The organism is Chitinophaga rupis, from assembly GCF_900109685.1.
Taxonomy (GTDB): domain Bacteria; phylum Bacteroidota; class Bacteroidia; order Chitinophagales; family Chitinophagaceae; genus Chitinophaga; species Chitinophaga rupis.
Window position 1 is genome coordinate 346,030 of the sequence record NZ_FOBB01000007.1, and the last position, 52,063, is coordinate 398,092.

The 52,063-nt window shown below is 46.3% G+C and carries 58 protein-coding genes (1 of these 58 cut by a window edge); 46 read left to right on the top strand and 12 right to left on the bottom strand.

What is annotated here, in order from left to right:
• The 33 genes from BMZ54_RS24440 to carA all read left to right on the top strand — a co-directional run.
• A protein-coding gene (locus BMZ54_RS24440) for an outer membrane beta-barrel protein (protein WP_089918375.1) crosses the window boundary here: on the top strand, positions 1-197 show its 3' end. It extends 412 nt beyond the left edge of the window; only the last 197 of its 609 coding nucleotides appear in the window; the start codon falls outside the window, past its left edge; the stop codon is at positions 195-197.
• 796 nt (positions 198-993) lie between these two features.
• Complete coding sequence (gene rpsJ, locus BMZ54_RS24445) at positions 994-1,299, top strand: 30S ribosomal protein S10 (RefSeq protein WP_012789286.1); 306 nt, start codon at positions 994-996, stop codon at positions 1,297-1,299.
• Between the two features lie 225 nt (positions 1,300-1,524).
• Positions 1,525-2,142, top strand: coding sequence for a 50S ribosomal protein L3 (rplC, locus tag BMZ54_RS24450; protein WP_089918377.1), 618 nt, complete (start codon positions 1,525-1,527; stop codon positions 2,140-2,142).
• A gap of 1 nt (position 2,143) precedes the next feature.
• Positions 2,144-2,782: a 50S ribosomal protein L4 gene (rplD, locus tag BMZ54_RS24455; protein ID WP_089918379.1), complete on the top strand. Its 639-nt coding sequence runs from the start codon at positions 2,144-2,146 to the stop codon at positions 2,780-2,782.
• Between the two features lie 51 nt (positions 2,783-2,833).
• Positions 2,834-3,133: a 50S ribosomal protein L23 gene (gene rplW / locus BMZ54_RS24460; protein ID WP_089918380.1), complete on the top strand. Its 300-nt coding sequence runs from the start codon at positions 2,834-2,836 to the stop codon at positions 3,131-3,133.
• A gap of 78 nt (positions 3,134-3,211) precedes the next feature.
• Positions 3,212-4,045: a 50S ribosomal protein L2 gene (gene rplB, locus BMZ54_RS24465; RefSeq protein ID WP_089918382.1), complete on the top strand. Its 834-nt coding sequence runs from the start codon at positions 3,212-3,214 to the stop codon at positions 4,043-4,045.
• Between the two features lie 89 nt (positions 4,046-4,134).
• Entirely contained in the window at positions 4,135-4,401 is a 267-nt protein-coding gene (rpsS, locus tag BMZ54_RS24470) for a 30S ribosomal protein S19 (RefSeq protein ID WP_089918384.1), read from the top strand.
• 108 nt (positions 4,402-4,509) lie between these two features.
• Positions 4,510-4,869: a 50S ribosomal protein L22 gene (gene rplV, locus BMZ54_RS24475; RefSeq protein WP_089918386.1), complete on the top strand. Its 360-nt coding sequence runs from the start codon at positions 4,510-4,512 to the stop codon at positions 4,867-4,869.
• A 34-nt stretch (positions 4,870-4,903) separates the two neighbouring features.
• The gene (gene rpsC, locus BMZ54_RS24480; protein WP_089918389.1) at positions 4,904-5,728 is read left to right on the top strand and encodes a 30S ribosomal protein S3; all 825 of its coding nucleotides are present in this window, start codon (positions 4,904-4,906) and stop codon (positions 5,726-5,728) included.
• A gap of 43 nt (positions 5,729-5,771) precedes the next feature.
• Positions 5,772-6,191: a 50S ribosomal protein L16 gene (rplP, locus tag BMZ54_RS24485; protein WP_089918391.1), complete on the top strand. Its 420-nt coding sequence runs from the start codon at positions 5,772-5,774 to the stop codon at positions 6,189-6,191.
• Between the two features lie 53 nt (positions 6,192-6,244).
• A complete protein-coding gene (gene rpmC / locus BMZ54_RS24490; protein WP_089918393.1) occupies positions 6,245-6,448 on the top strand; it encodes a 50S ribosomal protein L29 in 204 nt (67 codons plus the stop codon).
• Positions 6,449-6,549: 101 nt separating this feature from the next.
• Positions 6,550-6,810, top strand: a complete 261-nt coding sequence (gene rpsQ, locus BMZ54_RS24495; protein ID WP_089918395.1) for a 30S ribosomal protein S17 — start codon at positions 6,550-6,552, stop codon at positions 6,808-6,810.
• A 70-nt stretch (positions 6,811-6,880) separates the two neighbouring features.
• Positions 6,881-7,249: a 50S ribosomal protein L14 gene (rplN, locus tag BMZ54_RS24500; RefSeq protein ID WP_089918397.1), complete on the top strand. Its 369-nt coding sequence runs from the start codon at positions 6,881-6,883 to the stop codon at positions 7,247-7,249.
• A gap of 190 nt (positions 7,250-7,439) precedes the next feature.
• A complete protein-coding gene (rplX, locus tag BMZ54_RS24505; RefSeq protein ID WP_089918400.1) occupies positions 7,440-7,778 on the top strand; it encodes a 50S ribosomal protein L24 in 339 nt (112 codons plus the stop codon).
• Positions 7,778-8,347 carry a 50S ribosomal protein L5 gene (rplE, locus tag BMZ54_RS24510; protein WP_089918402.1) on the top strand — a complete coding sequence of 190 codons (570 nt, stop codon included), beginning with the start codon at positions 7,778-7,780 and terminating at the stop codon, positions 8,345-8,347. Before rplX ends, rplE begins: the two co-directional genes overlap by 1 nt.
• A gap of 28 nt (positions 8,348-8,375) precedes the next feature.
• Complete coding sequence (rpsN, locus tag BMZ54_RS24515; RefSeq protein ID WP_089918404.1) at positions 8,376-8,645, top strand: 30S ribosomal protein S14; 270 nt, start codon at positions 8,376-8,378, stop codon at positions 8,643-8,645.
• A 112-nt stretch (positions 8,646-8,757) separates the two neighbouring features.
• The gene (gene rpsH, locus BMZ54_RS24520; protein WP_089918406.1) at positions 8,758-9,156 is read left to right on the top strand and encodes a 30S ribosomal protein S8; all 399 of its coding nucleotides are present in this window, start codon (positions 8,758-8,760) and stop codon (positions 9,154-9,156) included.
• Positions 9,157-9,246: 90 nt separating this feature from the next.
• Positions 9,247-9,801, top strand: a complete 555-nt coding sequence (gene rplF, locus BMZ54_RS24525; protein WP_089918408.1) for a 50S ribosomal protein L6 — start codon at positions 9,247-9,249, stop codon at positions 9,799-9,801.
• Positions 9,802-9,896: 95 nt separating this feature from the next.
• A complete protein-coding gene (gene rplR, locus BMZ54_RS24530; protein ID WP_089918410.1) occupies positions 9,897-10,250 on the top strand; it encodes a 50S ribosomal protein L18 in 354 nt (117 codons plus the stop codon).
• A gap of 47 nt (positions 10,251-10,297) precedes the next feature.
• On the top strand, positions 10,298-10,816 hold the full coding sequence (rpsE, locus tag BMZ54_RS24535) for a 30S ribosomal protein S5 (RefSeq protein ID WP_089918412.1): 519 nt from the start codon (positions 10,298-10,300) through the stop codon (positions 10,814-10,816).
• 35 nt (positions 10,817-10,851) lie between these two features.
• Positions 10,852-11,037 (top strand): 50S ribosomal protein L30, encoded by a 186-nt coding sequence (rpmD, locus tag BMZ54_RS24540; RefSeq protein WP_238386680.1) that lies wholly within the window; start codon positions 10,852-10,854, stop codon positions 11,035-11,037.
• Between the two features lie 164 nt (positions 11,038-11,201).
• A complete protein-coding gene (gene rplO, locus BMZ54_RS24545) occupies positions 11,202-11,648 on the top strand; it encodes a 50S ribosomal protein L15 (RefSeq protein WP_089918416.1) in 447 nt (148 codons plus the stop codon).
• 78 nt (positions 11,649-11,726) lie between these two features.
• The gene (gene secY / locus BMZ54_RS24550; RefSeq protein ID WP_089918418.1) at positions 11,727-13,070 is read left to right on the top strand and encodes a preprotein translocase subunit SecY; all 1,344 of its coding nucleotides are present in this window, start codon (positions 11,727-11,729) and stop codon (positions 13,068-13,070) included.
• Between the two features lie 95 nt (positions 13,071-13,165).
• Entirely contained in the window at positions 13,166-13,966 is an 801-nt protein-coding gene (map, locus tag BMZ54_RS24555) for a type I methionyl aminopeptidase (RefSeq protein WP_089918420.1), read from the top strand.
• Positions 13,967-14,133: 167 nt separating this feature from the next.
• Positions 14,134-14,352, top strand: a complete 219-nt coding sequence (gene infA / locus BMZ54_RS24560) for a translation initiation factor IF-1 (RefSeq protein ID WP_012789309.1) — start codon at positions 14,134-14,136, stop codon at positions 14,350-14,352.
• 83 nt (positions 14,353-14,435) lie between these two features.
• The gene (rpmJ, locus tag BMZ54_RS24565; protein ID WP_072360626.1) at positions 14,436-14,552 is read left to right on the top strand and encodes a 50S ribosomal protein L36; all 117 of its coding nucleotides are present in this window, start codon (positions 14,436-14,438) and stop codon (positions 14,550-14,552) included.
• A 41-nt stretch (positions 14,553-14,593) separates the two neighbouring features.
• The gene (gene rpsM / locus BMZ54_RS24570; protein ID WP_089918422.1) at positions 14,594-14,974 is read left to right on the top strand and encodes a 30S ribosomal protein S13; all 381 of its coding nucleotides are present in this window, start codon (positions 14,594-14,596) and stop codon (positions 14,972-14,974) included.
• Positions 14,975-15,066: 92 nt separating this feature from the next.
• On the top strand, positions 15,067-15,468 hold the full coding sequence (rpsK, locus tag BMZ54_RS24575; RefSeq protein WP_089918424.1) for a 30S ribosomal protein S11: 402 nt from the start codon (positions 15,067-15,069) through the stop codon (positions 15,466-15,468).
• A gap of 166 nt (positions 15,469-15,634) precedes the next feature.
• Entirely contained in the window at positions 15,635-16,240 is a 606-nt protein-coding gene (gene rpsD / locus BMZ54_RS24580) for a 30S ribosomal protein S4 (protein WP_089918425.1), read from the top strand.
• 24 nt (positions 16,241-16,264) lie between these two features.
• On the top strand, positions 16,265-17,260 hold the full coding sequence (locus BMZ54_RS24585) for a DNA-directed RNA polymerase subunit alpha (protein ID WP_089918427.1): 996 nt from the start codon (positions 16,265-16,267) through the stop codon (positions 17,258-17,260).
• 121 nt (positions 17,261-17,381) lie between these two features.
• Entirely contained in the window at positions 17,382-17,879 is a 498-nt protein-coding gene (gene rplQ, locus BMZ54_RS24590) for a 50S ribosomal protein L17 (RefSeq protein WP_089918429.1), read from the top strand.
• Positions 17,880-18,016: 137 nt separating this feature from the next.
• Positions 18,017-18,856: a hypothetical protein gene (locus BMZ54_RS24595; RefSeq protein WP_089918431.1), complete on the top strand. Its 840-nt coding sequence runs from the start codon at positions 18,017-18,019 to the stop codon at positions 18,854-18,856.
• Positions 18,857-19,017: 161 nt separating this feature from the next.
• Positions 19,018-20,094, top strand: coding sequence for a glutamine-hydrolyzing carbamoyl-phosphate synthase small subunit (gene carA / locus BMZ54_RS24600; protein WP_238386681.1), 1,077 nt, complete (start codon positions 19,018-19,020; stop codon positions 20,092-20,094).
• A gap of 866 nt (positions 20,095-20,960) precedes the next feature.
• Here the strand turns inward: carA and BMZ54_RS24605 are convergent.
• On the bottom strand, positions 20,961-22,190 hold the full coding sequence (locus BMZ54_RS24605; protein WP_089918435.1) for a pyridoxal phosphate-dependent aminotransferase: 1,230 nt from the start codon (positions 22,188-22,190) through the stop codon (positions 20,961-20,963).
• 258 nt (positions 22,191-22,448) lie between these two features.
• Positions 22,449-22,856, bottom strand: coding sequence for a DUF1573 domain-containing protein (locus BMZ54_RS24610; protein ID WP_238386682.1), 408 nt, complete (start codon positions 22,854-22,856; stop codon positions 22,449-22,451).
• 209 nt (positions 22,857-23,065) lie between these two features.
• Here BMZ54_RS24610 and BMZ54_RS24615 point away from each other — a divergent pair, with 209 nt between their 5' ends.
• The 3 genes from BMZ54_RS24615 (at position 23,066) to BMZ54_RS24625 (ending at position 27,712) form a co-directional block, all read left to right on the top strand.
• A complete protein-coding gene (locus tag BMZ54_RS24615; RefSeq protein WP_089918437.1) occupies positions 23,066-25,465 on the top strand; it encodes an alpha-ketoacid dehydrogenase subunit alpha/beta in 2,400 nt (799 codons plus the stop codon).
• Between the two features lie 241 nt (positions 25,466-25,706).
• Positions 25,707-26,666 carry a D-2-hydroxyacid dehydrogenase gene (locus BMZ54_RS24620; RefSeq protein WP_089918439.1) on the top strand — a complete coding sequence of 320 codons (960 nt, stop codon included), beginning with the start codon at positions 25,707-25,709 and terminating at the stop codon, positions 26,664-26,666.
• Between the two features lie 332 nt (positions 26,667-26,998).
• Complete coding sequence (locus BMZ54_RS24625; protein ID WP_089918441.1) at positions 26,999-27,712, top strand: response regulator transcription factor; 714 nt, start codon at positions 26,999-27,001, stop codon at positions 27,710-27,712.
• 86 nt (positions 27,713-27,798) lie between these two features.
• Here the strand turns inward: BMZ54_RS24625 and BMZ54_RS24630 are convergent, their stop codons facing one another.
• Both BMZ54_RS24630 and BMZ54_RS24635 read right to left on the bottom strand, forming a co-directional pair.
• On the bottom strand, positions 27,799-28,509 hold the full coding sequence (locus BMZ54_RS24630; RefSeq protein WP_089918444.1) for a YebC/PmpR family DNA-binding transcriptional regulator: 711 nt from the start codon (positions 28,507-28,509) through the stop codon (positions 27,799-27,801).
• 114 nt (positions 28,510-28,623) lie between these two features.
• On the bottom strand, positions 28,624-30,120 hold the full coding sequence (locus BMZ54_RS24635; RefSeq protein WP_089918446.1) for an amino acid permease: 1,497 nt from the start codon (positions 30,118-30,120) through the stop codon (positions 28,624-28,626).
• Between the two features lie 179 nt (positions 30,121-30,299).
• On the opposite strand from BMZ54_RS24635, the gene BMZ54_RS24640 reads away from it, so the two are divergent.
• The 3 genes from BMZ54_RS24640 (at position 30,300) to BMZ54_RS24650 (ending at position 33,602) form a co-directional block, all read left to right on the top strand.
• Positions 30,300-31,559: a dicarboxylate/amino acid:cation symporter gene (locus BMZ54_RS24640; RefSeq protein ID WP_089918448.1), complete on the top strand. Its 1,260-nt coding sequence runs from the start codon at positions 30,300-30,302 to the stop codon at positions 31,557-31,559.
• An 86-nt stretch (positions 31,560-31,645) separates the two neighbouring features.
• Entirely contained in the window at positions 31,646-32,335 is a 690-nt protein-coding gene (locus BMZ54_RS24645) for a DedA family protein (RefSeq protein WP_089918450.1), read from the top strand.
• A 28-nt stretch (positions 32,336-32,363) separates the two neighbouring features.
• On the top strand, positions 32,364-33,602 hold the full coding sequence (locus BMZ54_RS24650) for an MFS transporter (RefSeq protein ID WP_089918451.1): 1,239 nt from the start codon (positions 32,364-32,366) through the stop codon (positions 33,600-33,602).
• A gap of 6 nt (positions 33,603-33,608) precedes the next feature.
• Here BMZ54_RS24650 and BMZ54_RS24655 read toward each other — a convergent pair whose 3' ends face one another.
• From BMZ54_RS24655 to BMZ54_RS24665, 3 genes are all read right to left on the bottom strand, one after another.
• Positions 33,609-34,070, bottom strand: coding sequence for a MarR family winged helix-turn-helix transcriptional regulator (locus BMZ54_RS24655; RefSeq protein ID WP_089918452.1), 462 nt, complete (start codon positions 34,068-34,070; stop codon positions 33,609-33,611).
• A gap of 179 nt (positions 34,071-34,249) precedes the next feature.
• Complete coding sequence (gene mdh, locus BMZ54_RS24660; RefSeq protein ID WP_089918523.1) at positions 34,250-35,188, bottom strand: malate dehydrogenase; 939 nt, start codon at positions 35,186-35,188, stop codon at positions 34,250-34,252.
• A 175-nt stretch (positions 35,189-35,363) separates the two neighbouring features.
• Positions 35,364-35,873 carry a peroxiredoxin family protein gene (locus BMZ54_RS24665; RefSeq protein ID WP_089918454.1) on the bottom strand — a complete coding sequence of 170 codons (510 nt, stop codon included), beginning with the start codon at positions 35,871-35,873 and terminating at the stop codon, positions 35,364-35,366.
• Positions 35,874-36,151: 278 nt separating this feature from the next.
• Here BMZ54_RS24665 and efp point away from each other — a divergent pair, with 278 nt between their 5' ends.
• Genes efp through accC form a run of 3 tightly spaced genes read left to right on the top strand, consistent with a single transcriptional unit; the run spans position 36,152 to position 38,592 of the window.
• On the top strand, positions 36,152-36,718 hold the full coding sequence (gene efp / locus BMZ54_RS24670; protein WP_089918456.1) for an elongation factor P: 567 nt from the start codon (positions 36,152-36,154) through the stop codon (positions 36,716-36,718).
• Positions 36,719-36,760: 42 nt separating this feature from the next.
• On the top strand, positions 36,761-37,246 hold the full coding sequence (accB, locus tag BMZ54_RS24675) for an acetyl-CoA carboxylase biotin carboxyl carrier protein (protein WP_089918457.1): 486 nt from the start codon (positions 36,761-36,763) through the stop codon (positions 37,244-37,246).
• 8 nt (positions 37,247-37,254) lie between these two features.
• Positions 37,255-38,592, top strand: a complete 1,338-nt coding sequence (accC, locus tag BMZ54_RS24680) for an acetyl-CoA carboxylase biotin carboxylase subunit (RefSeq protein ID WP_089918459.1) — start codon at positions 37,255-37,257, stop codon at positions 38,590-38,592.
• Between the two features lie 57 nt (positions 38,593-38,649).
• On the opposite strand, the gene BMZ54_RS24685 is transcribed toward accC, so the two are convergent.
• From BMZ54_RS24685 to BMZ54_RS24695, 3 genes are all read right to left on the bottom strand, one after another.
• Positions 38,650-40,386: a family 43 glycosylhydrolase gene (locus BMZ54_RS24685; protein WP_089918525.1), complete on the bottom strand. Its 1,737-nt coding sequence runs from the start codon at positions 40,384-40,386 to the stop codon at positions 38,650-38,652.
• A 129-nt stretch (positions 40,387-40,515) separates the two neighbouring features.
• Positions 40,516-40,908 carry a hypothetical protein gene (locus BMZ54_RS24690; protein WP_089918461.1) on the bottom strand — a complete coding sequence of 131 codons (393 nt, stop codon included), beginning with the start codon at positions 40,906-40,908 and terminating at the stop codon, positions 40,516-40,518.
• A gap of 114 nt (positions 40,909-41,022) precedes the next feature.
• Entirely contained in the window at positions 41,023-43,218 is a 2,196-nt protein-coding gene (locus BMZ54_RS24695) for a glutamine synthetase III family protein (protein ID WP_089918463.1), read from the bottom strand.
• Between the two features lie 541 nt (positions 43,219-43,759).
• On the opposite strand from BMZ54_RS24695, the gene purL reads away from it, so the two are divergent.
• Positions 43,760-46,015 (top strand): phosphoribosylformylglycinamidine synthase subunit PurL, encoded by a 2,256-nt coding sequence (gene purL / locus BMZ54_RS24700; protein WP_089918465.1) that lies wholly within the window; start codon positions 43,760-43,762, stop codon positions 46,013-46,015.
• A 715-nt stretch (positions 46,016-46,730) separates the two neighbouring features.
• On the opposite strand, the gene BMZ54_RS24705 is transcribed toward purL, so the two are convergent.
• Positions 46,731-47,972, bottom strand: a complete 1,242-nt coding sequence (locus BMZ54_RS24705; protein ID WP_089918467.1) for an aminotransferase class I/II-fold pyridoxal phosphate-dependent enzyme — start codon at positions 47,970-47,972, stop codon at positions 46,731-46,733.
• Positions 47,973-48,182: 210 nt separating this feature from the next.
• Here BMZ54_RS24705 and pafA point away from each other — a divergent pair, with 210 nt between their 5' ends.
• From pafA to BMZ54_RS24720, 3 genes are all read left to right on the top strand, one after another.
• Entirely contained in the window at positions 48,183-49,847 is a 1,665-nt protein-coding gene (gene pafA, locus BMZ54_RS24710) for an alkaline phosphatase PafA (RefSeq protein WP_089918469.1), read from the top strand.
• A 243-nt stretch (positions 49,848-50,090) separates the two neighbouring features.
• Positions 50,091-50,888, top strand: coding sequence for an enoyl-CoA hydratase/isomerase family protein (locus BMZ54_RS24715; RefSeq protein WP_238386683.1), 798 nt, complete (start codon positions 50,091-50,093; stop codon positions 50,886-50,888).
• A gap of 44 nt (positions 50,889-50,932) precedes the next feature.
• Positions 50,933-51,601 carry a hypothetical protein gene (locus tag BMZ54_RS24720; protein ID WP_089918471.1) on the top strand — a complete coding sequence of 223 codons (669 nt, stop codon included), beginning with the start codon at positions 50,933-50,935 and terminating at the stop codon, positions 51,599-51,601.
• A 185-nt stretch (positions 51,602-51,786) separates the two neighbouring features.
• Here the strand turns inward: BMZ54_RS24720 and BMZ54_RS24725 are convergent.
• The coding region (locus BMZ54_RS24725; protein WP_143081121.1) for an integrase core domain-containing protein at positions 51,787-52,063 on the bottom strand (277 nt) is incomplete at its 5' end.

A 52,063-nucleotide genomic window follows, 5' to 3' on the forward strand; every position in this document is an offset into this window, starting at 1 on the left:
TGGATTTAGGTGTAGGCCCGGGTATTGCTTATTTTATTACGCCTAACGTATCGCTGGAAGCATTGCTGAAGTATAACCTTACAGTAGGTTTTGGAAGCGCTACTACTTCCAACCGCTTAAACCTGGCGGTAGGTTTCCAGGTATACCTGCCTACTGCCAAAGCACGTGAGCTAATACGGGAAGAAAGAGGTAAATAATCTCACACCTGTATAAACAAAATATTCTTAGGTCTTTGCTTCGTCCTGCTGACGAAACAAAGACCTTTTCCTTTAAAAAGGGCATCTGAACAACCCGCCTGCTTACTCTTTTCAGTGAAATGAATATGTTGCTATATCAGATTGATAATGAATGTACTGAATAAGATTACTGCTATGGATTGTAGTAATTTCGGCCCAATGCAACGCTAATCACTGGCTTGCAGCTGGGATTGCCGAAAACCAATAATAGAGTAGGCGGAAACAATTAGAGATCATGCATATGAACAACTTTCTTGGCGACCTGCTGAAAGCCCTGTGGGACTTTTTGAACACACTGGTGGGAACGCTGTAACAAAGCTCTCTTCAGCTATTTTCCATCTCCGGGCAGGCCGCCCGGAGTTTTTATTTTTAGGAGCTGGTATTCTTTTACTGAGCTTAAAAGGGGGGAATAGCAATAAATTCATCGTACGGGGTTTTACAGGAACCAGAGATCAGCCTGAAACCAACCAATAGTGTAGGCCTTCCAATGAAAAGGATCCCTGGATTCATCAATGGTCCTTTTTTTTAGCGATCTGTCCCAAACCTTACTGGGTGGGCCACCTGGCTGATCTTACCCACTCATTTCATTGATTTTGCGTGCTTTGAGGAGGCTTTGCCCGGCCCCGGCCTTGCCGGTATTGAGGGATGACCTTAATTTTGTATGGTTTTTTTTCCGGAATAATTTGTCATTTGATAAAAAACAAATTACCTTTGCCCTCCCAAATTGTACGGGTAAAAAAGAAGTAGTTCATTGCATATGTCTCAGAGAATAAGAATCAAGCTGAAGTCCTACGATCATAACCTGGTAGACAAATCTGCTGAGAAGATCGTAAAAACCGTGCGTAACACGGGCGCTGTGGTAACTGGTCCAATTCCGTTACCTACTGAAAAGAAAATCTTTACAGTACTGCGTTCTCCGCACGTTAACAAGAAAGCAAGGGAGCAATTCCAGCTGTGTACGCACAAGCGCTTGCTGGATATCTATACCTCCTCTTCCAGGACGGTAGATGCCCTGAGCAAGTTGGATCTGCCCTCTGGTGTAGAAGTGGAAATTAAAGCGTAGGACATCGGCAAGGCGGCAAAAGGCCCTCCTGCTTAGATTGATACAACGGGCAAAAAGGTGAAATGGTCATACAACCGTATGGCGGTTTATGCACACCTGTCCCGGCAATAAAACACTTAAATACAGGTCACGCCTTCTGGGTGGCCGCCCAATAAATGTATATAAACCGCCCATCCTGGGGAAAGCTAGAACACCCCCAGGCGCTGGGTAAAAATGTATAAATAAATGAAAGGTATTATTGGTAAAAAGATCGGCATGACCAGCATCTTCGAAGCTAATGGCAAGCAAACTGCTTGTACCATTATCGAAGCCGGTCCGAACGTGGTTACTCAGGTGAAATCACCAGACACTGATGGGTACACCGCCATTCAGGTAGCATTCAGCGACAAAAAAGAAAAGCACGCTACCAAAGCAGAAACAAATCACTTCGCGAAAGCAAGCACCTCTCCCAAACGTTTTGTAAAAGAATTCCGTAACCCTACTGTAGAAAAAGCCCTGGGTGATACCATCACCTGCGAGATTTTCGCAGAAGGTGAAAAGGTAGATATCGTAGGCACCTCCAAAGGTAAAGGCTTCCAGGGCGTAGTTAAACGCCACGGCTTTAGCGGTGTGGGTGAACAATCACACGGCCAGCACGACAGAAGCAGGGCTCCCGGTTCCATCGGTGGTTCTTCTTATCCTTCCCGCGTTTTTAAAGGTATGCGTATGGCAGGCCAAACCGGCAACGAAACAGTGAAAGTGAAAGGCCTGAAAATTCTGAAGATATTTCCTGATAAGAATTATATCCTGGTAAGTGGTTCCGTTCCCGGCCACAATGGTTCAATCGTTTTAATCCAGAAGTAATATGCAACTCGATATTTTAAATATAGAAGGTAAGAAAACCGGAAGAACTGTTGAACTTCCTGAAGAGATCTTTGGTGTGGAACCTAACAACCACGTAATTTACCTGGCTGTAAAACAATACCTGGCCGCTCAGCGTCAGGGTACACACAAGGTAAAAACCAGGGCTGAAGTAAAAGGTGCTTCCCGTAAACTGCACAAACAAAAAGGTACCGGCGGTTCCCGTAAAGGTAACATCCGTAACCCGTTATATAAAGGTGGTGGTACCATCTTTGGTCCCAAACCTCATGGTTATGACTTTAAGCTGAACAGAAAAGTGAAAGATCTGGCTAAGATCTCCGCCCTGTCTACAAAAGCTAAAGAAAACAGCATCATCATCCTGGAAGATGTGAACCTGGAAGCTCCCAAGACCAAACAATTCTTAGGTATCTTAAAAAGCCTGAACATTAATGTAGAAGGCCGTAAAACCCTGGTAGTAATGCCGGAGTATAACGATAATGTATACCTGTCTTTAAGGAACATTCCCAGCGTTGACGGCGTAGTACTGGCCGATATCAATACTTATGATATCGTAAACAGCAACTACCTGGTGTTCACAGAAAGCGCTGTAAAAATCTTCACCGAAGAACCGGCTGAAGCCTAATAAAATAACAAGCTAAAGGCTAAAAGCTAAAAGCTAAAAGCTATAATAAAGATGAAACTTTCAGACGTTTTAATCAAACCGGTGGTAACAGAAAAGGTGAATAAAGCCACTGAGAAATTCAACCGCTACTACTTCATTGTTGACAAAAAAGCCAACAAGCTGGAGATTAAAAAAGCAGTGGAAGATTTTTACGGCGTGGCCGTAGCAGAGGTAAATACTGCCGTGATGCCCGGTAAAAGCAAATTCCGCTTTACCAAGGCAGGTTTCATTGCAGGTAAAAAGCCCTCTTACAAAAAAGCCATCGTTACGCTGGCCGACGGAGAAACGATAGATCTGTATGCTAACATATAGTGCCCTCCCGGCCTCAGGTCGGGAATGGTTGTATATACAGATCACATTATAAACAATAACTAGCAATAAGAACTAGCAATGGCACTTAAGAAGTACAAACCGATCACAGCCGGTACCCGTTGGAAAATAGGCAATGCATATGCTGAGCTGACCAGCGATACCCCGGAAAAAAGCCTCCTGGAGCCTGCCAAGAAAACAGGCGGCCGGAACGTGCAGGGTAGAAGGTCTATGCGCTACATAGGTGGTGGCCACAAACAACACTACCGCGTTATAGATTTCAAACGCAACAAACAGAACATACCCGCTACCGTTAAGACCATCGAATACGATCCTAACCGTAGCGCATTCATCGCATTACTGAGCTATGCAGATGGCGAAAAACGTTACATCCTGGCTCCCCAGGGCCTGCAGGTAGGCGCTACCGTTATTAGCGGCCCTGAAGTAGCTCCGGAAGTAGGTAACGCCCTGCTGCTGAAAAATATGCCGCTGGGTACTGTAGTTCACAACATTGAGCTGCAGCCTGGCAGGGGTGGCGCTATTGCACGCAGTGCAGGCACCTACGCCCAGCTGAACGCCAAGGAAGAAAAATACGCTTCCCTGAAAATGCCTTCCGGTGAGCTGCGCAAAGTGTTGATCACTTGCATGGCAACCGTAGGTACCGTTTCTAACTCTGACCACGCGCTGCAATCTATCGGTAAGGCTGGTGCCAACCGTTGGAGAGGCATTCGCCCCCGCAACCGTGGTGTGGCAATGAACCCCGTAGATCACCCGATGGGTGGTGGTGAAGGTAAAGCTTCCGGTGGTCACCCCAGGTCCAGAACTGGTAAATATGCAAAAGGCCTGAAAACCAGGAAACCGCATAAGAGCTCTGATAAGCTGATCGTTACCAGGAAGAACGGTAAGAAATTATAAATAACATCCCACCGCATAAGTTCCGCTAAGGGATCACCGCAGCGGAACTTATAAAGTGGAAATTGGAATCTAAATAAACAGACACAGATATGGGTCGTTCCATTAAAAAAGGTCCTTACGTAGACCAAAAATTAGAGCTGAAAGTGGAGAAGATGAATGAAGGCGCAAAGAAAACCGTGATCAAAACATGGAGCCGCCGTTCAACCATCACTCCTGACTTTGTGGGCCATACGTTTGCGGTACACAATGGTAACAAATTCATCCCTGTATATGTAACAGAGTTTATGGTAGGCCATAAACTGGGTGAATTTGCGCCAACCCGCAACTTCAAAGGACACGCTAATAAGAAAATGTAAACATATTGATGTATGAAGTAAGAAGTATGAGGTAAGCGTCCCGCATCATATTTCCTCAGTCCTACTTCGTACTTCAGGCTTCAAATATCAAATATCAAATAATTAACAATGGAAGCAGTAGCTAAGCTGAATAACAATCCCACCTCAACCCGCAAAATGCGTTTGCTGGCGGATCTGATCCGCGGTCTGGATGTGGAGAAGGCTTTGAATATTTTGAAATTCCATCCAAAGCATCCCAGCGTACCCTTGGAGAAACTGCTGGTATCTGCCATTGCTAACTGGAAAGTGAAGAACGAAGGCAATCGTGTAGAAGATGCGAACCTGGTTGTAAAAACTATTTTCGTGGATGGCGGCCGTATCCTGAAAAGAATGCGCCCTGCACCGCAAGGTAGAGGTTACCGTGTACGTAAGAGAAGTAACCACGTTACCCTCGTAGTGGACAGCCGTAACGAAACAGTAAAGAAATAAACTATTCAACTAATTAGATAAATAAACCAGGAACATGGGTCAGAAAACAAATCCTATTGGTAACAGGTTAGGTATCATCAGAGGATGGGACTCTAATTGGTATGGTAGCAAAAAAGATTACGCTACCAAGCTGATCGAAGATAACAAGATCAGGACTTACCTGAATGCACGTATCAACAAAGGCGGCATTTCACGCGTAGTGATCGAAAGAACACTGGGTAAGCTGATCATCACCATCCACACTTCCAAACCTGGTATCATCATAGGTAAAGGTGGTGGCGAAGTAGACCGCATTAAAGAAGAGCTGAAGAAACTGACCGGCAAGGAGGATGTACAGATCAATATTCTGGAGATCCGCCGTCCGGAAGTAGATGCCAATATCGTTGCCGAAACAATTGCCAAACAAATTGAAAGCCGCATCAACTACAAGCGCGCAATCAAAATGGCCATTGCAACTGCTTTAAGAATGGGTGCAGAAGGTATTAAGGTGAAAGTGAGCGGCCGTTTGGGCGGTGCGGAAATAGCCCGTTCAGAAGAGATCAAACAAGGCCGTACGCCTTTGCATACTTTCCGTATGGATATTGATTATGCTTCCCTGTTTGCCTTAACCGTTTACGGTAAAATAGGCATCAAGGTATGGATCTGTAAAGGTGAAGTACTGGGCACACGCGATCTGAATCCCAACGTACTTACCGGCAAAGAAGGTGAAGGACGTACCGGTGGCCGTGGTGGTGAGCACCGTGGCGGCGAACATGGTGGTGAAAGAAGGGATCATGGCAACCGTGGTGGCGGCGGAAGAGATAACCGCGGCGGCGGTGGTGGAAGAGACAACCGTGGTGGCGGCGGTGGTCGCAGATAAGTGGCATAAACAATTTTCGATTAACAATTAATAACATATAACAATGTTACAGCCCAAGAGAACGAAACACAGGAAAATGCACAAAGGCCGCATTAAAGGTAATGCCAAGCGTGGTGCTGAGCTTTCCTTTGGTACGTTCGGACTTAAAGCATTAGAACCGAAATGGATCACTGACCGGCAGATAGAAGCTGCACGTGTGGCCTTAACAAGGCATATGAAACGTGAAGGTAACGTGTGGATCCGTATTTTCCCTGACAAATCCATTACTGCCAAACCGCTGGAAGTGAGGATGGGTAAAGGTAAAGGTGCTCCTGATCACTGGGCGGCTGTGGTAAAACCAGGCCGTATCCTGTTCGAAGCAGACGGCGTTTCCTTACAGGTAGCCAAGGAAGCAATGGAGCTGGCTGCACAGAAACTGCCTATTAAAGTGAAGTTTGTTGTGCGCCACGATTACGTTGCGTAAGTGAAGATCGAGCTATCAATTACAAGTAAATCAGTAAAATAAAAATTACAGCAATGGCAGCAAAAGAAAAGCTGGATCTGAAAAGCCTGAGTCAGCAGGATCTGAAAGAAAAGATCACTGAGGAGCAACTGCGCTTGAAGAAGATTACGTTTAGTCATGCCATCACGCCGATCGAAAATCCAATGAGCATCCGCTCTTTGAGAAGGGAGATCGCCCGGATGAAAACTGAACTGCATAAAAGAGAGCTGGGCTTTTAAGTTCAAACGGGCAGCCGGCAGGCCACCCCGTAAAAGCATACAACATTTATAAACCCTTCCGCAACAACGGAATGGTTTGAAGGGAAAAAATACTTTCAACAATGACCGAAATAAGAAATTTAAGAAAAACCAGGACCGGCGTGGTATCCAGCAACAAAATGGATAAAACCATCACCGTTAGCGTGGAACGTAAAGTGAAGCACCCGATCTATGGTAAGTTCGTGAAAAAAACTACCAAGTTCATGGCGCACGACGAAAAGAACGAGTGCAGCATCGGCGATACCGTTAGAATAATGGAATCCCGCCCGCTGAGCAAGAACAAGTGCTGGAGACTGGTAGAAGTAATCGAAAAGGTAAAATAATTTATTACTTGTTTCAAGCTCCACACCGGCGTTCCCGGGTGTAGCCGCTGACTAAACAAAACTTAGTACGATGATACAACAAGAATCAAGGCTGAATGTAGCTGATAACAGCGGTGCCAAAGAGGTGCTGTGTATAAGAGTGTTAGGCAACTCCGGCCAGGACTATGCGAAAGTGGGCGATAAGATCGTAGTGACAGTGAAAGACGCAATCCCCGCCGGTGGCGTGAAAAAAGGAATGGTTACCAAAGCGGTGATCGTAAGAACCAAGAACAAGCTGCGCCGGAAAGACGGTTCCTATATCCGTTTTGACGATAATGCCGTTGTATTGCTGAATAACTCCGACGAGCCCCGCGGTACCCGTATTTTCGGTCCGGTTGCCCGTGAGCTGCGCGATAAGGGATACATGAAGATCATCTCTCTGGCTCCTGAGGTGCTGTAAGAAAAAGTAAAAAATAAAAAAGTAAAAGGTAAAAAGGATCAGAGGGTAGGGTATAGGAGCAGATTGAGTTACAAAGTTTTAATTTTTAACTTTTACTTTTTTACTTATCTTTGCAGCCCGTTTCACAAAAACGAGACAAAATTTATCAAGCGAAACAAAGGTTTCGCTTGGCGTTTATAAATAAACAAAAATGAAAACTAGATTCAAGCCTAAGTTCAACATTAAGAAGGGCGACATGGTGGTAGTGATCACTGGTGACGACAAGGACCGGACCAAGCCGCGCAAGGTGCTGGAAGTGCTGGTAGACAAAGCCCGCGTAATGGTAGAAGGTGTTAACATCATCACCAAACACACCAAACCTACTGCACAGAACACCAAAGGTGGTATTGTAAAGCAGGAGGCCCCCATCGCCATTTCTAACGTAATGTTGTGGGATGCGAAGGCTGGTAAACCTACCAGGGTGAACAGGCAGAGAGAAAACGGTAAATTAGTTCGTATAGCTAAAAAATCAGGGGAGGTAATTAAATAATGGCAACTACTACATACATTCCCAGGCTGCAGCAGAAATACCGTGATGAGGTGAAAGCTGCTTTGATGAAGAAATTCGGTTACAAAACCGTTATGCAGGTACCCCGCCTGGTTAAGATTTGCCTGAACCAGGGTATCAATGGTGCCGTTAGCGATAAAAAACTGGTGGACATCGCAGTAGACGAAATGACCCGTGTTGCTGGTCAGAAAGCTATTGCCACCCTGTCTAAAAAAGATATCTCCAACTTTAAGCTCAGGAAGAACATGCCTATCGGCGCCCGCGTAACCCTGCGTGGAACCAATATGTACGATTTCCTGGACCGTCTGGTAGCAGTATCTTTACCCCGTGTACGTGACTTTAAAGGCGTAAATGAAAAAGCATTCGATGGCCGCGGTAACTATACCCTGGGTATCACCGAGCAGATCATTTTCCCTGAAATAGATATCGATAAGGTAACCAAGATTGCCGGGATGGATATCACCTTTGTAACGACTGCCAACACCAACGAAGAAGCTTACGAGCTGCTGAAAGAGTTAGGTATGCCGTTCAAGAACATGAAAAAAGACTAATCAGACATTATAAACCTTACATTATAAAATGGCAAAAGAATCCGTAAAAGCCAGGCAAAGGAAGAGAGAAGCAATGGTAGCCAAGTTTGCAGAAAAGCGCGCAGCCCTGAAAGCTGAAGGCGATTATGCAGCATTGGACCTGTTGCCTAAAAATGCTTCCCCCGTTCGTTTAAAGAACAGGTGCCAGCTCACCGGCCGTCCTAAAGGTTACATGCGTCACTTCGGCATTTGCCGTAACATGTTCCGCGACCTGGCCCTGGCTGGTAAAATACCCGGCGTAAGAAAAGCAAGCTGGTAAGCTCCCTTTACGATTGTAGATTTTAGGAAATCGCAGATCGTAAATTTTTTTGATTTTCCTTTCTATAACTGACTGGATATCGCATTGTAACACTTTTAACTTTTTACAAACAATGGTTACTGATCCAATAGCAGACTTCCTGACCAGGATCCGGAATGCTCAAATGGCCAACCACAGGATCGTGGAAATCCCGGCCTCCAAACTGAAAAAGCGTATCACTGAGATACTGTACGACAAAGGTTATATCCTGAAGTACAAATTTGAGGAAGACACCAAACAGGGCCTGATCAAAATAGCTCTGAAATACGATCCTCAGACCAAAATACCTGCCATTACCGATTTACAACGTATCAGCCGTCCCGGTTTGCGTCAATATTCCAAACCTGGTGATTTCCGCCGTATTAAGAACGGTCTGGGCGTGGCTATCATCTCTACCTCCAAAGGGGTAATGACCGATAAAGAAGCCAAAGCACAGAACGTAGGCGGCGAAGTAGTTTGCTACGTTTATTAATATATACCAGCGGTGTATCTGACAATTAAGCCTTTTATAAGGGGCTGAACACGGACCACCGGTACTTATAACAAACATAAAACTTATAACATGTCACGTATAGGGAAAAGTCCCATCAAATTAGCCAGCGGGGTAACAGTTACTGTTTCCCCGGCTAATGAAATTACAGTAAAAGGCCCGAAGGGTGAGCTGAAACGGAGCATTGACCGGGATATTACTGTAGAAGTGAAAGATGGGGTGCTGAACGTAACCCGTCCTACAGATCAGATCCGTCACCGTGCCCTGCATGGTTTGTACCGCGCGCTGATCGCAAACATGGTAAAAGGTGTAACCGATGGTTTCAAACAGCAGCTGGAGCTGGTAGGTGTAGGTTATAAAGCCGCCAACCAGGGTCAGTTACTGGACCTGTCATTAGGTTACTCTCACAATATTGTATTCGAAGTACCCAAGGAGCTGAAGGTAGCCACCTTAACAGAAAAAGGTGCCAACCCTAAGATTATGCTGGAAGGTATTGATAACCAGTTATTAGGCCAGGTAGCCGCTAAACTTCGCAGCCTGCGTAAACCAGAGCCTTACAAGGGTAAAGGTGTTCGCTACAGCAATGAAGTGGTTCGTAAGAAAGCAGGTAAGTCTGCAGGTAAATAACTAGCAGGCAGTTAGCAGCCGGCCATCGCCAATAGCTGCTAACTGCCGCTGCAAATACTAAAGCCCGGCAGCATCGGGCGTAAAAACTGAAAACAATGATTACTAAAGAAGTTAAGAGACAGAAGATCCGTTACCGCATCCGTAAAAAGATCAGCGGTACCGCACAAAAGCCCAGGTTGTCTGTATTTCGCAGCAACAGCGATATTTACGTACAATTGATCGATGATACCACTGGTACCACTCTGGCTGCTGCCTCTTCCCGCGATAAGGACATCAAGGCGCAAACAGGCACCAAAAGCGAAAAGTCTAAGCTGGTAGGCGCTGCCCTGGCTGCAAAGGCAAAAGCTGTAGGTATAACTGCCTGCACCTTTGACCGTGGTGGTTATTTATACCATGGCCGTGTAAAGAGTGTTGCAGATGGCGCAAGAGAAGGTGGCCTGCAGTTCTAAACTTAATCGTAAATCTGAAATCGTAATTCGCAATCGCAATTAATAAAATGGCAAAGAATTCATTCAATAAAGTAAAGGCCGGTGACCTGGAGTTGAAGGAAAAGGTGGTGGCCATCAACCGTGTTACCAAAACCACTAAAGGCGGACGTACTTTTAGTTTCTCCGCACTGGTGGTAGTAGGCAACGAGAACGGCGTGGTGGGTCATGGACTGGGTAAAGCCAAGGAAGTGCAGGAAGCTATTACTAAAGGTATTGATGATGCTAAGAAAAATCTGATCAAGATACCCGTAATGAAAGGCACCATTCCGCACGACCAGCTGGCTAAAGAAGGCGCTGCTAAAGTGCTGATCAAACCCGCTGCCCATGGTACCGGTGTAATTGCCGGAGGTTCTATGCGTGCCGTGCTGGAAAGCGCTGGTATTACGGACGTGCTGGCAAAATCACTGGGTTCTGCCAATCCGCACAACGTGGTAAAAGCTACCTTTAAAGCATTAGGCCTGCTGCGCGAGCCTATCCAGATAGCTAAAACCAGAAGCGTGTCCCTGAAGAAGGTATTTAACGGATAATCCCTGCTTATCCAAGACAAGTAATTCAACTTATTATGGCAAAGATCAAGATCACTCAGGTTAAAAGTGGTATAGACCGTCCTGAAAGGCAGAAACTGACCTTAAAGGCGTTGGGCCTTAAGAAAATGCACGCTAGCGTTGAAGTAGAGGCTACCCCTCAGATCAATGGCATGGTGCGTAAGGTACACCACCTGGTAACCGTAGAAGAAGTGAAAGGCTAAGCCCACTGTGCTCAGTCTTCACTAAATAATACTACTTTTGCGTTGGTATTAGAAAATAACATCTATATTTAAGCGAGCGGTTAATTTCCGCGTAAGTAAAAAAAATTATTATGAAACCGAGCATGCAATGCGAGGTTCCATGAGGCCAAAAAAAATATTGACGAATGAATCTGCATACACTGCAACCTGCTAAAGGTTCTGTACATAAAGAGAAACGCCTGGGTCGTGGGGAAGCTTCCGGTAAAGGTGGTACTTCTACAAAAGGTAATAAAGGTCATCAGTCCCGTAACGGTTATTCCAGCAAAAAAGGTCACGAAGGTGGTCAGATGCCTATTCAGCGTCGTTTGCCTAAACGTGGTTTCAAAAGCATCGATCCTTTAGAATATAAGGTCTTCAACGTAGGTCAGCTGGATCACCTGGTTGAAAAATACGGTCTGCAGGATTTCACAGTTGATAACCTGTATGCTAACGGCCTGGTGAACAAAACCGCCAAAGTGAAGCTGTTAGGCCAGGGAGAACTGAAAGCCAAAGTAACCGTAAAGGTGAACGCAATCAGTGAAAAAGCCAAACAGCTGATCGAAAAAGCTGGTGGGTCTGTAGAACTGGTATAAGACTTTACGACTGAGGAGACGCCTACGGAGTAGTGCGTCTTTTCGAATTTAATAGCGCTATTAAACCTTTATCTTCCTGTGAAGAAATTTATTGAAACAATAAAGAACATTTGGAGTATAGAAGACTTGCGTAACCGCATTCTTACCACGTTGCTCCTTACCCTGGTTTACCGTGTTGGTTCCTATATTGTGCTGCCCGGTATTGACGCGAACGCCCTGCATCAGTTTTCAGAGAAATCTAATCAGGGTATCTTGGGGCTCTTCAACATGTTTGCAGGAGGTTCTTTCTCCCGCGCATCTATTTTTGCGCTGGGGATCATGCCCTATATCTCTGCATCTATTGCCATCCAGCTGCTTACCATCGCAGTACCCTATTTCCAGAAACTGCAGAAAGAAGGGGAGAGCGGCCGTAAGAAGATCAACCAGTACACCCGTTTGTTAACTGTAGTAGTAACCGGTTTCCAGGCAAGTGCATATGTGGCTTATCTGAAAAACCAGTCTGGTGGCGCCATCATTCCTCAATACAGTGCATTCCTTTTCTGGCTCTCCACAACGGTAGTATTAACTGCCGGTACCCTCTTTGTAATGTGGCTGGGCGAAAAGATCACCGATAAAGGTATTGGTAACGGTACCTCCCTCATCATCATGGTGGGCATTCTGGCCCGCTTACCGCAGGCATTGCTGCAGGAGTTCACTTCCAAAACAACAGAAGGCGGCGGCGGTTTGCTGATGTTCCTGATCGAGCTGGCAGTGTTCATCCTGATCACGATCGGCCTGATATTGCTGGTACAGGGTACCCGGAAAGTACCGGTTAACTATGCCAAGCGTATTGTAGGTAATAAGCAATATGGCGGCGTGCGCCAGTTCATTCCCCTGAAGGTGAATGCAGCCGGTGTAATGCCCATCATCTTTGCACAGGCCATTATGTTTATACCGGCAACGGCTATAGGTTTTGCTACCTCCAGCGAAAGCGCTTCCGGTTTTATCCGTATATTCAGCGACCATACCAACGGGTATTATAACCTGATATACGCAGTACTGGTAATTGTATTCACTTACTTCTATACCGCTTTGATCTTCAACCCCAACCAAATGGCGGAAGAAATGAAGCGTAACAATGGTTTCATACCCGGTGTAAAACCCGGTAAGGCTACTGCCGATTATATTGGTGCTGTAATGGACCGTATTACCCTGCCTGGCGCCTTTTTCCTGGCACTGGTAGGTATACTGCCCGGTGTAGCCGCTGCATTGCATATCAACAGTAACTTTGCCTCCTTCTTTGGCGGTACCTCCCTGCTCATCATGGTAGGGGTAATACTGGATACGCTGCAGCAGATAGAAAGCCAGCTGCTGATGCGCCATTACGATGGCCTGATGAGCGGTGGCCGTATCAAGGGCAGAACAGCGCCCGCTAACGTGTAGGTAATTATTTGATTATAAAGGCACAAGGTCAGAGGGTTATACCGCAGGAGCGAAACCTTTTGACCTTGTGACATTGTGACCACCGGGAGAATATCATGATCCACTATAAAAGCAAAGAGGAAATAGAGCTGATGCGCAAAAGCGCATTACTGGTAAGTGCTACCCTGGAAACAGTGGCCGGCGCATTAAAGCCCGGTATGAGCACCCTGGAGGTAGATGACCTGATAGACCAGTTTATCCGCGATAACGGCGCCATTCCGTCCTTTAAGGACTACCGTGGCTATCCCAAAAGCAGCTGCATTTCTGTGAATGAAGAGGTCGTGCACGGCATTCCCAATGCTTATGTGCTGCAGGATGGGGATATTGTATCTGTAGACGTGGGCGTGTTCTTAAACGGTTTTCATGGCGATAGCGCCTATACCTTTGCCATTGGCGAGGTAAAGGAAGAAGTATTGAAGCTGATGGCTGCTACCAAAGCGGCCCTGTATAAAGGCATTGAAAAGGCATTGGTAGGCAACCGTATCGGTGATATTGCCTTTGCTATCCAGGAATATGCAGAGAAGGAGCGGGGATATGGCGTGGTAAGGGAGCTGGTAGGTCATGGTTTGGGCAAACACCTGCATGAAGACCCGCAGGTACCCAACTACGGCAAGCGTGGCAGCGGACCTATGATGAAGGAAGGTTTGGTGATAGCCATTGAGCCTATGATTAACATGGGCACCCGGGAAGTAGCCTATATGGATGATGGCTGGACGGTAGCTACCCGCGACGAGCAGCCCTCCGCACACTTTGAGCATACCGTAGCGGTGAAGAAAGGCCAGGCCGATCTTTTATCCAGCTTTGCCGGTATTGAAAAGGCAGAGAAAGCCAATAGTGCATTGAATACTAATTACTAATAAATAAACAATAATTAAGTGCTGTTAATGCAGCCGCGCAGGAGAAAGTTGAAAAATGAGGGCTTATGCGCGGAAAATATTGATTATTGAGCATTAATAACAATTAATTTCGTGATTTTTTTAGATTTCAAAAGATAAATGCTATCTTTGCAGTCCTAAAAATTTTTATGGCAAAACAGGCACTCATTAAACAGGATGGAATTATACTGGAAGCCTTGTCAAACGCTATGTTCCGTGTAAAATTGGAGAATGGGCATGAGATTTTGGCTACCATTTCTGGAAAAATGAGAATGCACTATATAAGAATTTTGCCCGGTGATAAGGTAGGAGTGGAAATGAGCCCATATGATTTATCGAGAGGAAGGATCATCTTCCGTTACAAATAAAGAATAGGGTAGCAGGGCAAAAGAAACAGCAGGATCATTTTCAGATATAAGATATCAATAACTAGACTTATAACTTTTAACTTATGAAGGTAAGAGCTTCCATAAAGAAGAGAAGTGCAGATTGCAAGATAGTGCGTAGAAAGGGGAAATTGTTGGTGATCAACAAAAAGAATCCCCGTTTTAAGCAACGTCAGGGATAATCGTATTCTAAACACAACAACGTTAAATTTAAAATAGCAATATGGCACGTATAGCCGGTATAGATCTTCCTAAAAATAAAAGAGGAGAAATAGGCCTCACCTATATCTTTGGTATAGGCCGTTCTACCGCCCAATACATCCTGACCCAGTCAGGGATCGACTTTAGCAAGAAAGTAAAGGATTGGAATGATGATGAGCAGGCTGCCATCCGTAACATTATCAATGCTGAGATCAAAGTAGAAGGCCAGCTGCGCTCCGAAGTGCAGATGAACATCAAGCGCTTGCTGGATATCGCCTGCTACCGTGGCTTGCGTCACAGGAAAGGCTTACCGGTTAGAGGTCAGCGTACCCGTACCAACAGCCGCACCCGCAAAGGTAAGCGTAAAACAGTGGCCGGTAAGAAAAAGGCACCGAAGAAATAATCTTGACATCACAAATAACAAGTTCCGTTTTCCAATGGTGAGATACCTGGTAAGTGGAACCTGGCAATTGGAATCTGGAATTATAAATTATTATGGCAAAAGCAACCAATACAAAAACTGCTGCTAATAAAAAGAGGGTAGTTAAAGTAGACAACTACGGAGATGTACATATCTCTGCCAGTTTTAACAATATCATCGTAAGCATTACCAACAAGCACGGTCAGGTAATATCCTGGTCTTCTGCAGGTAAAATGGGCTTCAAGGGTTCTAAGAAGAACACCCCGTATGCCGCCCAGTTAGCTGCTTCCGATGCTGCTAAAACTGCCTTTGATGCCGGTCTGAAAAGAGCTGACGTATTTGTAAAAGGCCCTGGTGCCGGTCGTGAAAGCGCAATCCGTGCTATCTCCAACTCCGGTATTGAGGTTAATATGATCAAGGACGTTACACCTTTACCGCACAACGGTTGCCGTCCTCCTAAGAAAAGAAGAGTATAGGTATTACAATATCCAAATTCCGGGTTCCAGGTTCCGATATACGGGATCTGGAATCTGGATTTTGGAGTTTATATTGTGATCAGCATAAATCAATTGGGTGTATGATCAGGTTTAAGATTTTTTAAAGATCATACATCGTAACTAAAAAATCTAACAAAGTAAAAACATGGCAAGGTACACAGGACCAAAGACCAAGATCTCCAGGATTTTTGGCGAACCCATTTTAGGTAATGGTAAGTATTTAGGTAAGAACAGCAATCCTCCCGGTCAGCATGGTGCAACCCGTAAGCGTAAACAGTTGGGCGAGTATGCACTGCAGCTGCGCGAAAAACAAAAAGCAAAATACACTTATGGTGTGCTGGAACGTCAGTTTGCTAACCTGTTTGATGAAGCAAACCGTCGTAAAGGCGTAACCGGTGAAGTATTGATCAAATTGCTGGAAGCCCGGTTGGATAATACCGTATTCCGCTTAGGCATCGCCCCTTCCCGCCCTGCTGCCCGTCAGCTGGTATCCCACAAACATATCACCGTTAACGGCCAGGTAGTGAATATCCCTTCCTTCCAGCTGAAACCCGGTGATATCATTGGTTTAAAACCCAAAACAGCCGGTAATACCGCTTTAACCAGCGTTATCCGTGGTAAGAACCCCAAATTCAGCTGGCTGGACTGGAATGAAAAAGAAAACAGAGGTACTTTCATAGCCTATCCCGAAAGAGAGAGCGTTCCTGAAAACATTAAGGAACAGCTGATAGTGGAATTGTACTCTAAATAATAAACTACTAAACTTCATATAGCAATGGCAATTCTAAATTTCCAAAAGCCTGATAAGATCGTTTTGCAGAAGTCAACAGACTTTGAAGCACAATTCGAGTTTCGGCCGTTAGAACCTGGTTATGGCGTGACCATCGGTAATGCGCTACGCCGCGTACTGCTGTCATCCCTGGAGGGCTATGCCATTGTAGGAATAAAGATAGAAGGTGCAGACCACGAGTTTGCCACCCTGAAAGGTGTTACCGAAGACGTTACCGAGATCATTCTGAACCTGAAGCAGGTACGTTTTAAGAAGATTGTGGAAAATGAAGTGAATAACGAAAAGATCCAGATCTCCATCAAAGGTAAGACCGAGTTCCGGGCTGATATGATCGAAAAAGCCACCAGTGCTTTCCAGATCATGAACCCAGAGTTACTGATCTGTACCCTGGACCCTTCTTCCAAGCTGGATATTGAGCTGACCATCGGTAAAGGCCGTGGTTATGTGCCGGCAGAAGAAAATAAACCCAAGGATGCAGTTTTTGGCTACATCGCCATTGACTCAATCTTTACCCCTATAAAAAATGTAAAATACAGCATCGAAAATACCCGTGTGGAACAAAAGACCGACTATGAGAAGTTGATCATGGAACTGGCTACCGATGGTACCATTCACCCGGAAGAAGCTGTAAAACAGGCATCCCGCATCCTGATCCAGCACCTGATGATCATTACTGATGAAAATATCAGCTTTGATACCAAGGATACTGAGAAAGAAGATGTGGTAGACGAACAAACCCTGCAGCTGCGTAAGATCCTGAAAACACCGCTGGAAGACCTGGACCTGAGCGTTCGCGCTTTCAACTGCTTAAAAGCTGCCAAGATCAACTCCTTGAGTGAGCTGGTACAGTACGAGCAGGAAGAGCTGATGAAGTTCCGGAACTTTGGTCAGAAATCGCTGAGTGAAATTGAGCAGGTGCTGAACGAAAGAGGCCTCCACTTTGGTATGGACCTGTCCAAACTGAAACTGGAAGAAGAGTAAAGCAAAAATTAAAAAGCAAAAGGAAGAAGCTACAGTTTTTTCTTTTTGCTTTTTCCCTTTTTATTTAAATAAGTACCCTGTAATTCCTGACACGGTATAGGGGAATAAAAAACAAAACGTCATGCGTCACGGAGTAAAATTAAATCGCCTGAGCAGAACTTCTGCTCACCGTAAGGCACTGTTATCCAACCTGGCTTGTGAGCTGATCAGCCACAAACGTATCACTACCACTTTAGCAAAAGCAAAAGCCCTGCGTATTTATGTAGAGCCCCTGCTGACCCGCGCTAAAGCAGATAGCACCCATAACCGCAGGATCATTTTCAGCTACCTGCAGGATAAAGAAGCTATCAAGGAAATGTTCGGTGTGATCAGTGAAAAAATTGCTAACCGTCCCGGTGGTTATACCCGCATCATTAAGCTGGGTAAACGTGTGGGCGATAACGCAGAAACAGCCCTGATTGAGCTGGTAGATTTTAACGAGATCTACGGCAAAACTACCGAGAAAGCACCGGCTAAGAGAACCCGTCGTGCTGGTGGTGGTAAAAAGAAAGCAGAAGGCGGCGCTGAAGAAGCAACTCCTGCTGCTGAAAAAAAATCTGACGACAAAGCAGCCGAGTAACTCACGGTTGTTCAACAGTATAGAAGGGACAAGGCATTTGCCTTGTCCTTTTTTTATGCACATAAGGGCTGAACGGCTCCAAACAGATGCTTTTTTTTCGTAATATAGCGGTCTGAAACTTTAATTTCCTTATTCCTATGTATTACCTGCGATGCCAACATTGTGGGCACAATAACGCTCTCAGATCCGAATTCCTTACTTTCTGTGAACACTGCGCTAAGAAGCTGCCCAATACATTTGCCGACTGGAAACAAAAGAACCCGGAAGGGGAGTTTGAAGCCTATCAGCAGGAAGCTGCAGTTTATATAGATGAAACTCCACCCAAACCGGGATGGGTACAGCAATACCTGTGGCCGGCCGGCCGCAGGGGCGTAATGCTGGTTTTGGGGCTGGTATTTGCGCTGGTAGCAGTAGCAGGCACCTATTTCGGCAAAGAAGCTGTGCTTACCTGGTTCTTCCCTAAAGTGGCCAAATCCTGGATGTATACCTCCTGGGAAACAGTAACCATTGGCCGGCAGGCCCTGGAAATAAGCTCACCGGTGCATTTACGGGTAAGTGATAAAGCCCTGCCCGAGGACCTGAACGGTATGGTGGAATATGCTAAAAGCTATGCCAACCAGCAGGGAACCGGCATGCAGATAACGGTAGATATGTTCAGCTTTAAGGAAACGGTATCCAACAACCTGGAAGAGGCCAATAACCTGGCCATTAAAGGCATACAGGCGGAACCCGGCGTGTCTGAACTGCAATATGAATCCAGCCCCATACCCCAGACAGAGATCCAGGGCATTATGCAGCAGGGGAGCTACCTGTATAAGAATGCGGTAAAACTTTCCTTCTATAACCTGATCATGGTAAAAGGGCAGCACCGCTGGCTGGTAAGCATCCGCTACCGGACAGATGATAATAACGGACAGGAGGTAGCCAAACGGGTATTTAACTCCGTGAAAGTGAAGCCATTAATAGTGAAACGCTAACAGTTTATAATTAATGAATAAGTAATGCGCGTATGGGGAATAACAACCCCATACGCGCATTTTGCTTTATTATTAACTGTGAAATGCATAATTTTGCACGATTTTTTAAAAAGAGTCGTATAAGAACAATGCCTCATACTAAACACAGTCAACCTGCCATATTGTTATTAGAAGATGGCACGGTTTATCATGGGAAAGCTTTTGGTAAAATTGGAACTGCTTCCGGTGAGCTTTGCTTTAATACCGGTATGACGGGTTACCAGGAAGTATTTACCGATCCTTCCTACAAGGGTCAGGTACTGATCATGAATAACTGCTACGTAGGTAACTATGGCACCAAGCAGGACGATGTGGAAAGCAGCAGTGTAAAGATCAGTGGGTTAATTTGTAAGAACATTGCCCAGAACTACTCCCGTAAAATGGCGGACAGTTCTCTTGAGAAATTCCTGGAAAGCAATAACCTGGTTACCATTTATGATGTGGATACCCGGGCACTGGTGTCGCACATTCGCAGCAAAGGCGCTATGAACTGCATCATCTCTTCCGAGATACTGGATGTAGAGCAACTGAAAGGCCAGCTGAAGCAGGTGCCTTCTATGGAAGGCCTGGCCCTGTGTGCAGAGGTATCTACCAAAGAACCTTATAACATTGGCGATCCCAATTCCAGCATCCGCATAGCGGTAATGGATAACGGGGTTAAGCGTAATATGCTCAAATGCCTGTCTGAAAAAGGCGCTTACCTGCAGGTGTTTCCCACTACTACCAGTTTTGAGGAATGCGAGCGATTTAAACCGCACGCCTACTTTATATCCAACGGTCCCGGCGATCCGGCCCCGCTGACCTATGCGGTGGATACCGTAAAAAAAGTGCTGAACGCCAACCGCCCGTTGTTTGGTATTTGCCTGGGCCACCAGCTGCTGGCTTTAGCAAACGATATTCCTACCTATAAAATGCACCATGGACACCGGGGCTTAAACCACCCGGTAAAGAACCTGGCTACCGGCCGTTGCGAGATCACTACCCAGAACCACGGCTTTGCGGTAGATCCCAAGGCGATTGCTGCCAGTGAAAATGTGGAGATCACCCATGTGAACCTGAACGATGGTTCCATAGAAGGTATCCGCATTAAGAACAAACCGGCATTCTCCGTGCAGTACCACCCGGAATCAACTCCCGGTCCGTACGACTCCCGCTATTTGTTTGATGATTTCTTTAAGATGATTGAGCAATACCAGTAATAAGGGTATAACATATTGGCTTAGAACCAGAACGGTCCCGAAGATTCGGGACCGTTGTTTTAATTCCACGTTATGAAAACAAGCAGATGGGAAATGTTACTGCATAGCGCAAGTAACAAGGCGTCATCGCCGTTTCATGATGGAACAAAAATGGGAAAAATTTTGACTGGCCGTTAGCTACAAGTGATGAATCAACCTTTATAAGCGATAAGTGGGGGAAAATCAGGGATTAGAGAAAAAAAATACGGCTCTGTGAACAGAGCCGTTTGCCTTTATAAATTCCACGTTATGAAAAACTGATACAAAAATATGTTATTTTGCTAAAACGTTTTAGTTGATTTTCGACTTTTTACAAAAACTTGATAATTCTATTTTTCAAGCCTTAATAATTCAAAGTTCGGACCAAAAAAACGTTTGAAAAAATTCTGTTAGTTAAATTTTTCTTAAACAAACCATATTCACTTTCCTCATATCTCGATTTGTTTAATTCTTCACTTTTTCTGTTCTTTCACCGTTTCTATAACAAATATACAAGCTTAAATTGATTTAAAAAAGAGTTTGCTCAAATTTTTTCCAGATTTTTATTGAAATAATGAATATAGAATTATTTTTAATATGATATTATTCCTTTCACAAAAATCCTTAATTCCTTAAAAACCCTTATAACCTTCTGATGGTCAATATGATCGGATAAAGGTGAACTCTTTTGATCTGTAAACCCTAAAATTGCAAAAACTGAAAAGTAAACGTATGTAATTATTTATAATGTAATCTATTTCCTTTTCAATCGATTTCTTACGGGTGCAAAGATCGGGTATTTTCTATTGTCGTTCATGTTAAAATATTATGAACGCTGCTGACCTGGGTTATCCGTGAGTGACTATAGTATCAGCAATAGCTGTTGCAACACGGCCGGGATAAACTTCCAGCGCCTTTTCCAGGCATATTATGGCTTTGGCAATGTCCTCCCTGTTTAGCACATAAGCAAGGCGTACTTCCTGCTTACCCAGGCCGGGCGTAGCATAAAAGCCGGTTCCGGGCGCCATCATTACGGTTTGCTGTTCATAGGCAAAAGATTCCAGCAGCCATTGGCAAAAAACATCCGCATCATCGATCGGTAATTTTGCCATTGCATAAAATGCGCCGCCGGGGTTAGGGCAAAACACACCGGGAATATTATTCAGCCCGGCTACCAGCACATCGCGGCGGGCCAGGTATTCTGCTTTAATGCCGTCAAAATAATCGGCCGGCAGGTCTACCGCTGCTTCACCGGCTATTTGTGCAAAGGAGGGAGGGCTTAAACGGGCCTGCGCAAATTTCATCACGGCATCCAGCACCTGCTGATTCTTACTAACCAGTGCGCCTATACGTCCGCCGCAGGCGCTATACCTTTTGGAGATGGTATCCATCAGTATCACATGGTCATCCAGCCCTTCCAGGTTCATAGCGGAAAAGTGCCGGCCGGTATAACAGAACTCGCGGTAAGCCTCATCAGAGAACAGGTACAGGTTATGCTGCAGGCATAGCTGCTTCAGCACTTCCATTTCTTCTTTACTATATAAATAACCGGTAGGGTTATTGGGATTGCAGATTAAAATGGCTTTGGTGCGGGGGGTAATAGCTTTTTCAAACGCTTCCATAGCCGGCAGCGCAAAACCGCTTTCAATACTGGAGCCAATGGTGCGGATGGTAATGCCTGCCTCCACCGCAAATCCGTTGTAGTTAGCATAAAAAGGCTCCGGCACAATCACCTCATCGCCCGCATCCAGGCAGGCCATAAAGGCAAACAGGATGGCTTCTGAACCACCGGTGGTAACAATGATCTGCTGGTGGTTTACCTGGATATTAAACCTTTCATAATAAGTAACCAGCTTACGGCGGTAACTCTCATTACCCGCGCTGTGGCTGTATTCCAGCACTTTAAACTCGGAGTGGCGTACCGCATCCAGTACCGGTTTAGGCGTTTCAATATCCGGCTGGCCTATGTTCAGGTGATATACCTTTACGCCTCTTTTTTTAGCTGCTTCGGCGTAAGGCACTAATTTTCTGATGGGGGAGGGCGGCATGTGCACACCTCTCTGGCTAATATCAGGCATCGTTTGATTGGTTTGGCGATTGCAAAGTTAAAGGAAATGTAGGGATATGCCGACGGGGGAGTACATAATGTGCAGCCCGGTAAGCGCATGAATATGGGAATATATGCCGTACTAAGGCACAAATTTTAAGCGGGCAAAGCACCGGGGTGTGATGAACGGAAAACAGCTCCATAAAAAAACCTTACAGCTTTCAAAACTGTAAGGTTCTTTTTATCAATGGAAGGATCTGCATGGTGTGCACATCCAATCATTTGAAAATTAGTTTTCTACGGTGCCGGTCAGGTGTAATTCCTTATCCTGATCCACGCCTTTGAACTTAACCCAGATAGTTTTGCTTTGCTGGCCTACACCATTGGCACTGTAAGTAGCGGTTACTTTACCTTTTTTACCAGGTAAAATGGGCTCTTTAGTCCAGTTGGGAGTAGTACAACCGCAGGATGCGCGGGCAGCTTCCACCAGGATGGGTTCTTTGGTGATATTAGTAAATTCAAAATCAACAGTTACGGGTTTGTTGAGTTGGGTTTTACCAAAATCAATTGATTCCTTCACAAATTTCACTTTTGCGTCTGCGGTATTGCCGGTAGCGGAACCATTTTGTGTCTGGGCCCAAAGTGCTGTAGTTAACAGCATGCTCGCAAATAGGGATAAGATAAACTTTTTCATCATGTATAGTTTGGTTTTAAACGGTTTTGGTTAAAAAGATAAATCCTACCCGGATTTATGCAAATTTACAGCCAAATTTTATTTCACGTAAAGCAAATTATTAAAATCTTCTTAAAAAAAACATTTTAATTTAAGAACGGCATTTTCAGCATGTTAGCAACTATTTTTCATCTGTATAAATTAACCTTACTTTTGCACTTTAACCAACCCGCATGATAGAAAATAATGAACTGACTATGAATATGGACAGCCGGTTATCTTTTGAAGAATTCCGCAAGGAGGTATTAAATGACTACCGGTTGGCTTGCGAAAGCAGGGAAGTTAGTTTACTGGCACGCAAGGAGGTACTGACCGGTAAAGCCAAATTTGGCATTTTCGGGGACGGTAAGGAGGTTGCGCAGATAGCCATGGCTAAATATTTCCTGCCGGGTGATTATCGCTCCGGTTACTATCGCGATCAGACTTTTGCCTTTGCCAGCGGTATTGCTACTATAGAGCAATTTTTCTCTCAGCTGTATGCCGACCCGGATCCGCTTAACGAGCCTTTCTCCGCCGGCCGGCAAATGAACGCACACTTTGCCACGCCCAATATTACGCCGGATGGCCAATGGCGTGACCTCACCAAAATAAAAAATACGGCTGCCGACATGGCGCCTACTGCCGCACAAATGCCGCGTGCACTGGGTTTGGCCTTTGCATCTAAATTATTCCGTGAAGTGGAGGTGCTGAAAGAATTCAGCCACCTGTCGCAGAACGGTAACGAGATCTGTTTTGCTACTATCGGCGACGCCTCTACGTCAGAAGGGCATTTCTGGGAAACTATGAATGCAGCAGGTGTTTTGCAGGTGCCGCTGGCGGTGTTTATATGGGATGATGGATACGGTATTTCCGTACCGCGCAAATACCAAACCGCCAAAGGCTCTATCAGCACAGTGATGGAAGGTTTCCGGAAAACAGAAGGTACCAATGGTTTTGATATTTATAATGTAAAGGGTTGGGATTATGCCGGCATGTGTGAGGTATTTGAGAACGGCCTGCGCAAGGTGCGGGAAACGCATATACCTGCGCTGTTCCATGTAGAGGAGATCACGCAGCCGCAGGGCCACTCCACCAGCGGATCGCATGAACGTTATAAAAGCAAGGACCGCCTGGCCTGGGAAAAGGACTTTGATTGCAATCATAAAATGCGTCAGTGGATCCTGGAAAATGCATTGTCTGACGAAGGCACCCTGCAGGAAATAGAAGCCCGCGCTAAAGTATTGGCCCAGGAAAGCCGTAAAAGCGCCTGGGAAAAATATATTACACCCATTAAGCAGCAGGTGCAAACCATGGTGGGTTATGGCAATGCGGTAATATCAGAAGGGATAGCAGATACGGCGATGGTGCAGCAAGCCATTCATGAGCTGCAGGTGAACCGTGAGCCGCTGCGCCGCGATATCCTGAAAACAGCCGCCACCATCCTGTTCCATAACAAGAAAAAACAAAGCCCGGCCTTACAGGCTTTACAACAATATTATAACCAGCAGCTGCAGCAGGAAAAGCAAACCTATAACAGCCTGCTGTATGGAGAAGGCGCTAACTCAGCCCTGAACGTACCCGTAATACCGGCTACTTATGCAGCAGATGCACATGCGGTGAATGGTTATGAGGTGCTGAATAAATATTTTGACCAGCTGTTTGCTGAAAACCCCAAGGTATTTGCTTTTGGGGAAGATGTAGGTAAGATAGGGGATGTGAACCAGGGTTTTGCAGGCTTACAGCAAAAACATGGAAAAGACCGCATTTTTGATACCGGCATACGGGAGCTTACCATTATGGGACAGGCTGTGGGCATGGCGCTGCGTGGCCTGAAGCCTATTGCAGAGATCCAGTACGTGGACTATATGTTATATGGCCTGCAACCCTTAAGTGATGATGTGGCCAGCCTGCATTACCGCACCGGCGGTATCCAGGCCTGTCCAATGATCGTACGTACCCGCGGCCACCGGCTGGAGGGGATCTGGCACTCCGGGTCGCCCATGGCTATGATGATACACAGCCTGCGTGGCATGCACCTTTGCGTACCCCGGAATATGGTACAGGCAGCCGGTATGTATAATACCTTATTACGCGCCAATGACCCGGCCGTGGTGGTTGAATCCCTGAATGGCTATCGCCTGAAAGAGCAGCTGCCGGATAACCTGACCACTTTTACCGTGCCCCTGGGTGTGCCGGAAGTGGTGATGGCCGGTACGGATATTACATTAGTCTCCTACGGCTCTACCCTGCGTATTGTGGAAGAAGCTGCGCATACACTGGAGCAAATGGGTGTTTCCTGCGAGGTGATCGATGTACAAACCTTATTACCTTTTGATATTCACCATAGTATTGTTGAATCTTTAAAAAAGACCAACCGCATTGTATTTATTGATGAAGATGTACCGGGTGGTGGTACGGCCTACATGTTCCAGCAGGTAATGGAATTGCAGGGCGGTTACCGCTGGCTGGATGTGGCGCCCCGCACCCTGAGCGCACAGGCGCACCGGCCAGCCTACGGCTCTGACGGGGATTATTTCTCCAAGCCCAATACGGAAGATGTGGTGAAGGTGGTAATGTCTATGATGGAAGAATAGCGCAAAAACGCTTTGTATAAAAACAGTACGTCCCGTAGCGGCCAGGCCGCACGGGACGTTTTTTTGTAACAGTTGTAGGTTCAGGCAAATGACAAGCAGTATGTCCACAAATATTAAAAAATATATCCATACTATTATGCCATACCCGTGTTATTTAACCATAATTTCAACATGAGCTGGCAGAAAATATGCCAGTTTACTTTGTTATTTTACGGCATTGGCCATTTGAAAAATAGCAAGGATGAAAAATATAGTTGTTTTAGACGGATATGCCCTGAACCCCGGCGACCTTGACTGGGCTCCGTTACAGGCCCTGGGGAATGTAACGGTATATGAACGCACACCGGAATCTGAAGTACCTGCACGGGCAAAGGATGCAGAGATACTACTCACTAATAAGGCTATTGTAAGCGGCGCTGCCATAGCACAATTACCAAAGCTGCAATATATTGGCGTAATGGCCACCGGGTATAATATTGTAGATGTGCCGGCCGCCACGGCCCGGCAGATCAGCGTAACCAATGTGCCGGCCTATGGCACGCCTGCGGTAGCACAGCTTACCTTTGCCCTGATACTGGAACTATACAATCATGTAGGATTGCATGCAGCTAGTGTGCGTGCCGGCGACTGGGCCCGCAGCAGTGATTTTAGCTACTGGAAAGCGCCTTTGCACGAGCTGCATGGCAAAGTGCTGGGTATAGTAGGGCTGGGGCAAATAGGGCAGGCAGTAGCCCGCATAGCCCTGGCTTTTGGTATGCAGGTGATCGCCTGCCATAAACACCCGGAACGGGATAAAATGGAGGGCGTTACCTTCGTGGATCAGGCTACCTGTTTTGCCCGGGCAGATGTGGTAAGCCTGCATTGCCCGTTGAATGAGCAGAACAGGGGTTTTGTAAATGAGCCATTAATAAACACCATGCAGCGGGGCGCTATTTTAATAAACACCAGCCGGGGGCCCCTGATCAATGAGGCCGACCTGGCCCAGGCGCTGAATAGCGGCCGCATAGCAGGCGCAGCCCTGGATGTGCTCTCTACCGAACCGCCGCCGGCAGATCATCCCCTGGTGATGGCTAAAAATTGCATTATTACCCCGCATATTGCCTGGGCCTCCATAGAGGCACGGGGGCGTTTGCTGCATACGGCGGTTGCGAATGTAAAAGCCTGGTTAGCGGGCCAACCGCAGCATGTATTGAATGGCTGACTATCTGTTTAGCAAAATGATAAATATAAATTCTAGCAGATCTATGTTATAATAGAAATATGATGAGCTGGATAAACTAATTATTGATTTGTTTGTTAATCAATAGTGAATATGAATTATATGGTATACCACCGGTGAATAAAATGAACAAAAAAGACCACAAAAAAACTTTTCCGGTAATTTCGGGATTCAGTAATAATTAGCTAAATTGGAACAGGTTATAAACACTGTATGTAGGGGTTGCTATTTAAAAGACGCTCAATAATCATTTAGGCCACGAAACGCCCTGGAATCAATCAAATTTTTCATCATTAGATCTAAAATCCACCTGTATGAAAGCAGGAATTCTACTGGTAGAGGATGACCATTTTTTTGCCAAGGTCATCAAAAGACATTTAGAAAAGGAAGGTTTTAATGTAGTACACTGCCTTGATGGCGATGAAGCCTGGGAAGCGTTCCAGGAGCGTGCATTTGACATCTGCCTGCTGGATATAATTATGCCCGGCAAAGACGGCTTTAGCCTGGCGCAGGAGATCCGTAACCGGGATACGAATGTGCCTATTATCTTCATCTCCTCCCGCTATATGGAGCAGGACCGTCTGAATGGTTTTGCCGCCGGTGGGGATGATTATATGGTGAAACCGTTTAACATTGAGGAGCTGCAATACCGTATAGATGTGTTCCTGAAAAGGAGCCGCCTGCTGCAGAGCCGCAAGGTGCAGATCTATCAGATAGGCTCCCTGGAGTTTAACTACACGGAGCTGAAGATCTATCATGCGCCTACTAATGCAACCGTAAATCTGCCGCCAAAAGAGGCAGAGCTGCTGAAGTTCCTGTGTGAGAACCCTAACCGCAAGCTGAAACGGGAAAACATTTTGCTGAGTGTTTGGGGAAGCGATGACTTTTTCGCGGGGCGTACCATGGATGTGTACCTGACCCGCCTGAGAAAACATTTCCGCATGGATGATACGGTGAAGCTGGAAACCTTTCATGGGAAAGGCTTACGCCTCATGACAGATGAACAGGCCTGCCTGCTGGACAACTAAGTAACGCAGAAAACGCCAACATATATAATTGGAGAACCGTTTTGCTTTTAGCAGAACGGTTCTCTTATTTTATGCCGTAATATGTTTTAGCGCAGGTTGTGGAATACCTGTTGTACATCATCATCCTGCTCCAGGCGGTCAATCAGCTCCAATACCTCCTTGGCCTGTTCTTCATTCAGCTCCGTAGTAGTGGTAGGAATGCGCTGCAGCTCCGCGCTTAACGGGGTAATGCCTTTTTCTTCCAGAGCTTTGGCCATGTTGCCGAACTCTGTGAAAGGGGTGCGCAGAATAATGTTGCCCTCACTATCTTCCCCGATCTCTTCCAAACCGGCATCAATCAGCTCCAGCTCAAGCTCTTCCAGGTTCTGACCTTCATTTTTGATCTTAAACACACCCATACGGTTAAACAAAAAGGCTACGGAACCGCTGGTACCCAGGCTGCCGCCTTCCTTATTAAAGTGCATGCGCACATTAGCTACGGTACGGGTAGGGTTATCGGTGGCTGTTTCTACCATCACCGCTACGCCGTGGGGGGCATACCCTTCATATACTACTTCCTCATAGTCGGTTTTGTCCTTACCCATTGCGCGCTTAATGGCAGCTTCTACCCGGTCTTTGGGCATGTTCACACCTTTGGCGTTGGCAAAACAACGGCGCAGAGCGGGGTTGTTATCCGGGTCAGGACCGCCTTGTTTTACAGCTATGGCTATTTCCTTACCTATCCTGGTAAATTGTTTGGCCATCCGGTCCCAACGGGCAAACATAGTGTGTTTTCTTACTTCAAATATTCTTCCCATGTTGGTTTATTATCGAATCGCAAAAATACAGTGTTTATAGGAATGTAAAACCGCTAAAATGAAAACCGCCCCGGTTATTGTTCCGGAGCGGTTTCAATTATTTAATACAACAGCTTATTGCTGCAGCTTACGCGCTTTACTGTGTTTAACGCTATAGCCAAAGTAAATGACAAAACCGATGGCCAGCCAAATGAATAACCTGATCCAGTTATCGGCGCCCAGGCCCAGGATCATTAGTCCGCACACAATTGCACCGGCAATGGGTACAACAGGCACCCAGGGGGTTTTGAAGGGGCGTGGTACATTAGGATCGCTCTTGCGCATTACCAGTACGCCAATGCATACCAGCACAAAGGCAAACAGGGTACCAATGCTGGTCATGTTACCTACAATGTGGTCCGGGATAAAACCGGCAAACAGGGCGGTGAACACAAAGAACAGCATTTGTGATTTATACGGAGTACGGAATTTAGGGTGCAGTTTGGAAAATACCGGTGGTACCAGCCCATCGTTGGACATGGAGTAGAACACACGGGTTTGTCCCAGCAACATTACCAGGATCACGGAGGAGAAACCAGCCAGGATAGCGATAGTGATGAATAATGACAACCAGCTATACCCCGGCATATAGGTATCAATGGTATATGCTACAGAGGCTTCGCTACCGGCTTTCAAAAAGTCTTTGAAAGGGGCAACGCCTGTTAATACGTGGGAGAATAAGATGTATAATACCGTACAAATAGCCAGGGATACCAGGATACCGATGGGCATAGCGCGCTTGGGGTCTTTGGTTTCCTGTGCGGCGGTGGATACGGCATCAAACCCAATGAAGGCAAAAAATACCACCCCGGCGCCGGCCAGTACGCCTAACCAGCCGTGGTTGCGGGGTTGGGAGTAATCGACCACGCTACCGTCGTTCAGCGTTACAGTACCAGCATCGGCAGGTATCATATAAGGGGTGTGGTTGGCAGGGTTTATAAAGTGCCAGCCCAGCCCAATGAACAATAATACGATGGCTACTTTTACTATTACGATGATGGTGTTAACTGTGGCAGATTCCTGCGTACCGCGGATCAGCAATAAAGTGAGCATCAGCAGGATAAAAATAGCGGGGAGGTTGATCATACCATGTACGCCGGTGGCAGATACTTCAAACGGCGAGTGAGACAGCTCGTATGGTATAGTAGTATGAAAGAGTGAAAATAATAACTTGTTCAGGTACTGGGACCAGCCAATGGATACAGTTGCGGCGCCCAGGGCATATTCCAGCACCAGGTCCCAGCCAATGATCCAGGCAACAAATTCACCAAGGGTAGCATAGGAATACGTATAGGCGCTACCGGCAATTGGTATCATAGAAGCAAATTCCGCATAACATAAACCGGCTAAGGCGCAGCCAATAGCGGCTACAATAAAGGAAAGGGTTACCGCAGGTCCGGCGTGTGCGCCGGCAGCAGCCGCAGTGCGTACAAACAGGCCTGCACCAATGATAGCGCCAATACCTAACGCAACCAGAGATCCGGCCGTTAACGTTCTTTTTAATCCTTTTTCTGTTTCGGAGGCTTCAGATAATAATTGACCCAGTGGCTTTTTTACAAAGAGTCTACTCATGATAGAAGTATTGTTGGTTGATTTAAGTGGTTTTAGTTTGTTGTTTTGAGATCGCCAAATATAACTATCAAAAATCAAATGAGCTTGTTTTATTTTATGGAGTTATGGGTGAATATTGGCCCAGAACCTTATTTTTGAGAAATTTTAAACACGCACAGCAGCAATAAATTGAGCATGGCATGAAGAAATCTAACCGGCTTACCCTGTACATAGTTCTTGGGATGATATTAGGAATTTTAACAGGGTATATTATACATATCAACTATGCAGGCAATGCGGCAGGGGCCAAAAAAGTAATTGACATACTCTCTGTACCTACTGATATTTTCCTGCGGCTGATAAAAATGATTATAGCGCCACTGGTTTTTTCAACTCTTGTAGCCGGGGTAGCCAAGCTGGGGGATATTAAAGCAGTGGGCCGTATTGGCGGTAAAACCATGTTATGGTTCATTAGCGCCACTTTTGTAAGCCTGTTCCTGGGTTTAATACTGGTAAACTTATTTCAGCCCGGCCATGCACTGAACCTGCCTTTGCCGGATACACACGCCAGCAGCGGTGTTTCAGGGGCAGATATGACCCTGCGCGGATTTTTCCGTCATGTGTTCCCGGATAGTGTAATTATGTCTATGGCCGAAAACCAGATATTACAAATAGTGGTATTTGCGTTATTCTTTGGCGTAGCTACGGCAGCTATGGGTGAAAAGGGGCAGGTGGTTATAAAACTGCTGGATGCAGTGGGCCATATTATGCTAAAGGTAACCGGCTATGTAATGAAGTTTGCGCCGTTTGCCGTTTTTGGTGCCATGGCAGCGGTTATAGCGGAAAAGGGGCCGGAAACGCTCATCACTTATAGTATATTCATCGTAGAATTTTATATAGGGCTTATTATTCTGTGGATGGTGCTGACGTTAGCCGGTTTTACGGTGCTGGGCCGCCCGGCCTTTTCCTTACTGGGCCGGCTAAAAGATCCACTGCTGCTGGCTTTCAGTACAGCTACCAGCGAAGCAGCCTACCCGCGTACCATGGAGGAGCTAGAAAAATTTGGCTGTGAAAATAAAATAGTGAGCTTTGTATTACCCCTGGGCTACTCCTTTAACCTGGATGGCTCTATGATGTATATGACCTTTGCCAGCATGTTCATTGCGCAGGCCTACAATATGCACCTTGGCCTTGCACAGCAGATCTCCATGTTACTGGTACTGATGATCACCAGCAAAGGTATAGCCGGCGTACCGCGCGCATCGTTGGTGGTAATAGCAGGCACCTTAAGCATGTTCCATATTCCCGAAGCAGGCTTGCTGTTGCTGCTGGGTATAGATCATGTACTGGATATGGGCCGCTCTGCCACCAATGTAATTGGCAATGCTATGGCAACAGCCGTAGTTTCCAAGTGGGAGGGTACCCTGAAACCGCAACAGTTAGCGGAAGTAATGGAATAAGATAATTAAGTAATAACAAATCTGTAACAGTAAAATTGCTATTTTGGCAATTCGCCATTTTCGGAAATTTCTCATAACATAGTAGCATGGACCAGATCACAGAGCTTTTTAAACACCTCATTAACCCGCAATGGATCATTGATCACGGGGGTATTTATTTATTGTTGCTGATCATTTTTGCGGAAACGGGGTTGTTTGTGGGATTTTTCCTGCCGGGTGACTCCCTGTTGTTTGTAGCCGGCATTTATGGTGAAAAGCTGAGCGAAAGCTTTTTTAATATGCCCTTTGTGGTAATAATGCTGCTGATAGCTATTGCCGGTGTGCTGGGTAATATGGTAGGCTTCTGGTTTGGCCGTAAGTCAGGCCCACTGCTGTTTGCAAGAAAGGATACATTATTATTCAAGAAAAAATATTTGTACCAGGCCAAGGAGTTTTATGATAAACATGGTGGCGGCGCTGTTTTCCTGGCGCGCTTTTTACCCATTGTGCGCACCTTTGCACCTATTGTGGCAGGGATTGTACAAATGGAAAGTAAAAAGTTCATGCTCTATAATATTGTAGGTTCTTTTTCCTGGGTATTTTCCATGATGCTGGCCGGCCATTACCTGGATAAAATGTTCCCAGGGTTAAAGGAGCACCTGGAGCTGATCATCATTATAATAATACTGATCACCACCCTGCCGGTATTGATAAAACTCTTTTTCGGAAAAACCAAACACCCGGAGCACCTGCACCACGAGGATAGCAAAAAACCAACCGATACTACGGTTTCCTGAGAAAACGAACTATTTATTTACTAACCATATGAAGAATGCAAATAACCGTTCCACGTCTATCTTCAATATAGCCGTTATAGTGGCTTCACTGGGCTATTTTGTAGATATTTATGATCTGCTGCTTTTTACGATCGTACGTGTACCCAGCCTTAAATCGCTGGGCGTACCGCAAGCGGAAATTGATGCCGGTATTGGCCTGCTGCTCATTAACGTTCAAATGGCCGGCCTGTTAATAGGCGGCATTTTCTGGGGTATTGTAGGCGATAAAAAAGGCCGCCTGAGTGTGTTGTTCGGTTCCATATTAATATATTCCGTAGCCAATATTGCCAATGGTTTTGTGCACAGCACCAACATGTACCTGGTATGGCGTTTTATAGCCGGCTTAGGCCTGGCGGGCGAGCTAGGCGCCGGCATTACCCTGGTATCTGAAATATTACCTAAGGAAAAACGTGGTTATGGTACCATGATCGTGGCTACTATTGGCGTATTTGGCGCAGTGGTGGCAAACTTTGTGGCCAAAATAGTGCAGGACTGGCGGATCTGTTATTTTATAGGAGGGGCGCTGGGCCTGGCTTTGCTGGTGCTGCGCATTAGTGTGCTGGAATCTCATTTATTTAATGCCATTAAAGCAAGCAATGCCAGCCGCGGTAATTTTTTGCAGCTGTTCACCGACAAACACCGTTTTTTAAAATACCTGAAATGCCTGCTGCTGGGCACTCCTACCTGGTTTGTAGTAGGTATACTCATGGCTTTCTCTAATAAATTTGCCATTGAAATGCATGTGCGCGATGCCATTAGCCCCGGCGATGCCATTGCCTTTTGTTACACCGGCCTTACCCTGGGGGATTTTGCTACCGGCCTTATTAGCCAGTTATGGAAAAGCCGCCGTAAGGTAATGCTGCTGTTCCTGTTGCTCACGGCTGCTTTTGTAACGCTGTACTTTCAGCTGCACGGGGCTGGTAAATGGAGCTTTTATGCGGTATGTTTTGGCTTAGGCTTCAGCGTTGGTTTCTGGACCATCTTTGTAACCATTGCTGCAGAAAGCTTTGGCACCAACCTGCGGGCTACCGTGGCTACTACGGTGCCTAACTTTGCCAGGGGCCTGCTGCCGCTTATTTCCATGTTGTTTGTGGCCTTACAGGGCAGCTTTACTTACCTGCAAAGCGGTGCTATTGTGGCAGCCATTTCCATAGGTATAGCGCTGGTAACCTCTTATTACCTGGAAGAAACCTTCGGCAAGGAATTAAATTATGTGGAAGAGATCTAACCGCGTTTAATACTGCGCCAGCACTTTGTCTACCAGGCTATTGAGCTGGGCTATTTCCAGGGGATCCAATGCTTTTTTCAGCACATCATCCAGCTGTGCTACTTCCTCTTCTATTGTTTTCAGCAGCTGCAGGCCTTTGGAAGTGATCTTTACATCCACGGCGCGGCGGTCTGATTCACAGCTTTTGCGTTCCAGGAGATCTGCTTTACGTAAGCGTTCTACCAGGCGGGATACATCGCTCATTCTATCCAGCATCCTTTCTTTCAGCATATTAATGTTGGCGGCTTTGGGGTGTTGGCCACGCAGTATGCGCAGTATATTAAACTGCTGCATGGTAATGTCAAACTTTTTAAAGAATTGCTGGTTACGGCTTACGATCCAGTTGCCTACGAATACCAGGCCTATCATGCCTTTCGTGTATTCATTATCAAAGGCTTTCTGGGAAAGCAGTTTTTCGATGTTCGACATAATGCAGGTACAGATAGATTTTAAGTGTCAGTAATACATGGCTCGTACAAAAAACAGGCCGTAAAGTGGTTGATATTAAGTGTGCGATGTGTTGTTTTTACACTATCCCCTTTAAAAAGTTACGGTGGCTGATCTGCCTTGAGATCAGCCACCGTATTGTATCATATCAGCATCTGGTGTTATGCTGTTACTTTCATATTATCCAGCACGTCCATTACTTCTTTTACGTGTTGTGCAGAAGTATTAAGCAGCTCTTTTTCTTCTGCGTTCAGCTGCAGCTCAATAATTTTTTCAATACCGGTTTTACCTAATACTACGGGTACACCCAGGTAAATATCCTTCAGTCCATACTCGCCGGTAAGCCATGCGCAGCAGGGGAAGATGCGTTTTTCATCTTTCAGGATAGCTTCCACCATTTGTGCGGCAGCAGCGCCGGGTGCATACCAGGCAGAGGTGCCCAGCAGGTTCACAATTTCACCGCCGCCTACTTTGGTGCGTTGTATAATAGCTTCCAGCTTATCGGCCGCTACCAGCTCTGTTACGGGAATACCGGCTACCGTGGTATAACGGGGCAGGGGTACCATAGTATCGCCATGGCCACCCATTAATATTGCCTGAATATCTTTAGGGGAACAGCCTATTTCATCGGCCAGGAAAGCGCGGTAACGCGCCGTATCCAGGATACCGGCCATACCAAATACTTTGCTGCTGTCTTTTTTGGCAGTCAGGAAAGCGCAGTAGGTCATTACATCCAGCGGGTTGCTTACTACAATAATAATAGCATCCGGTGAGTATTTACCAATGTTCTCAGTAACAGATTTTACGATGTTGGCATTGGTAGAGATCAGATCATCACGGCTCATACCGGGTTTGCGTGGTAAACCGGAGGTAATTACTACTACGTCACTGTTGGCGGTTTTAGCGTAGTCGTTGGTAACACCCGTTACTTTGGTGCTGTAATAATCAATAGGCGCCTGTTGCCAGGTGTCCAGTGCTTTTCCTTCCGCCGTGCCTTCCTTAATATCCAGTAATACTACTTCCCGTAAGAAATCTCTGTGGGCCAGTACATTAGCACAGGTAGCACCTACATTGCCGGCTCCTACAACAGTAACTTTCATTTTATCTAAATATTTTAAGGTGAAGAATGAAGAATAAGGTAAATGTAAGTAAAAAGCGGAAAGCATAAAGCAGAAAGCATAAAGCCAGGGCAAATGGCAGGCAGCTTTCGGCTTTGGGCTTTGAGCTTTCGGCTTATAGCCGGCAGCTTTCTGCTTTTAGCTTTGGGCTTTCAGCCTAATTCAGGTACTTCAGCACCTGCTCCAGCTTCACGGTGCCTTCAAAGCCCTTAACCAGCGCCTGCTTTTTATTGTATATAAACAGGCCTGGGAAATAATGCATGTCGTAAAAATACATGATCTGCCGGGTAGGTTCGCTGGCCATTATAATATTACGGTAGTTCTGGATCTTGTAATGGTCATAATACTCCTTCATTTGATCCGGTTTAAAAGGCGTTACCATCAGGATCTGCGTTTTCTTAAACTCGTCTATGTGCTTCAGCAGGTCTTCAGTCAGCGCTTTACAATGGTCACAGTCTACGCTGAACACAAACACCACGGTAGGAATGTTCTTGCGCAGGTCGTTCTTGGTGATCACATGCCCATCCGGCAGGGTGAGCGGGAAAGCAGGTATGACCGGGTATTGCAGGTAAGGCGATTTTTTGGCAGATTGTGCAGGCGCAGGTGTATTCTGGGCCTGGGCCAGGAAAGTGGAAATACATAAACACAACAAAAGTAAATAACGCATGTTTCGGGCTAGTTTTGGATAATGAGTGCTAAAATTAAGGTAGAACGGGCTGAATGAACCCTGTAAATTGATTTTTTTGCAAAAAAATTACTAGATTACCTGTCCTTACCTTATGTTTGCATTCCTAAAAAAAATAATGAGTGTGCATTTTAGCGTTTTTAGGATCTAATTAATTCGCAGAATGCAGTACCACAGAGCAGTTCAGAAAGATTTCGGAGAATGATTTATTTTTGCTGTCCTGACCTAAAATTTTTAAACTAAATTAAGTATCCTATTTTATGGCTACCACTGCAGATATCAGAACAGGATTAATCATAAAGCTGGATAACAGCTTATATTCTGTTGTAGAGTTTGGACAGAACAAGACCGCCCGTGCCGCCGCCAAGGTTTGGGCTAAATTAAAAGGTGTAGATAACAGCCGCTCTATAGAGCACACCTGGAACTCCGGTGATAACATTTTCCCTGTACGCGTTGAGAAAAAAGCATTCCAGTTCCTGTACAAGGATGACAGTGGTTACAATTTCATGGATAAAGAAACTTTTGAGCAGATAGCCCTGGCAGAAACCATGGTGGATGCTCCGCAGTTCCTGAAAGACGGAGATGAGGTGTTTGTAATGATCAATACCGAAACAGAGCAGCCTATGAGTGTGGAGCTGCCTGATAAAATAGTGGTGAAGGTCACTTATTCAGAGCCGGGCATGAAAGGGGATACTGCTACCCGCACCCTGAAACCCGCTACTATTGAAACCGGCGCTACCGTAATGGTACCCCTGTTCGTGAACGAGGGAGAAACCATCCGGGTGAACACCAAAACCGGTGAATATATTGAAAGAGTAAAAGAATAATCCATATCAACAACGAACATTTCTAAACCAAAAACTGTCTACATGGATTTTAAACAGATTCAGGAGCTGGTAAAAATGGTCAATAAGTCCAATATCAGTGAGCTGAGCATAGAGGAAGATAAGTTCAAGATTACCATAAAGCAAAAGGATAATGAGGTACAGCAGGTTTTCACCGTACCGGCGGTAGCGCCCGTGCAGGCAGTTGCACAGGTAGCACCGGTTGCCACTGCTCCTGCAGCTACTTCCGCTACTCCTCCTGCAGCTACTGCGGCTGATACTAAAGCCACCAACCTGCTTACCATCAAATCTCCTATGATCGGTACCTTTTACCGCAGCCCTGGTCCTGACAAACCGGCCTTCGTGAATGTAGGTGACGACGTAACTTCCGGCAAGGTAGTTTGCATCATTGAAGCCATGAAGCTGTTCAATGAAATTGAAAGCGAGGTATCAGGCAGGATCATAAAAGTGCTGGTAGATGATGCTTCTCCGGTTGAATATGACCAGCCTTTGTTTTTAGTAGAACCATAAGAGAACCAATGTTTAAAAAAATACTGATTGCCAACCGTGGAGAAATAGCCCTGCGTATTATACGCACCTGTAAGGAAATGGGCATCAAAACGGTGGCTGTTTATAGTACTGCGGATAAAGACAGCCTGCATGTGAAGTTTGCGGATGAAGCAGTGTGTATAGGCAAACCGCAAAGCAGTGAATCCTACCTGAATATCCCTCACCTGATGGCCGCTGCAGAGATCACCAATGCAGATGCCATTCATCCCGGTTACGGTTTCCTGGCAGAAAATGCCCGCTTTGCTGAAATATGTGGCGAGCATGGTATTAAGTTCATTGGGCCCACCCCGGAAATGATCCGGAAAATGGGGGATAAGATGACGGCCAAAGAAACCATGATAGCTGCCGGCGTACCGGTAATACCGGGATCTGAAGGTTTGCTGGAAAGCTTGGAACAAGCCAAGGAATTAGCCAAGGAGATGGGCCTGCCCGTGATCCTGAAGGCTACAGCCGGTGGCGGTGGTAAAGGGATGCGCGTGGTATGGCAGGATCATGAGCTGGAGAACGCCTACAACATGGCCAAAACAGAAGCCCGCGCCGCTTTCAGCAACGACGGTATTTACATGGAGAAATTCGTGGAAGAGCCCCGTCACATTGAAATACAGGTAGCTGGCGACCAATATGGCAAAGTGTGCCACCTGAGCGAAAGGGACTGCTCTATACAGCGCCGTCACCAGAAGCTGGTGGAGGAATCTCCCTCCCCGTTCATGACGCCGGAGCTGCGTGAGAAAATGGGGGAAGCTGCTATTAAAGCTGCCTCCGCCATTAATTATGAAAGCGTAGGTACCATTGAGTTTCTGGTGGATAAGCACCGTAACTTTTACTTCATGGAAATGAACACCCGTATACAGGTGGAACATGGGGTAACGGAAGAGGTGATCAACTTTGACCTGATCAAGGAACAGATCAAGATAGCGGCAGGTATTCCCATCTCCGGCAAGAATTATACGCCTCAGATGCATGCCATAGAATGCCGTATTAACGCGGAAGATCCGTACAACGACTTCCGCCCGTCCCCGGGTAAAATAACGGTATTACATATACCGGGCGGCCACGGGGTGCGGGTTGATTCCCATATTTACGCCGGTTATGTAATTCCGCCCTACTATGATAGCATGGTGGCTAAGATCATAACCATTGCGCAAACCCGGGAAGAAGCTATTAATACCATGGAACGCGCGCTGAGCGAGTTTGTAATTGAAGGGGTGAAAACCACTATCCCCTTCCACCAGCAGCTAATGCGCGATGAGAACTTCCGTAAGGGTAACTTTACTACGAAGTTCACTGAGACCTTTAAGCTGGTATAAGTAATAGAGAAAATAAGATCTTATGTGTGCCACACCTCAAAAGTGTGGCACACGTTTTTACTCCACTTTTATAATGGTAGTGCGCTTACCGATCCCGTTCTCATTGAACGGTTCTATACAGAAATAATAGGGTTGATCTTTTTCCATGGCAGAGAAGTAATATTCATTACTACCATACACCATAATGCTGGTGTACAGCTTATCCGCTGCGGTGCCGGTATAAATAGTATAGCCGGTGGCGTTATTACTCGTTTGCCATTTAAGCCAGGCATTCCGCCGCTCACTGTTGCCCCGCAATGCAATAAACTCTTTTACCGTATCCGGCACACTGCCTTTACCCAGGCCAAACACACGTAAGCCGCTAATGGCAAACTTACCGGAGGGCATGTGCACATTTTCCATTTTTATATACCGGGCCTGCACGGGAGCAGCAAGGGGAATATAGTCGTGCGGCACATCTGTGGTATTGCGGCTTTTATCGGTTAGCAGCTTCCAGCTACGGCCATCCGTGGAGCTATAGAGCTTATATTGATGGTACAGGCCTGGTTGCCTGCCCATGATGGTAGCATCCTGGTCTGCGTAGTTGATCTGTATGGCGTGTATGGTGCTAAGCTGCCCCAGGTCTGTCTGGATCCATTCCCCCTTATTGCCGGTAGCAGCGCTCCAGTAGGTTTTAATATTTTCATCTACCGCGTTATTGGAGGCATAACCGCCGTAGGTAGAGGATACCTGCACCGGTTTATTGTAGTTCAGCAGCATCCAGCCGGTGAACAGGCTTTTAGCTGTAGCGGCGGTTGGCAGGTAATGCGGGTAGTCGCCATAAGCGGTGTTACAGAACAACAGATCATCCTTATCAAAACCGGCCGGCCATATGCCGATCCTTCTTTCAAAATTATTTTTAGTACCGATCACGATGGTAGATACATGCCACCAGTTACCATACGTATCCTGGTAGGTAGCCCCGTGACCTGCACCCCGTGCAAACCCGCCGGGTTTGTATGAAAAGGGGTTGTGTGATTGATAGGTAAAAGGGCCCAGGGGCTGTTTGCTTACATACACACCATCGCCATACCCGCTGAATTCTGTACCTGGTGCACCATATTGCAGGTAATACAAGCCATTGTGCTTATTCATCCAGGCGCCTTCTATAAAGGGTTTCAGAAAGGTATTATCATTATGCTCACCAAAACGTTCCCAGCCATGCAAAGTATCGTTTAGCCGTATGAGTGACCTACGCTCGCCAACAGGTTGTAATGTTTTACGGTCCACTTCCTGACCGTAAACGGGAAACTCGTTGCTGGACCCGTGGTACAGGTATAAACGTCCATCATCATCCGCAAAAAAAGCAGGGTCCCATGCGCCTGCCTGGAAAGAATCTACTGCCTCTTTCCAGTTGTCTGTGCGGGGATTGTTACTCATCCACAAGGGAAAATTTTTGGAGTAGGTTGATCCGATCACTAACAAACTATCGCCCAGCACTACGGTAGCGGGTGCGCACAGCTCATCATACACATGGTGCCATGGTTTCAGGAATTTGCGGGGTACAAAATGCCATTGCAGCATATCATGGCTCCACCAGTAACCCCATTGGTTGGTTGAAAAAAGATAGTAATCGCCTTTGAATAAGGTAATGGTAGGATCCGCTGTGGCGCGGTGTTTACCCTGGGTTACAAAGTTAGGTATAGGGCAGTACCCATAGTCTACATTAATAGGATTGCAGTAAGTTTTTTGCTGGGCCGTTATGCCGGTAACCGGTATTAAGCACAGCAATAGCAGCACTAATCTTTTTCGCATGATTGTTCCGTTTTTTGTATCCGTAGTACTAAAAGTAAAAAAAATCCCGCTCACCGGAAGATGAGCGGGGATACCTTGCTTTAACCTAATTGTTCTTTATCGGAAATAGTCATGACTGAGACTAAGTTGTTATGTTTTGCCTGGTGTGGTTTTGCCCGGTAGCTGCCGGTCCTGCAGGCGCTGGGCGCGCTGCCAGCGTTCCTGGCTTTTAGCCATCAACTGCTGGTATTGTACATACTGTGTGGCGGAGAGCAGGGCTTTTACCTGGTCGGCATGGGTTTGCTGTAACCGGTGCAGCTGTGCATCTTTTTCTGCGCTGCTGAGCGTTTCATTCCGGCGTATGCTTTTGGCCTGGCGGCGAAAGCTGGTTTCAATATTCTGCAGCTGCCTGCTTTGCGGGCCGGTAAGGGCCAGCTCCTGCTTCATTTTGCGGCTTAATTTATGGTGAAGCACGGTGCTGTCCTGCGCAAAGGCAATACTGCAGGTGCTGAGCATTATGAACAGGGCGGGTAGCAGCTTCATATAGATTGATGGTTTACTTTTATATAGACCGGATGGGGCACCGAAGGTTTAAAAAACAGAAAAGCCCACGGTAAAAACCGCAGGCTAATCATACACCAAAACAATCTTACGGTTTTATCGCAAGAAAAGCAGCTCTCTGTACTTGGGCAGTGCCCATTGTTTGTCATCCACTAAAAACTCCAGTTTGTCGGAGTGGTAACGGATCACTTCAAAGTACGGCTTAATTTTTTCACAGTAGTCTATCGCTTTCTGACGGCTGTCAGTGAGCTTATTTGTCACTTTACGCGCCTCAATCATCGCCTGTACATTCTCACTGATGACATTAATATGTTCAGCTATTTTACCAGCTATTTGTTTTTGTGCTTTTACGGCATCTTCACCTAAGCCAATGTCCTTTAATCCGCGGATATTTTCGATCAGCGTGTTCTGGTAGCTGATAGCAGCCGGCAGAATGGTGTTGGTGGCCAGGTCGCCAATTACGCGGGCTTCGATCTGCACTCTTTTCACATAATCTTCCAGCAGTATTTCGTGGCGTGCATGCAGCTCTTTTTCATTGTAAACGCCGGTTTCCGTGAACAGCTTGGCTGCTTTGGGAGTTACCAGGGCATCCAGTGCCTGCGGTGTAGTTTTAATATTCGGCAAACCTCTTTTTTCTGCTTCAATAGCCCATTCTTCGCTGTAGCCGTCGCCTTCAAATAAAACTTTTTCCGAATCTACAATATATTTCCGAAGAGTTTGCATGATGGCAATCTCTTTTTTCTCGCCTTTTTCGATGAGGGAATCCACTTCTTTTTTGAACACCTGCAGGGTTTTAGCCATGATGGTGTTGAGGGTGGTCATAGCGGAAGCACAGTTTGCAGAAGAACCTACCGCGCGGAACTCAAACTTGTTACCGGTAAAGGCAAAGGGAGAGGTACGGTTACGGTCGGTGTTATCCAGCATCAGTTCCGGAATGTGACGGTGCAGATCCAGTTTCAGGATAGCTTCGTCCTGCTCATCAAACTTGTTGTTTACGCGGGTCTTAACTTCCTGCAGTACTTCAAACAGGTATTTACCTACGAAAACAGAGATGATAGCGGGAGGCGCTTCGTTAGCACCCAGACGGAAGTCGTTGCTGGCAGAAGCAATGGAAGCACGCATCAGATCAGCATAGTCATGCACGGCTTTGATGGTGTTCACAAAGAAGGTCAGGAACATGAGGTTGGTCTTGGGTGTTTTACCCGGGGCCAGCAGGTTCACACCGGTATCGGTGGCCATGCTCCAGTTGTTGTGCTTACCTGAACCGTTAATGCCTGCAAAAGGTTTCTCATGCAGTAACGCTTTCAGCTTGTGACGTTTAGCCACTTTATTCATTACGTCCATCAGCAGGGAGTTGTGATCCACTGCAATGTTCACTTCTTCAAAGATAGGAGCGCACTCAAACTGAGAAGGAGCCACCTCGTTATGGCGGGTTCTCAGCGGAATACCCAGCTTGTAAGACTCTTCTTCAAAATCGCGCATAAAAGCGTAGGCGCGTTCCGGTATGGAGCCAAAGTAGTGATCTTCCAGCTGCTGACCTTTGGAAGGTGCGTGACCTACCACGGTACGGCCGCACATGATCAGGTCAGGGCGGGCATTAGCCAGGTTTTCGTCAACCAGGAAGTATTCCTGCTCCCAACCCAGGGTAGCGGTTACTTTGGTTACATTTTTATCAAAATAGTTACATACATCTACAGCAGCTTTATCCAGGGCAGACAGTGCTTTCAGCAGCGGCGCCTTGTAGTCCAGTGATTCACCGGTATAGGCTACAAAAATGGTAGGTATGCAAAGTGTTTTGCCATATCCTTGTTCTATAATAAAAGCAGGAGAGGAAGGATCCCATGCAGTATAACCGCGGGCTTCAAAAGTAGCGCGGATACCGCCGCTGGGGAAGCTGGAGGCATCTGGCTCCTGTTGTACCAGTGCATCGCCGTCAAAAGTTTCAATGGCGGAGCCATCGCTTTTAATGGTGAAGAAAGAGTCATGCTTTTCAGCCGTCGTACCGGTAAGGGGTTGGAACCAGTGTGTAAAGTGGGTTACACCTTTTTTCATGGCCCATTGTTTCAAACCAGCGGCAATCTGGTCGGCCATTTTACGTTCGATCTTAGAGCCGGCTTTAATGGAATTCATTAAGCTTTTATAAGCTTCGTCACTCAGATTCTCGCGTAGAACTTTCCCAGTGAAGACATTACTGCCAAACACTTCGGTGATTTTCCCGTTGAATTGTTCGGGTTTAATTTTTAAATCAACACCGGAAAGGTTTTCCAGCGCAGTGAAGCGTAAAGATTGCATGCTGTAATTGATTTTATACTAAGTAAAGTAATTTTACACAAAAAAACATCCATTACGTAATATAAACAAGAAGTTTATTGTTTTTTGCTAAAAAATTTCATTTTAACAGTAAAAGAAGTGAATTTTTTAATTTTTCAACAAAAAAATAGACAAGAGGGTTTTAAAACTGATACATTAAAAAAACAACTATATGAATATGATTACGTAGGTAATCAGGTGAAAACGGTTGATGGAAAAGTGCAATGATCAAATAAGACAAGCCAGGGGTAAGGGTTACGGCTTATTATATTCTATAGCAGCCTCAAAAATGACCAGCCATACATAACGTACGTAGTTTTTCTGCCAAAAATTGCCGTTCTATCGCCAAAAGGCAGCATAGATCATTGCCATAAAAATGGGTTAAAGCCACTGGCAGAACCCATTTTAAACGCCTGCCAGTCCTTAATCCGGTTATACCTACCTGTTAGCCCCTTGTCAATTGCAGGAAATTTAGCTAGGTTTGCATTTCTTTCATACTACAAGTCTACAATTACCTAAATACATGCAAAGCACTGTAGAAACTTCCGATAAATTATTAAATACCACCGTAGAAACGGCAGAACAATTAGGACTTACCGCAGACGAATTTGAACGTATAAAAACCATCCTGGGCCGTGTGCCTAACTTTACGGAGCTGAGTATGTACTCCGTAATGTGGAGTGAGCATTGCAGCTACAAAAACTCCATTGTATGGCTGAAATCCCTGCCCCGTGAGGGCGACCGCCTGCTGGTAAAGGCCGGTGAGGAAAATGCAGGGCTGGTGGATATTGGCGATGGCTATGCCTGCGTATTTAAAATAGAATCACATAACCACCCCAGCGCTATTGAGCCCTTCCAGGGTGCTGCAACCGGTGTGGGTGGTATACACCGCGATATTTTTACCATGGGCGCACGCCCTATTGCCGCGCTGAACTCCCTGCGCTTTGGCAACCTGAAAGATGCAAAAACACAACACCTGCTGAAAGGTATTGTACATGGCATTGGCCATTATGGCAACTGCTTTGGCGTGCCTACTGTTGGTGGCGAAGCATATTTTGAAGACTGCTACGGTACCAACCCGCTGGTAAATGCCATGAGCGTGGGTATTGTAAAAGTTGGGCAAACCGTTTCCGCTACTTCCTATGGGCCCGGCAACCCGGTATTCATAGTAGGTTCCGCTACCGGTAAAGACGGTATTGGCGGGGCTTCCTTTGCCAGTGCGGATATTACCGAAGAAAGCGCAGAAGATCTGCCAGCGGTGCAGGTAGGCGACCCCTTCCAGGAAAAGAAGCTGCTGGAAGCCTGCCTGGAGGTAATTAAAACCAATGCCCTGGTAGGTATGCAGGATATGGGCGCTGCCGGTATCACCTGCTCCACCGCAGAAATGAGCGCTAAAGGCGAACATGGCATGAACATTTATCTGGATAAGGTACCTACCCGCCAGGAGAATATGAAAGCCTGGGAAATGCTGCTAAGCGAAAGCCAGGAAAGAATGCTGATAGTAGTGCACAAAGGCCGCGAGGCTGAAGTACTGAAAATATTTGAAAAATGGGATCTGCACTGCGTACAGATCGGTGAAGTAACCAAAGAGCCGCACCTGAAGTTCTATATGAACGGCATGCTGGAGGCAGATGTGCCTGCGGAAAGCCTGGTGCTGGGTGGCGGCGCTCCCCAATATCACCGCGCTTATACAGAGCCGGCTTATTTTGAAAAGATCAAGGCATTTGACGTGCAGAATGTGCAGGATACCCTGCACCCGCGTTTTGTAGCAGAAAGGCTGGTAAAGCTGCCGAATATAGCTTCCAAACGCTGGATCTACACCCAGTATGACAGCATGGTAGGTACGGCCAATGCCAGCACCAATGCGCCCAGCGATGCGGCTATAGTACTGGTAAAAGGAACGAAGAAAGCGCTGGCCCTTACCACAGATTGTAACAGCCGCTATGTATTTGCCAGCCCGCATATTGGCGGACAAATAGCAGTAGCAGAAGCTGCCCGGAATATTGTGTGCAGCGGCGGTGAGCCGGTAGCCATTACCAACTGCCTGAACTTTGGCAACCCATATGATCCTGAGGTGTACTACCAGTTTGTACATGCCATTAAAGGAATGGGAGAGGCCTGCCGCAAGTTTAACACACCGGTTACCGGTGGCAATGTAAGCTTCTACAACCAGGGCCCGGACGGGCCGGTGTATCCTACGCCTACCATTGGCATGTTAGGTATCCTGGACAGCCTGGAGCAGCGTATTACCCTGAACTTTAAAGAAGCCGGTCACCTGGTATACCTGGTAGGCCGCAGCCGTAATGATATTAACAGCTCTGAATATCTGCATAAGATCATTGGTATTGAGCACAGCCCGGCGCCGCACTTCCACCTGGAAGAGGAGCACCAGCTGCAGGCGGCTATTGCCAAGCTGAATAAAGCAGGCTTAATCCAGTCCGCACACGATGTAAGCGAAGGCGGCCTGTTTATAACCCTGCTGGAAAGCGCTATGGCCAGTGGTTTGGGCTTTGATGTACATACCAACAGCAACTTCCGTAAAGATGCTTACCTGTTTGGCGAAAGCCAGAGCCGGGTGGTAGTTACGGTAAAACCTGAGGATAAGGAGAAGTTTGAGGCTTTACTGCATGGATTGATAGATGCCAGCGACCACTCTGTACGCAGCGAAAAAATAGGTGTGGTAAAGGGTGAGCATGTAGTTATAGACGGAGAAGACTGGGGAAAAGTAGGCGAGTGGAAAGTGTTATATGACACCGCAATAGAAAACCATCTGCAATAAAGGGTTAATAGTAAGTAATACAACAAGGGCAAAAGGCGGTTTACTGCTTTTTGCCCTTTGTTCATTAAAAGCTTTTTTGAGCAAATAACACATAGGTTTGTTGCTGTTTATAAAGCGTTTTTATACATACATAGCCATCAAACAAAGAGTAGTATATGTATGTTCCTGCGGCAATTAACTGCCTGGAAATGTAGGGGGATCTCTCTGCAGTAGTTGAGTTTCAGCAGGTATAAATGTACTTTACACACTTTTAACCGGGCTCTTGTACACTGCAGATACATATTATTTGTTTATACAAATCACAAATTTTACGCAAACGCGGAGCATTGTAGCTTAGTATTTTATTATAAGTCATTTAACAGGCTATTAACAAAATGACACATTCGTGTGATCTTTTGTACGTACAGGAGGCCTAATTTTACAACAGAGAGAAGCAAAATACTACATTTAACACAAGAGAATCATTTACACCTTATTATAAAGTTTATTAGAACCATTTGGTTGTTTCTAATTCTATGAGACCAGTTAGTTCTACCATGTCCTCTGAAAGCTGCAAGCTTTAATTATTTACACCTAGTGAAAGAACTTGATTTGTTGAAAGGGCCGACTGCAGTCGGCCCTATTTTTTAAAGTTACAAAGTACTGCTATTCCATAAAACAGAACGTCCCGTAAATCAATTGATCTACGGGACGTTTGCGTTTACAGCAGCGGGTTTTACACCATAGGTATCTCCGCTACCTTATATTCTTTCCTGTCCAGCTTTTGCTTGGTTTCGCTGAAAGCTTTCAGGGTTTGTGCAATATCATCATCGCTGTGCACTGCGGTAGGTATCAGGCGGTAAATGATCTGCCCTTTTGGTATTACCGGGTATACTACAATAGAGCAGAAAATGTTGTAATTCTCCCGCAGGTCCAGGCACATAGCGGTAGCCTCCGGAATATCGCCCTGCAGGTAAATAGGGGTTACCGGGGAGTTGGTGTGCCCGATGTTAAACCCTTTTTCCTTAAGGCCGCGCTGCAGCTTGTTCACATTATCCCACAGCTTTGCCTTCAGGGCGGGCTGGGTACGCATGAGCTCCACTCTTTTCAAATGTCCTATTACCAGCGGTAAGGGAATGGATTTGGCAAAGATCTGGGCGCGCATATTATAGCGCAGGTAGTTAATAATGCCTTTATCGCCGCTCATAAAAGCGCCTATAGAAGCGCCTGATTTGGCAAAAGTGTTGAACAGCAGGTCTATTTTATCCTGTACGCCCTGCTCTTCGCCGGTACCGGCGCCGGTTTTACCCATGGTGCCAAAACCATGCGCATCATCCACCAGCAGGCGGAACTCGTATTTATCTTTCAGCGCGGCAATCTCTTTCAGCTTGCCCTGGTCGCCGGCCATGCCAAACACGCCTTCCGTAACTACCAGTATGCCACCACCGGTGGTTTTGATAAGCTCTACGGCGCGGTTCAGCTGCTTTTCACAATCTACTATATCATTGTGCTTGAACACATAACGGTGGCCCTGGTGCAGGCGCAGGCCATCAATAATGCTGGCGTGGCATTCTGCATCATACACAATCACATCCCTGCGGTTACATATGGCGTCAATAGCGCTCATAATGCCCTGGTAGCCGTAGTTCAGCAGGGTAGTATCCTCTTTCCCCATGTAATCAGACAGCTCTTTTTCCAACTGCTCATGGTAATTGGTGTTGCCGCTCATCATACGGGCGCCCATAGGGGCGGCTAAACCAAAATCAGCTGCAGCCTTTGCATCTGTGGCGCGTACTTCCGGATGGTTGGCCAGGCCCAGGTAGTTATTCAGGCTCCATACAATTTTTTCCCGGCCTCTGAATTTCATACGCGGGCCAATTTCCCCTTCCAGCTTGGGGAAGGCAAAATAGCCATGGGCCCTTTCAGAATGCTCCCCAATGGGGCCTCTATGCTTCAGCAGCTTCTCAAATATATCCATATGTTAATTAATGATTAATTGTGATCATTAAAAATCGGCACAAAGGTATTAAATAATTACTTTTTGTAATCTTCCATTACTTTTGTTCCCGCTTACCAAAACAATAAAATTTTCATTCACCACCAGGAAGCAGCCTGTATACAGTGAACCGGAAAGGCAAACCTGCGGCATCGCTTCATAGAACGGTTTTAAAAAAATAATGTCTCTGTCATGAAATGGATCAACTTACTGGTATCGGCATGTTTGTTTTTATCACATGGGTCTGCAGCTCAGAAAGCCACTTCTCCCCAACCTTTTTATCGCCCTGCTGAAACAGCGGCTAAAACAGCCGGCCGTCCTAAGCTGGTGGTCGGCGTGGTGGTAGATCAGATGCGGTGGGACTATCTGTACCGTTATTACAACCGTTATACCGCTAACGGGTTTAAACGCTTGTTACGCGATGGATTCTCCTGCGAAAATACGTTAATTAACTATGCACCCACCATTACCGCCTGCGGGCATACCTGTATTTATACCGGCTCCGTACCGGCGGTGCATGGCATTATCGGGAATGACTGGTGTAATGTACAGCTACACAGGAACATGTATTGCGTGGAGGACAGCACTGTTAGCAGTGTAGGCGGCGGCGCCCTGGCCGGTAAAATGAGCCCCCGCAATTTGCTGGTAACCACTATTGGTGATGAGCTGCGTTTATCCAACAACTTCCAGAGCAAGGTGGTAGGTGTAGCCATTAAAGACCGCGGCGCTATTTTACCTGCCGGCCATAATGCTACGGCTGCTTACTGGTATGATGGTACCAGCGGCAACTGGATCAGCAGCACGTATTACATGAATGCCCTGCCAGGCTGGGTGCAGGACTTTAACGGTCAGCAATGGCCCGGCCAGTACCTGAAAGCGCCCTGGAACACGCTGTACCCTATTGGTACCTATAACCTGAGCACTGCCGATGAAAAGGCCTACGAGGGCAAATATAAAGGGGCGGACAATACCTCCTTTCCGCATGACCTGAGCGCCAATGCAAAATCCCTGATCGCCGCTACACCCTGGGGTAATACCATGACGCTGGAATTTGCCAAAAAAGCACTGGAAGCCTATAAGCTGGGTAGTGGTGATGTAACGGACCTGCTGGCCATCAGCCTTTCCTCCACCGACTATGTGGGCCACCAGTTTGGGCCTAATTCTGTTGAAATAGAAGATACTTACCTGCGCCTGGATAAAGACCTGGCAGCCTTTTTTGATTACCTGGATAAAAAAGTAGGTAAGGGGCAATACACTTTTTTCATAACAGCGGATCATGGCGTGGCGCACGTACCCGGCTTTATGGAAGAGAACAAAATGCCCGGCAAAACCTTCAATGATGTTACGCTTATTAAAAGCCTGAATGATAGTATTAATGCCCGTTTGGGCATTGCTAAAGCAGTACTGGGCGCCAGCAATTATCAGCTGTACCTGGATCATGCAGCCATTGCCAAAGCAGGTAAAACCCAGAAAGAGGTTGCCGGTTTTATTATAGCCCAGGTAATGGAATTACCTGCGGTAGTAAATGCATTTCCTTTACAGGAATTAATGACCACCCCTTTACCGGAACCTATGCGCAGCATGCTGCTGAATGGCTTTAATGCCAAACGCGGCGGGGATATACAGCTGGTGCTGGCGCCGGGATGGATAGAAGGCGGCTCTACCGGCACTACGCACGGCCTGTGGTATCCGTATGATGCGCATATTCCGCTGGTATGGATGGGCTGGGGCATTCCGGCCGGTAAAAGTAACCGCACTATTGGTATGACGGATATTACCCCTACACTGGCGGCGCTGCTGCACATACAAATGCCCAGCGGTAACGTGGGTAAAGTAATTGAAGAAATAACAAGGTAGCCGCGCGGCTGTGCAGATGAGGGGAATGTGCTGATATACTATGTGCTGGTATGTTACCGGTAGCGTTAGTATATCAGCATATTAATTTTATACCGTATTGCAGCATAGGGGTTAATTACCTGTCAGCACATTTACGTATCCACATATCTGCACACCGGTTTAGAGCGTTTAATTAGTTTGAGATTTGGTCTCAATTTAAGTAAATTGCTTTCCGGCCCCGGCCGGTGTATTAAAAATGTAACCTTGTCACACAACCTTACAACTACTTTTTCATTCATTACCTATGAGGTGAAGAACCGTATTGCAACGGTTACCTTAAACCGGCCTGAAAAGCGTAATGCGCTGAATGGCGCCATGGTAGCGGAGCTACAGCAGGCGTTCAAGCAAGCGGGGGATGATGACGCGGTAAAAGTGATCCTGTTAACAGGGGCCGGCGATGCTTTTTGCGCCGGCGCCGACCTGGAATACCTGCAACAGCTACAGCAGAATACTTTTGATGAAAACCTGGCAGATTCCAAGGCCCTGATGCAGCTAATGCAGCAGATATACCATCATGATAAAATAGTGATCGCCCTGGTACAGGGGCATGCCATTGCAGGCGGCTGCGGGCTGGTAACCCTGTGCGACCTGAGCTATGCAGTGCCGGAAGCCTTACTGGGCTATACCGAGGTAAAGATCGGGTTTATACCTGCGCTGGTGTCTGTATTCCTGGTACGCAAAACAGGGGAGGGCCGTGCGCGGGAGCTGTTGTTAACCGGTAAGCTGGTGAGCGCAGACAAAGCACAGGCCTATGGACTTATTAACGAAGTAGTACCCAAAGCAGAGATAACCGACTACGTGAACAAGATAGCGGCCGGCTTATGTGAAGAAGCTGCTGCAAATTCTCTGAAAGTTACTAAACAATTGATAGGCATGGTGTTGGATAAGCCGCTGGATGAGGCCCTGGAACAAGCGGCCCGCCTGAATGCACAAACCCGTGAGCATGCGGAGTGCAGGAGGGGGATCCAGGCGTTTTTGAATAAAGAGAAGCTAGCCTGGTGAGTAATTATTAATTAGCCCGGACCTATGAAAAATAAAAGATAAAAATGCACAGAAAATCACTCAACAAATGGCTGCTTATTTTTTTGATATGCAGTATGGCAGCAGGCCGTCTGTGTGCACAGCGTTTGGTGTCTGACATGAAGATTGTGTACAAGCTGGAGCTGCCACCCGAGCAACTGCAGGCCGATGCGATGCTGGAAGGCAGCACCCTTACCCAATACATGCGCGGTCACCTGAGCAGGATAGATATGAACCTGAACGTGGTGCACTATACTTACCTGATTAACAGCAAAGAGCAGACCCTGATAACATTGATCGATAACCATGGTGATAAATATCTCATCCGTTCCGACAAGGAAGAATATGATAAGGAGCTGAAACAGTACACCGGCATCCGCTTTAAGGACGAAGCAGGTACCAAGGAGCTGCTGGGCTATACCTGCAAAAAAGCCACCGGCATTATGCCGGACGGCAAAACTTTTGAAGTATACTATACCCCTGACCTGATACCGGAAAACAAACATTACAACCGGCGGTTTGTGAACCTGAAGGGAATGCCGCTGCAGTTTGAAATTATTACCCGCACCGGCGCTAAAATGAACGTAATAGCCACTAATATAGACTTACACCCGGTACCGGCCGCTTTATTTGAAACGCCTGTTTCCGGTTATAAAGTGATCAGCAAAGAGGAGCTGCAGAAAATGGGGAGCTGATTAAGGAAGCTGTTAAAATAATTAAGGCCGGCGTTAGTTAATGCCGGCTTTTTTATGGATAAAACCGGGATGAGGGCGGGTTGGTTACGATTTAATGCCGGGTGTCTTAGTACAGAAAAACCTTACAGTTGACGTATTGAATGCAGAATTGGCTTTACATGTTGTAGATTGTTTCAGCGAGCGCTTTACAAGGGTAATTTACTCATTGTTTTTTTTCTTGGCTTCCATTTTTTGGCCAAAGGGCCTGTTCTGGTATGTGCCTCATTGGGCGTCAGATAGTTACAACTCATATGAGGCCTGACACGGTTATAATAGTCGATGGCCTTACCAACAGCATTGACGGCGTCGCCATAGTTGCTAAACGTCCTTTTCAGCCCAAACTCATGTTTTAAAATGCCATTTACGCGTTCTGCCATAGCATTATCGTAGGGGCTGCCTGATTCAGTCATGGAAATACTAATT

Excerpts from the sequence above, each read along its gene's own strand:
- rpsJ (WP_012789286.1), top strand. The coding sequence starts at position 994 with ATGTCTCAGAGAATAAGAATCAAGCTGAAGTCCTACGATCATAACCTG.
- rplC (WP_089918377.1), top strand. The coding sequence starts at position 1,525 with ATGAAAGGTATTATTGGTAAAAAGATCGGCATGACCAGCATCTTCGAA.
- rplD (WP_089918379.1), top strand. The coding sequence starts at position 2,144 with ATGCAACTCGATATTTTAAATATAGAAGGTAAGAAAACCGGAAGAACT.
- rplW (WP_089918380.1), top strand. The coding sequence starts at position 2,834 with ATGAAACTTTCAGACGTTTTAATCAAACCGGTGGTAACAGAAAAGGTG.
- rplB (WP_089918382.1), top strand. The coding sequence starts at position 3,212 with ATGGCACTTAAGAAGTACAAACCGATCACAGCCGGTACCCGTTGGAAA.
- rpsS (WP_089918384.1), top strand. The coding sequence starts at position 4,135 with ATGGGTCGTTCCATTAAAAAAGGTCCTTACGTAGACCAAAAATTAGAG.
- rplV (WP_089918386.1), top strand. The coding sequence starts at position 4,510 with ATGGAAGCAGTAGCTAAGCTGAATAACAATCCCACCTCAACCCGCAAA.
- rpsC (WP_089918389.1), top strand. The coding sequence starts at position 4,904 with ATGGGTCAGAAAACAAATCCTATTGGTAACAGGTTAGGTATCATCAGA.
- rplP (WP_089918391.1), top strand. The coding sequence starts at position 5,772 with ATGTTACAGCCCAAGAGAACGAAACACAGGAAAATGCACAAAGGCCGC.
- rpmC (WP_089918393.1), top strand. The coding sequence starts at position 6,245 with ATGGCAGCAAAAGAAAAGCTGGATCTGAAAAGCCTGAGTCAGCAGGAT.
- rpsQ (WP_089918395.1), top strand. The coding sequence starts at position 6,550 with ATGACCGAAATAAGAAATTTAAGAAAAACCAGGACCGGCGTGGTATCC.
- rplN (WP_089918397.1), top strand. The coding sequence starts at position 6,881 with ATGATACAACAAGAATCAAGGCTGAATGTAGCTGATAACAGCGGTGCC.
- rplX (WP_089918400.1), top strand. The coding sequence starts at position 7,440 with ATGAAAACTAGATTCAAGCCTAAGTTCAACATTAAGAAGGGCGACATG.
- rplE (WP_089918402.1), top strand. The coding sequence starts at position 7,778 with ATGGCAACTACTACATACATTCCCAGGCTGCAGCAGAAATACCGTGAT.
- rpsN (WP_089918404.1), top strand. The coding sequence starts at position 8,376 with ATGGCAAAAGAATCCGTAAAAGCCAGGCAAAGGAAGAGAGAAGCAATG.
- rpsH (WP_089918406.1), top strand. The coding sequence starts at position 8,758 with ATGGTTACTGATCCAATAGCAGACTTCCTGACCAGGATCCGGAATGCT.
- rplF (WP_089918408.1), top strand. The coding sequence starts at position 9,247 with ATGTCACGTATAGGGAAAAGTCCCATCAAATTAGCCAGCGGGGTAACA.
- rplR (WP_089918410.1), top strand. The coding sequence starts at position 9,897 with ATGATTACTAAAGAAGTTAAGAGACAGAAGATCCGTTACCGCATCCGT.
- rpsE (WP_089918412.1), top strand. The coding sequence starts at position 10,298 with ATGGCAAAGAATTCATTCAATAAAGTAAAGGCCGGTGACCTGGAGTTG.
- rpmD (WP_238386680.1), top strand. The coding sequence starts at position 10,852 with ATGGCAAAGATCAAGATCACTCAGGTTAAAAGTGGTATAGACCGTCCT.
- rplO (WP_089918416.1), top strand. The coding sequence starts at position 11,202 with ATGAATCTGCATACACTGCAACCTGCTAAAGGTTCTGTACATAAAGAG.
- map (WP_089918420.1), top strand. The coding sequence starts at position 13,166 with ATGATCCACTATAAAAGCAAAGAGGAAATAGAGCTGATGCGCAAAAGC.
- infA (WP_012789309.1), top strand. The coding sequence starts at position 14,134 with ATGGCAAAACAGGCACTCATTAAACAGGATGGAATTATACTGGAAGCC.
- rpmJ (WP_072360626.1), top strand. The coding sequence starts at position 14,436 with ATGAAGGTAAGAGCTTCCATAAAGAAGAGAAGTGCAGATTGCAAGATA.
- rpsM (WP_089918422.1), top strand. The coding sequence starts at position 14,594 with ATGGCACGTATAGCCGGTATAGATCTTCCTAAAAATAAAAGAGGAGAA.
- rpsK (WP_089918424.1), top strand. The coding sequence starts at position 15,067 with ATGGCAAAAGCAACCAATACAAAAACTGCTGCTAATAAAAAGAGGGTA.
- rpsD (WP_089918425.1), top strand. The coding sequence starts at position 15,635 with ATGGCAAGGTACACAGGACCAAAGACCAAGATCTCCAGGATTTTTGGC.
- BMZ54_RS24585 (WP_089918427.1), top strand. The coding sequence starts at position 16,265 with ATGGCAATTCTAAATTTCCAAAAGCCTGATAAGATCGTTTTGCAGAAG.
- rplQ (WP_089918429.1), top strand. The coding sequence starts at position 17,382 with ATGCGTCACGGAGTAAAATTAAATCGCCTGAGCAGAACTTCTGCTCAC.
- BMZ54_RS24595 (WP_089918431.1), top strand. The coding sequence starts at position 18,017 with ATGTATTACCTGCGATGCCAACATTGTGGGCACAATAACGCTCTCAGA.
- BMZ54_RS24605 (WP_089918435.1), bottom strand. The coding sequence starts at position 22,190 with ATGCCTGATATTAGCCAGAGAGGTGTGCACATGCCGCCCTCCCCCATC.
- BMZ54_RS24610 (WP_238386682.1), bottom strand. The coding sequence starts at position 22,856 with ATGATGAAAAAGTTTATCTTATCCCTATTTGCGAGCATGCTGTTAACT.
- BMZ54_RS24615 (WP_089918437.1), top strand. The coding sequence starts at position 23,066 with ATGATAGAAAATAATGAACTGACTATGAATATGGACAGCCGGTTATCT.
- BMZ54_RS24620 (WP_089918439.1), top strand. The coding sequence starts at position 25,707 with ATGAAAAATATAGTTGTTTTAGACGGATATGCCCTGAACCCCGGCGAC.
- BMZ54_RS24625 (WP_089918441.1), top strand. The coding sequence starts at position 26,999 with ATGAAAGCAGGAATTCTACTGGTAGAGGATGACCATTTTTTTGCCAAG.
- BMZ54_RS24630 (WP_089918444.1), bottom strand. The coding sequence starts at position 28,509 with ATGGGAAGAATATTTGAAGTAAGAAAACACACTATGTTTGCCCGTTGG.
- BMZ54_RS24635 (WP_089918446.1), bottom strand. The coding sequence starts at position 30,120 with ATGAGTAGACTCTTTGTAAAAAAGCCACTGGGTCAATTATTATCTGAA.
- BMZ54_RS24640 (WP_089918448.1), top strand. The coding sequence starts at position 30,300 with ATGAAGAAATCTAACCGGCTTACCCTGTACATAGTTCTTGGGATGATA.
- BMZ54_RS24645 (WP_089918450.1), top strand. The coding sequence starts at position 31,646 with ATGGACCAGATCACAGAGCTTTTTAAACACCTCATTAACCCGCAATGG.
- BMZ54_RS24650 (WP_089918451.1), top strand. The coding sequence starts at position 32,364 with ATGAAGAATGCAAATAACCGTTCCACGTCTATCTTCAATATAGCCGTT.
- BMZ54_RS24655 (WP_089918452.1), bottom strand. The coding sequence starts at position 34,070 with ATGTCGAACATCGAAAAACTGCTTTCCCAGAAAGCCTTTGATAATGAA.
- mdh (WP_089918523.1), bottom strand. The coding sequence starts at position 35,188 with ATGAAAGTTACTGTTGTAGGAGCCGGCAATGTAGGTGCTACCTGTGCT.
- BMZ54_RS24665 (WP_089918454.1), bottom strand. The coding sequence starts at position 35,873 with ATGCGTTATTTACTTTTGTTGTGTTTATGTATTTCCACTTTCCTGGCC.
- efp (WP_089918456.1), top strand. The coding sequence starts at position 36,152 with ATGGCTACCACTGCAGATATCAGAACAGGATTAATCATAAAGCTGGAT.
- accB (WP_089918457.1), top strand. The coding sequence starts at position 36,761 with ATGGATTTTAAACAGATTCAGGAGCTGGTAAAAATGGTCAATAAGTCC.
- accC (WP_089918459.1), top strand. The coding sequence starts at position 37,255 with ATGTTTAAAAAAATACTGATTGCCAACCGTGGAGAAATAGCCCTGCGT.
- BMZ54_RS24685 (WP_089918525.1), bottom strand. The coding sequence starts at position 40,386 with ATGCGAAAAAGATTAGTGCTGCTATTGCTGTGCTTAATACCGGTTACC.
- BMZ54_RS24690 (WP_089918461.1), bottom strand. The coding sequence starts at position 40,908 with ATGAAGCTGCTACCCGCCCTGTTCATAATGCTCAGCACCTGCAGTATT.
- BMZ54_RS24695 (WP_089918463.1), bottom strand. The coding sequence starts at position 43,218 with ATGCAATCTTTACGCTTCACTGCGCTGGAAAACCTTTCCGGTGTTGAT.
- purL (WP_089918465.1), top strand. The coding sequence starts at position 43,760 with ATGCAAAGCACTGTAGAAACTTCCGATAAATTATTAAATACCACCGTA.
- BMZ54_RS24705 (WP_089918467.1), bottom strand. The coding sequence starts at position 47,972 with ATGGATATATTTGAGAAGCTGCTGAAGCATAGAGGCCCCATTGGGGAG.
- pafA (WP_089918469.1), top strand. The coding sequence starts at position 48,183 with ATGAAATGGATCAACTTACTGGTATCGGCATGTTTGTTTTTATCACAT.
- BMZ54_RS24720 (WP_089918471.1), top strand. The coding sequence starts at position 50,933 with ATGCACAGAAAATCACTCAACAAATGGCTGCTTATTTTTTTGATATGC.